The sequence below is a fragment of the Pseudoalteromonas sp. XI10 genome, assembly GCF_001469895.1.
In the GTDB taxonomy this organism is placed as follows: domain Bacteria; phylum Pseudomonadota; class Gammaproteobacteria; order Enterobacterales; family Alteromonadaceae; genus Pseudoalteromonas.
On record NZ_LOPY01000037.1, the window covers coordinates 57672 to 115342 of the forward strand.

57 protein-coding genes and 1 tRNA gene (2 of these 58 cut by a window edge) are annotated in these 57671 nt (G+C 41.4%); 35 read left to right on the plus strand and 23 right to left on the minus strand.

Annotation, left to right across the window (positions count from 1 at the left end; genetic code table 11):
• The 4 genes in view from aceK to AUR67_RS07420 are tightly spaced (at most 53 nt apart) and all read left to right on the plus strand, a layout consistent with a single transcriptional unit that may run on beyond the window.
• Positions 1 to 1218: the 3' portion of a bifunctional isocitrate dehydrogenase kinase/phosphatase gene (gene aceK, locus AUR67_RS07405; protein WP_058584784.1), read on the plus strand. 612 nt of this gene lie to the left of the window's left edge; only the last 1218 of its 1830 coding nucleotides appear in the window; its start codon lies off the left edge, out of view; it ends in the stop codon at positions 1216 to 1218.
• Positions 1219 to 1270: 52 nt separating this feature from the next.
• Entirely contained in the window at positions 1271 to 1663 is a 393-nt protein-coding gene (locus tag AUR67_RS07410) for a hypothetical protein (RefSeq protein WP_058584827.1), read from the plus strand.
• Positions 1664 to 1671: 8 nt separating this feature from the next.
• Entirely contained in the window at positions 1672 to 2634 is a 963-nt protein-coding gene (locus tag AUR67_RS07415; RefSeq protein WP_058584785.1) for a zinc-binding dehydrogenase, read from the plus strand.
• Between the two features lie 53 nt (positions 2635 to 2687).
• Entirely contained in the window at positions 2688 to 2948 is a 261-nt protein-coding gene (locus AUR67_RS07420) for a DUF2999 family protein (RefSeq protein ID WP_054561248.1), read from the plus strand.
• Between the two features lie 55 nt (positions 2949 to 3003).
• Here AUR67_RS07420 and AUR67_RS07425 read toward each other — a convergent pair whose 3' ends face one another.
• Both AUR67_RS07425 and AUR67_RS07430 read right to left on the minus strand, forming a co-directional pair.
• The gene (locus AUR67_RS07425; protein WP_054552938.1) at positions 3004 to 3210 is read right to left on the minus strand and encodes a helix-turn-helix transcriptional regulator; all 207 of its coding nucleotides are present in this window, start codon (positions 3208 to 3210) and stop codon (positions 3004 to 3006) included.
• Positions 3211 to 3669, minus strand: coding sequence for a hypothetical protein (locus tag AUR67_RS07430; protein WP_058584786.1), 459 nt, complete (start codon positions 3667 to 3669; stop codon positions 3211 to 3213). It abuts the gene before it with no gap.
• A 186-nt stretch (positions 3670 to 3855) separates the two neighbouring features.
• On the opposite strand from AUR67_RS07430, the gene lepB reads away from it, so the two are divergent.
• Both lepB and AUR67_RS07440 read left to right on the plus strand, forming a co-directional pair.
• Complete coding sequence (lepB, locus tag AUR67_RS07435) at positions 3856 to 4515, plus strand: signal peptidase I (protein WP_058584787.1); 660 nt, start codon at positions 3856 to 3858, stop codon at positions 4513 to 4515.
• Between the two features lie 82 nt (positions 4516 to 4597).
• Positions 4598 to 5413 (plus strand): hypothetical protein, encoded by an 816-nt coding sequence (locus AUR67_RS07440; RefSeq protein WP_058584788.1) that lies wholly within the window; start codon positions 4598 to 4600, stop codon positions 5411 to 5413.
• Between the two features lie 93 nt (positions 5414 to 5506).
• Here AUR67_RS07440 and metG read toward each other — a convergent pair whose 3' ends face one another.
• The gene (gene metG / locus AUR67_RS07445; RefSeq protein ID WP_055021133.1) at positions 5507 to 7531 is read right to left on the minus strand and encodes a methionine--tRNA ligase; all 2025 of its coding nucleotides are present in this window, start codon (positions 7529 to 7531) and stop codon (positions 5507 to 5509) included.
• Between the two features lie 178 nt (positions 7532 to 7709).
• On the opposite strand from metG, the gene apbC reads away from it, so the two are divergent.
• The 3 genes from apbC to AUR67_RS07460 all read left to right on the plus strand — a co-directional run bounded on the left by apbC (position 7710) and on the right by AUR67_RS07460 (position 14789).
• Positions 7710 to 8789, plus strand: a complete 1080-nt coding sequence (gene apbC, locus AUR67_RS07450; RefSeq protein WP_058584789.1) for an iron-sulfur cluster carrier protein ApbC — start codon at positions 7710 to 7712, stop codon at positions 8787 to 8789.
• 318 nt (positions 8790 to 9107) lie between these two features.
• A complete protein-coding gene (locus AUR67_RS07455) occupies positions 9108 to 11759 on the plus strand; it encodes a glycoside hydrolase family 16 protein (RefSeq protein WP_058584828.1) in 2652 nt (883 codons plus the stop codon).
• Positions 11760 to 11837: 78 nt separating this feature from the next.
• Entirely contained in the window at positions 11838 to 14789 is a 2952-nt protein-coding gene (locus AUR67_RS07460; protein WP_058584790.1) for a TonB-dependent receptor, read from the plus strand.
• Positions 14790 to 14863: 74 nt separating this feature from the next.
• Here AUR67_RS07460 and AUR67_RS07465 read toward each other — a convergent pair whose 3' ends face one another.
• Complete coding sequence (locus AUR67_RS07465; protein ID WP_058584791.1) at positions 14864 to 15190, minus strand: hypothetical protein; 327 nt, start codon at positions 15188 to 15190, stop codon at positions 14864 to 14866.
• 281 nt (positions 15191 to 15471) lie between these two features.
• On the opposite strand from AUR67_RS07465, the gene dcd reads away from it, so the two are divergent.
• Together dcd and AUR67_RS07475 are read left to right on the plus strand one after the other, a co-directional pair.
• Positions 15472 to 16059 (plus strand): dCTP deaminase, encoded by a 588-nt coding sequence (gene dcd / locus AUR67_RS07470; protein WP_055021131.1) that lies wholly within the window; start codon positions 15472 to 15474, stop codon positions 16057 to 16059.
• A gap of 133 nt (positions 16060 to 16192) precedes the next feature.
• Positions 16193 to 18688, plus strand: coding sequence for an EAL domain-containing protein (locus AUR67_RS07475; RefSeq protein WP_058584792.1), 2496 nt, complete (start codon positions 16193 to 16195; stop codon positions 18686 to 18688).
• Here AUR67_RS07475 and AUR67_RS07480 read toward each other — a convergent pair.
• Positions 18654 to 19430 (minus strand): CLCA_X family protein, encoded by a 777-nt coding sequence (locus tag AUR67_RS07480; RefSeq protein ID WP_058584793.1) that lies wholly within the window; start codon positions 19428 to 19430, stop codon positions 18654 to 18656. The two genes, AUR67_RS07475 and AUR67_RS07480, sit on opposite strands and share 35 nt — an antisense overlap.
• Positions 19430 to 20029, minus strand: coding sequence for a tRNA-uridine aminocarboxypropyltransferase (locus AUR67_RS07485; RefSeq protein WP_058584794.1), 600 nt, complete (start codon positions 20027 to 20029; stop codon positions 19430 to 19432). Before AUR67_RS07485 ends, AUR67_RS07480 begins: the two co-directional genes overlap by 1 nt.
• Before the next feature lie 129 nt (positions 20030 to 20158).
• Between AUR67_RS07485 and AUR67_RS07490 the strand changes: the two genes are divergently transcribed.
• Complete coding sequence (locus AUR67_RS07490) at positions 20159 to 20503, plus strand: Hpt domain-containing protein (protein ID WP_058584795.1); 345 nt, start codon at positions 20159 to 20161, stop codon at positions 20501 to 20503.
• A 93-nt stretch (positions 20504 to 20596) separates the two neighbouring features.
• Positions 20597 to 21814: a pyridoxal phosphate-dependent aminotransferase gene (locus tag AUR67_RS07495; protein WP_058584796.1), complete on the plus strand. Its 1218-nt coding sequence runs from the start codon at positions 20597 to 20599 to the stop codon at positions 21812 to 21814.
• 25 nt (positions 21815 to 21839) lie between these two features.
• Here AUR67_RS07495 and AUR67_RS07500 read toward each other — a convergent pair whose 3' ends face one another.
• The 4 genes from AUR67_RS07500 to AUR67_RS07515 are packed head-to-tail and all read right to left on the minus strand — an operon-like array spanning position 21840 to position 24740.
• Positions 21840 to 22307, minus strand: a complete 468-nt coding sequence (locus AUR67_RS07500; protein ID WP_058584797.1) for a glycine zipper 2TM domain-containing protein — start codon at positions 22305 to 22307, stop codon at positions 21840 to 21842.
• A 12-nt stretch (positions 22308 to 22319) separates the two neighbouring features.
• Positions 22320 to 22931, minus strand: a complete 612-nt coding sequence (gene lpoB, locus AUR67_RS07505; protein WP_054561262.1) for a penicillin-binding protein activator LpoB — start codon at positions 22929 to 22931, stop codon at positions 22320 to 22322.
• Positions 22932 to 22941: 10 nt separating this feature from the next.
• Positions 22942 to 23367 (minus strand): YcfL family protein, encoded by a 426-nt coding sequence (locus tag AUR67_RS07510; protein ID WP_054552954.1) that lies wholly within the window; start codon positions 23365 to 23367, stop codon positions 22942 to 22944.
• A gap of 8 nt (positions 23368 to 23375) precedes the next feature.
• Complete coding sequence (locus tag AUR67_RS07515; protein WP_058584798.1) at positions 23376 to 24740, minus strand: COG3014 family protein; 1365 nt, start codon at positions 24738 to 24740, stop codon at positions 23376 to 23378.
• Positions 24741 to 24877: 137 nt separating this feature from the next.
• On the opposite strand from AUR67_RS07515, the gene AUR67_RS07520 reads away from it, so the two are divergent.
• Positions 24878 to 25747, plus strand: coding sequence for a DMT family transporter (locus tag AUR67_RS07520; RefSeq protein WP_058584829.1), 870 nt, complete (start codon positions 24878 to 24880; stop codon positions 25745 to 25747).
• Here AUR67_RS07520 and AUR67_RS07525 read toward each other — a convergent pair.
• From AUR67_RS07525 to AUR67_RS07555, 7 genes are all read right to left on the minus strand, one after another.
• On the minus strand, positions 25734 to 26414 hold the full coding sequence (locus AUR67_RS07525; RefSeq protein ID WP_058584799.1) for a M15 family metallopeptidase: 681 nt from the start codon (positions 26412 to 26414) through the stop codon (positions 25734 to 25736). The two genes, AUR67_RS07520 and AUR67_RS07525, sit on opposite strands and share 14 nt — an antisense overlap.
• Complete coding sequence (dapE, locus tag AUR67_RS07530; protein WP_058584800.1) at positions 26411 to 27541, minus strand: succinyl-diaminopimelate desuccinylase; 1131 nt, start codon at positions 27539 to 27541, stop codon at positions 26411 to 26413. Before dapE ends, AUR67_RS07525 begins: the two co-directional genes overlap by 4 nt.
• Entirely contained in the window at positions 27541 to 27885 is a 345-nt protein-coding gene (locus AUR67_RS07535) for an ArsC family reductase (protein WP_058584801.1), read from the minus strand. Before AUR67_RS07535 ends, dapE begins: the two co-directional genes overlap by 1 nt.
• A gap of 5 nt (positions 27886 to 27890) precedes the next feature.
• Positions 27891 to 28388: a PTS glucose transporter subunit IIA gene (locus AUR67_RS07540; RefSeq protein ID WP_054561267.1), complete on the minus strand. Its 498-nt coding sequence runs from the start codon at positions 28386 to 28388 to the stop codon at positions 27891 to 27893.
• A 3-nt stretch (positions 28389 to 28391) separates the two neighbouring features.
• Positions 28392 to 28784, minus strand: a complete 393-nt coding sequence (locus AUR67_RS07545; protein ID WP_054552960.1) for an ACT domain-containing protein — start codon at positions 28782 to 28784, stop codon at positions 28392 to 28394.
• A 209-nt stretch (positions 28785 to 28993) separates the two neighbouring features.
• Complete coding sequence (pta, locus tag AUR67_RS07550) at positions 28994 to 31150, minus strand: phosphate acetyltransferase (protein ID WP_054561268.1); 2157 nt, start codon at positions 31148 to 31150, stop codon at positions 28994 to 28996.
• Between the two features lie 4 nt (positions 31151 to 31154).
• Positions 31155 to 32369: an acetate kinase gene (locus AUR67_RS07555; RefSeq protein WP_058584802.1), complete on the minus strand. Its 1215-nt coding sequence runs from the start codon at positions 32367 to 32369 to the stop codon at positions 31155 to 31157.
• Positions 32370 to 32659: 290 nt separating this feature from the next.
• On the opposite strand from AUR67_RS07555, the gene yfbV reads away from it, so the two are divergent.
• Positions 32660 to 33106 (plus strand): terminus macrodomain insulation protein YfbV, encoded by a 447-nt coding sequence (gene yfbV, locus AUR67_RS07560; protein ID WP_054552963.1) that lies wholly within the window; start codon positions 32660 to 32662, stop codon positions 33104 to 33106.
• On the opposite strand, the gene AUR67_RS07565 is transcribed toward yfbV, so the two are convergent.
• The 3 genes from AUR67_RS07565 to xthA are packed head-to-tail and all read right to left on the minus strand — an operon-like array spanning position 33103 to position 35353.
• Entirely contained in the window at positions 33103 to 33900 is a 798-nt protein-coding gene (locus tag AUR67_RS07565) for a putative RNA methyltransferase (protein ID WP_058584803.1), read from the minus strand. The two genes, yfbV and AUR67_RS07565, sit on opposite strands and share 4 nt — an antisense overlap.
• A complete protein-coding gene (locus AUR67_RS07570) occupies positions 33897 to 34547 on the minus strand; it encodes an energy-coupling factor ABC transporter permease (RefSeq protein WP_152996508.1) in 651 nt (216 codons plus the stop codon). Before AUR67_RS07570 ends, AUR67_RS07565 begins: the two co-directional genes overlap by 4 nt.
• Positions 34544 to 35353 carry an exodeoxyribonuclease III gene (xthA, locus tag AUR67_RS07575; protein ID WP_058584804.1) on the minus strand — a complete coding sequence of 270 codons (810 nt, stop codon included), beginning with the start codon at positions 35351 to 35353 and terminating at the stop codon, positions 34544 to 34546. The genes AUR67_RS07570 and xthA overlap by 4 nt, the downstream gene beginning before the upstream one ends.
• 243 nt (positions 35354 to 35596) lie before the next feature.
• Between xthA and AUR67_RS07580 the strand changes: the two genes are divergently transcribed.
• The 4 genes from AUR67_RS07580 (at position 35597) to rluB (ending at position 38346) form a co-directional block, all read left to right on the plus strand.
• Positions 35597 to 36028, plus strand: a complete 432-nt coding sequence (locus AUR67_RS07580; RefSeq protein ID WP_054561271.1) for a hypothetical protein — start codon at positions 35597 to 35599, stop codon at positions 36026 to 36028.
• A 206-nt stretch (positions 36029 to 36234) separates the two neighbouring features.
• A complete protein-coding gene (locus tag AUR67_RS07585) occupies positions 36235 to 36756 on the plus strand; it encodes an EF-hand domain-containing protein (RefSeq protein ID WP_054561272.1) in 522 nt (173 codons plus the stop codon).
• 130 nt (positions 36757 to 36886) lie between these two features.
• Positions 36887 to 37477, plus strand: coding sequence for an SMC-Scp complex subunit ScpB (gene scpB / locus AUR67_RS07590; RefSeq protein WP_054552968.1), 591 nt, complete (start codon positions 36887 to 36889; stop codon positions 37475 to 37477).
• On the plus strand, positions 37474 to 38346 hold the full coding sequence (gene rluB, locus AUR67_RS07595; protein WP_055198703.1) for a 23S rRNA pseudouridine(2605) synthase RluB: 873 nt from the start codon (positions 37474 to 37476) through the stop codon (positions 38344 to 38346). Before scpB ends, rluB begins: the two co-directional genes overlap by 4 nt.
• A 98-nt stretch (positions 38347 to 38444) precedes the next feature.
• On the opposite strand, the gene ald is transcribed toward rluB, so the two are convergent.
• Positions 38445 to 39566: an alanine dehydrogenase gene (gene ald / locus AUR67_RS07600; protein ID WP_058584805.1), complete on the minus strand. Its 1122-nt coding sequence runs from the start codon at positions 39564 to 39566 to the stop codon at positions 38445 to 38447.
• 142 nt (positions 39567 to 39708) lie between these two features.
• Between ald and lrp the strand changes: the two genes are divergently transcribed.
• The 14 genes from lrp (at position 39709) to AUR67_RS21380 (ending at position 53784) form a co-directional block, all read left to right on the plus strand.
• Positions 39709 to 40188 (plus strand): leucine-responsive transcriptional regulator Lrp, encoded by a 480-nt coding sequence (gene lrp, locus AUR67_RS07605; RefSeq protein WP_054552971.1) that lies wholly within the window; start codon positions 39709 to 39711, stop codon positions 40186 to 40188.
• Between the two features lie 141 nt (positions 40189 to 40329).
• On the plus strand, positions 40330 to 42822 hold the full coding sequence (locus AUR67_RS07610) for a DNA translocase FtsK (RefSeq protein WP_058584806.1): 2493 nt from the start codon (positions 40330 to 40332) through the stop codon (positions 42820 to 42822).
• Complete coding sequence (lolA, locus tag AUR67_RS07615; protein ID WP_058584807.1) at positions 42822 to 43448, plus strand: outer membrane lipoprotein chaperone LolA; 627 nt, start codon at positions 42822 to 42824, stop codon at positions 43446 to 43448. Before AUR67_RS07610 ends, lolA begins: the two co-directional genes overlap by 1 nt.
• Before the next feature lie 3 nt (positions 43449 to 43451).
• On the plus strand, positions 43452 to 44789 hold the full coding sequence (locus AUR67_RS07620) for a replication-associated recombination protein A (protein ID WP_058584808.1): 1338 nt from the start codon (positions 43452 to 43454) through the stop codon (positions 44787 to 44789).
• Positions 44782 to 45168 (plus strand): fluoride efflux transporter CrcB, encoded by a 387-nt coding sequence (crcB, locus tag AUR67_RS07625; protein WP_082389253.1) that lies wholly within the window; start codon positions 44782 to 44784, stop codon positions 45166 to 45168. Before AUR67_RS07620 ends, crcB begins: the two co-directional genes overlap by 8 nt.
• A 9-nt stretch (positions 45169 to 45177) precedes the next feature.
• Positions 45178 to 46482: a serine--tRNA ligase gene (gene serS, locus AUR67_RS07630; protein WP_058584809.1), complete on the plus strand. Its 1305-nt coding sequence runs from the start codon at positions 45178 to 45180 to the stop codon at positions 46480 to 46482.
• Positions 46483 to 46656: 174 nt separating this feature from the next.
• Entirely contained in the window at positions 46657 to 48201 is a 1545-nt protein-coding gene (locus AUR67_RS07635) for an arylsulfatase (RefSeq protein ID WP_058584810.1), read from the plus strand.
• 180 nt (positions 48202 to 48381) lie between these two features.
• Positions 48382 to 49704: an ABC1 kinase family protein gene (locus AUR67_RS07640; RefSeq protein WP_058584811.1), complete on the plus strand. Its 1323-nt coding sequence runs from the start codon at positions 48382 to 48384 to the stop codon at positions 49702 to 49704.
• Positions 49705 to 49905: 201 nt separating this feature from the next.
• Complete coding sequence (locus AUR67_RS07645; protein ID WP_058584812.1) at positions 49906 to 50406, plus strand: hypothetical protein; 501 nt, start codon at positions 49906 to 49908, stop codon at positions 50404 to 50406.
• Between the two features lie 197 nt (positions 50407 to 50603).
• A complete protein-coding gene (locus tag AUR67_RS07650; RefSeq protein ID WP_058584813.1) occupies positions 50604 to 50954 on the plus strand; it encodes a hypothetical protein in 351 nt (116 codons plus the stop codon).
• A gap of 110 nt (positions 50955 to 51064) precedes the next feature.
• On the plus strand, positions 51065 to 51538 hold the full coding sequence (locus AUR67_RS07655) for a L,D-transpeptidase family protein (protein ID WP_058584814.1): 474 nt from the start codon (positions 51065 to 51067) through the stop codon (positions 51536 to 51538).
• 792 nt (positions 51539 to 52330) lie between these two features.
• Positions 52331 to 53182, plus strand: coding sequence for an endonuclease NucS domain-containing protein (locus tag AUR67_RS07665; RefSeq protein ID WP_058584816.1), 852 nt, complete (start codon positions 52331 to 52333; stop codon positions 53180 to 53182).
• A gap of 69 nt (positions 53183 to 53251) precedes the next feature.
• Entirely contained in the window at positions 53252 to 53518 is a 267-nt protein-coding gene (locus AUR67_RS21375) for a hypothetical protein (protein ID WP_235591809.1), read from the plus strand.
• A gap of 86 nt (positions 53519 to 53604) precedes the next feature.
• Positions 53605 to 53784 carry a hypothetical protein gene (locus tag AUR67_RS21380; RefSeq protein WP_235591810.1) on the plus strand — a complete coding sequence of 60 codons (180 nt, stop codon included), beginning with the start codon at positions 53605 to 53607 and terminating at the stop codon, positions 53782 to 53784.
• A 53-nt stretch (positions 53785 to 53837) separates the two neighbouring features.
• Here AUR67_RS21380 and AUR67_RS07675 read toward each other — a convergent pair.
• Both AUR67_RS07675 and AUR67_RS07680 read right to left on the minus strand, forming a co-directional pair.
• Positions 53838 to 53914: transfer RNA gene (locus AUR67_RS07675), tRNA-Pro, on the minus strand.
• Between the two features lie 105 nt (positions 53915 to 54019).
• A complete protein-coding gene (locus AUR67_RS07680; RefSeq protein ID WP_058584817.1) occupies positions 54020 to 54637 on the minus strand; it encodes an arylesterase in 618 nt (205 codons plus the stop codon).
• Between AUR67_RS07680 and AUR67_RS07685 the strand changes: the two genes are divergently transcribed.
• Both AUR67_RS07685 and AUR67_RS07690 read left to right on the plus strand, forming a co-directional pair.
• Complete coding sequence (locus tag AUR67_RS07685) at positions 54638 to 55357, plus strand: ABC transporter ATP-binding protein (RefSeq protein ID WP_054561283.1); 720 nt, start codon at positions 54638 to 54640, stop codon at positions 55355 to 55357.
• Positions 55347 to 57671 carry the 5' portion of an ABC transporter permease gene (locus AUR67_RS07690; protein WP_058584818.1) on the plus strand. Its footprint extends 177 nt past the window's final position, so the window shows 2325 of its 2502 coding nt (coding positions 1-2325); its start codon is at positions 55347 to 55349; the stop codon falls past the right edge of the window. The genes AUR67_RS07685 and AUR67_RS07690 overlap by 11 nt, the downstream gene beginning before the upstream one ends.

A 57671-nucleotide genomic window follows, 5' to 3' on the forward strand; every position in this document is an offset into this window, starting at 1 on the left:
CAAGTTTATGAGCTGCTTGCACTCAACGACGGTTATATTGAATACGCTAATTCATTGTTTTTCAGAAATAAAGCGTGCTACATCATAGGCCGCTGTATTGCTAAAAATGGCGATAACATGCCATTTGCTATTGCGCTATTAAACAGTGAAAAAGGTCTTCACATTGATGCTGTGATGATGGGAGCTGATCAACTCAGCTTGTTGTTTGGCTTTGCGCGTACTTATTTTATGGTCGACACTGACCAACCCGCCCGTTACGTAGATTACCTCAGTGTTTTAATGCCTCATAAGCAACGTTTTGAGCTGTTTAATGCCATAGGCTTTATCAAACACGCGAAAACCGAGTTTTATCGTTATAAAGTTGATACCACCCGTAATAGCCCCGTTGACGATAAATACACACTTGCGCCGGGTACGCCGGGCATGGTGATGCTGGTATTTACCACCCCAGGCTCAGATTATGTGTACAAGGTAATAAAGGATAAATTTAGTGCGCCAAAAACGGCCACCAAACAACAAGTAATGGCTAAGTACGACTTTGTTAAACAAGCCGACCGAGTAGGACGGCTAGTTGATACCCACGAATTTCGTTATTTAGCGTTTGATTTAAGCCGATTTAGTGATGAGCTTATACAAATAATGCAGCAGCAAATTGGCGATAGCTTAGTGATCTCGGGTAATGCACTTATTTTGCGCCATGTTTATGTAGAGCGCAAAATGACGCCGCTTAATTTGTATATCAACGACTGTGATGAGCGAAAACTGCAGCAAGTAATGGTTGATTACGGTAAAGCGATAAAAGAGCTTGCGGGGGCTAATATTTTCCCCGGTGATATGCTGATGAAAAACTTTGGTGTAACTCGCTGGGGAAGAGTGGTGTTCTACGACTATGATGAAATTTGTCCGATGACAGAGTGTCAATTTAGAGAGCTGCCAAAAACCGATGACTCATTAGATGAGCTAAGCAGCGAAAGCTACTTTGATATCGCCGAAAACGACGTATTTCCGAGCCAGTTTAAAGTATTTTTTAGCGCTAATAAGCGAGCGTTTGAGCATTTCAATGCTGCACATCAAGATATTTTCACTGCCACGATGTGGCAGCAATTACAAGCTGCGATAAACGATGGGCAATTGCTTGATGTTTATCCTTATAAGCAGTCCTGGCGCTTTTCGTCGATAAGAGCTCAAATGAAAAAATCTCAACCTATAACAGTTTAATAGGAACATAGTGTTAGCGTATGCTATTGAAAAAATTGCTAAGGAACGCACTATGAAAAACACACTGTTATTATCGAGTTTATTTATTTCGTCTATGGTAAGCGCCAATCCGTTATTAGGTAGCTGGCAATTTGTTGAAGGCAAATATGCAACCAATGACGGCTATGTGACGGCAAAAGCGCCAGAAATAACCTCTGTTAAACTGATTACACCCAGTCATTTTAGCTATATCACCCAAAAGCAAGGCAACTTTCATTATGCAGGTGGCGGCAAATATGTTTTGCAAGACCAGCAATTTATCGAAACTTTTTCCTATGGTAATGTACCTTCACTACTTGGTAAGACCATGGCATTTGATTACAAAATAGAAGGTGACTTGTGGCACCACACCTTGTATGAAAATGGCAAATTAGTCGAAGCTGAGATCTGGCAACGAATTAAATAGAAGGTGATATGCGTTATATTAAGCACGAAGACTCACAGTTACATTTTGCGCAAACAGATAAACCTGCCCTAAAAGATAACGAAGTTCTTATTGCTGTTGCAGCAATCGGCGTTAATCGGGCAGATTGTTTACAGCGACAAGGTAAATACCCAGCCCCAAAAGGTGACAGTGAAATTCTAGGGTTAGAATGCGCCGGTACCATTGTTGAGCAAGGTAGTGCAGTATCGGGAGATTGGCTTAATAAACGCGTTTTTGCCTTGTGTGCGGGCGGTGCTTACAGTGAGTATGTTGCCGTTGATGCTGCGCAAGTAATGCTGTTACCAGATGAAATGACAATGGCCCAAGGCGCTGCTATCAGTGAAGTATACTTAACGGCTTTCTCTGCCTTATTTCAATTTGGTCAGCTCAAAGCGGGGCAAACGGCACTGATCCATGCGGGAGCTAGTGGTGTCGGAGGGGCGGCAATTCAAATGGCAAAACGCGCAGGCGCTCAAGTGGTGATCACTGCAGGTAGTGATGAAAAGTGTGAGCATGCCAAACAGCTTGGTGCGGACCACACCATTAATTATAAAACCACTGATTTTGTAGAGTACTTCAAAGCCAATAATTTACAGGCTAATACCATTGTTGATCCTGTCTCAGGAAGCTATTTAAATAAAAATGCTGCCGTTGCAGCAATGGATTGCCAAATTGTGATGTTAGCCTTTTTAGATGCTCGCTTTGCTGAGGTTGACTTTGCAAGGCTGCTTAGTAAGCGCATATCATTTCACGCATCAACTTTGCGTAATCGTTCAATTGAATTTAAACGTGATTTAAAAGAGCAGTTTATTTCGCGCTTTTATGATGACTTGGCCAACGGGCTGTTCGATTGCAATATCTATAAAACCTTAAATTGGCAAGAAGCGAATGAGGCTCACCGTATATTAGATAACAACGAAAACTCGGGAAAAGTGGTGATGTTAGTTGAATAACATCAATTTGCCCATATTATTGGTTTTATTAGTAGTTAAAAGTAAAGGTTAATATGAACCCTATTATTGCAATGCTCAAAGAGCACAATGTAAGTGACGAGAAAGTGCGTGAGCTGTTTCAAGCGTTTATGGAAAACCCAATGATGGCAATGGGTCTGGTCCAACAGTTAGGTATCCCACCAGAAAAGCTTCAACAATTGATGGCATTAGTGATGACGCAGCCACACCTTATTAAAGAAGCGGCTGAATCAGTGGGTATCAGTGATGATGAAGTTGAGCAAGCCAAAGCGCAGTTCAAAAATCAGCAGTCATAAAATTAAATAATACGAATTTAATAAAGGTTAGCTATTTGGCTAACCTTTTTGTTTATTACTGATACGAAAACACGTCGTCTAGTTTCTTATCAAACAGTTGAGCAATCTTAAAAGCCACTTCGAGCGACGGAGAATACTTACCTTTTTCAATCGCTACTATGGTTTGTCTTGAAACCCCAACAGCCTCTGCCAATGCTTGCTGAGTCATTTCATTGTGATGAAATCGAAGTTCCCGAATAGTATTACTGAGCTGTTTTGTCATCTAGCTGTCTCTTCGATATAAATATGCTTTGCTGGCAATAGTAATAATTTCACTGGCTAAAAAACCAATAATAAGAAAGTGCATAATATTGTATAGATCAGAGACCTCAGGTAACAGCATGCGTTCAGATACGCGCTCAATTTGCGTCGCTAAAAATACACATATTAAGATAGTTGCAGAGCAGAACCAGTGACCAAGTTTGGTGCTTTTTAGCTCAATGAGCTTATCACGCTCATCATCCCCTAAGTCTGCTTCTTTATGTTTAATACCAGCAAGCACAGATTGCATAATGATCTCTAAGATCACCGCAACCACGACAACCTTATACAAATAAGACACCATAGTATCTTGGCTAAGATCACCCGCAGCTTGTAGCGAACTAATGCCTAACAGGTAATAGCTTAAAAGGCCTATGGTTACCACCAAAGTGCCCCAAATTGTCATTTCTTTGTAGCTCATTTTCTTCCACCCTATGTAAAAAATATTTGACTTGGTGTTAAGTAAACTACTCATTGGTTGTTGTGTCAAATATTTTTAACATCATGTATGGTATTTTTATCATTGACGTATTTCGTTACATTTAGTTAAGAACTAATTCCTACTGCACAGACTCCTATTAAAACAAACAACAAATAAGGAACGAATATGAACTGGCTTTTGAAGGTATGGAAAAATAATCGCTCATTGATTTTATTTATCTGCTTGATGAGTGTTTTTAGAAGTGCGGTGGCTGATTGGTATGAAGTGCCAACAGGTTCAATGAACCCGACTATTGTGGAAGGGGACCGTATTTTAACGGATAAAATGGCTTATGATCTGCGTGTGCCATTTAGTCATATTTCGCTAATGCGCACAGATGAGCCAAAAGCCGGTGATATCATTGTATTTGACTCTAAGGCTGCAAATAATCGCTTAATAAAGCGTGTTATTGGCGTGCCGGGCGATACAGTGACTTTAGTCGATAATAAATTGATCGTTAACGGTAAAGCGCTTGATTACGCATTAACTGATGATGAGCAAGAGCAGCAAACACTCATTGAAAATCTTGCCGGTGTTCAGCACGCTATTCAGGTATCAAAAACGCCCTCGGTGATGCAGCATTTTGCCCCTGTCGTTATTCCCAAAGATATGTATCTAGCGATGGGCGATAACCGTGATAATAGTGCAGACTCACGAGTGATTGGTTTAGTGCCTCGCAGTGAGTTATTAGGCAAAGCTAAAAGAGTCATAGTGTCACTTGATTATGATGATTATTACTTACCTCGAAAAGAGCGAGTTTTACATGATTTGTACTTAGCACCCTAGAAAAAATCGTACAAAAATTGGCAATTTAGAGTTTTATGTTTCAATATTAACGACATAAAAATAATAAGCCAAAAGGTAAAGTATGATAAATGATAAGTTTGCGAGATTAATTCGATGTTATTTTTTACTCGTCTTTTCGATCAGTCTGGTTGCATGTGGTTCGAGCTCAAAAAACGAATCTACAAAAGTTGATGACACTAACAGCTCAACACCGGATACAGGTGTTGAGCTTGTCGATAACAGTGGCAGTGCTGACTATCATATTATTATTTATGGCAATAGCCATAGCGCTAGATTAGGGGATTTGCTTGAACAGCTTATTTCCAGTGAGTTAACCAACGCTCAAGTTTCAACTCTTACCGTCAGTGGTCGCTTTTTAGATGAGATCGTTAACGCATCAGGCAATGTTGAAAAGCTACAGCAAGCCAATTGGAGCCATGCTATTTTTCAAGGTCAAAAGTATTCTCAGTCTGGCTCTGTGAATTATTCAACAAGTGAGGCTGAGCGATTAATTGCCAGTGCAAAAGAGCTGGAAATTACACCTATTTTGTTTCCTGAGCATCCGCAAAGGGGTGATAGCAAAGAAGGGGAGCTTGTCTATCAATTGCATTTGTCGATAAGCGAAAAAGAGGCAAGCTGTGTTGCACCAATCGGCTTAGTTTGGGACAAAGCAATCGCCGCATTACCGGAGCTTAATTTTTACAGTGCAGATGGAAATCATGCTTCAGATGCAGGGCACTTACTGACCGCGATGACTTTTTATGAAGTTATAACAGGTGAGCTTGCAGATACCCTAGCTTACAATGCTGCTTTTGCGATTACCGAACAACAACACCAGCAGTTTGGGCAAATAATTACTCAAGTACTGACTGAATATCCTGCATGCCCCAGCTCTTAAGCTAACGACATTAATCTAAAGCATTCATTAAATACAAAAAAACCGTTGTGTCTGGAACACAACGGTTTTTTATATTAACTAGCAATTTTGTAATTACATTACACGCATGCCAGGCTCTGAGCCTTCATCTGGATTAAGAATATAAATTTCTTTACCGCCAGGACCTGCAGCTAATACCATGCCTTCAGACATACCGAAACGCATCTTACGAGGCTTAAGGTTCGCTACCATTACCGTTAGCTTGCCTTCAATGTCTTCTGGTGCATACGCAGATTTAATGCCTGCGAATACTTGGCGCGTTTCGCCACCTAAATCTAAAGTTAGTTTTAATAACTTATCTGCGCCTTCAACGTGTTCTGCTTTAGCAATTTTTGCTACACGTAAATCAACTTTCGCAAAATCATCAAATTCGATTTCTGGGCTGATTGGCTCTTTTGCTAGTGGGCTGTTTGGATCAATCTTGTCTTTTTCAGCAACTAGGCTTTCTTTTGATTCTTCAATCATTTTATTTACTTTATCCATTTCAACACGCTGCATTAGCGGTTTGAACTTATTAATTGCGTGACCAACAAGCGCAGTTTGCGCGCCTTGCCATGTTAAATCGTCGTTTAAGAAAGCTTCAACGTTTGCAGCCATACCTGGAAGAACAGGTTTTAAGTAAGTGATAAGTACACGGAACATATTTAAGCCAAGTGAACAAACATCGTGTGTTTCTTGTTGTTTTGTTTCGTCTTTAATCAATACCCAAGGCGCTTTAGCGTCGATAAATTGGTTTGCCTTATCAGCAAGTGCCATGATTTCACGAATTGCACGGCTGTAATCACGGTTTTCATAGTGATTTGCGATGCTTGCAGAAGCTGCTTGGAACTCACCTAATAGTGCTTCGTCCATTACGGTGTCGCTAAGCTTACCGTCAAACTTCTTGGTGATGAAACTTGCACAACGGCTTGCGATATTAACTACTTTACCTACTAAGTCAGAGTTAACACGTAGTGCAAAGTCTTCAAGGTTTAAATCAAGGTCAGTGATACCGTTGTTTAATTTTGCCGCGTAGTAATAACGAAGATATTCAGGATCTAGGTTATCAAGGTAAGTACGCGCCTTAACAAAGGTACCTTTTGATTTAGACATCTTAGCGCCATTCACAGTCACAAAACCATGGGCAAATACGTTTGTTGGCTTTCTGAATTTTGCACCATCTAACATTGCCGGCCAGAATAGACTGTGGAAATATATGATGTCTTTACCAATGAAGTGGTAAAGCTCTGCATCTGAGTCTTCGCTCCAGAATGCATCAAAATCAATCCCTTTTTTATCACACAGGTTTTTAAAGCTCGCCATGTAGCCAATAGGTGCGTCTAACCAAACGTAGAAGTATTTACCCGGTGCACCTGGGATTTCAAAACCAAAGTAAGGTGCGTCACGGCTGATATCCCACTGCTGTAGGCCATCTGCAAACCATTCATCAAGCTTGTTCGCCATTTCTTGTTGAATCGTACCTGAGTGTAACCACTCTTTAAGCATGTCTTCAAAAGCAGGTAGGTCGAAGAAGTAATGCTCAGAATCTTTTAAGATTGGCTCAGCACCCGACATTACAGAGCGTGGGTTGATAAGCTCAGTTGGGCTGTAAGTTGCACCACAAGAATCACAGCTGTCACCGTTTTGATCTTCAGACTTACACGTTGGGCAAGTACCTGTTACAAAGCGATCTGGTAAGAAGATACCTTTCTCTGGGTCGAAAAGTTGAGAAATAGTGTGCTTTTTAATGTGACCCGCTTCATTTAAACGGTTATAGATTAGCTCGCTGAAATGGCGGTTTTCTTCACTGTGCGTGCTGTGATAGTTATCAAACTCAATATTGAAATCAGCAAAGTCACGTTGACGTTCAACACTGACGTTTTTAACCATCTCTTCTGGCGTGATCCCTTGCTTTTGCGCATTAAGCATAATTGGTGTGCCGTGAGCATCATCCGCGCAAACGTAGTAGGTTTCATGACCTTGTTGTTTTTGGAAACGCGCCCAAATATCAGTTTGGATATATTCTAGTAAATGACCTAAGTGAGTCGGGCCATTGGCATAAGGTAATGCGCTAGTAATCAGGATCTTTCGCTGTGCCATAATCATTCCGAATTGAGATTAGTTCGATGCAAATATGCTCGAATATCATTATTTAATTCATTGTGGGTTGCTTATATACAACCTAAAGCAATGATATTATCTAATTGTCTGGTTTTAATGCCTTGAATGTTACATAATTCCGCAGCACTTTTCATCAAAGAAACGCTAATTTATTGCTATGTTTGGACTGTCAAAACTATTCTCAAGTAAATCGGCTGAAAAAGCACCTATCATTGCTGCCTTAGCCGCCTACCGTAGTAGCGCATTTGCCATTGGCATTGAGCAAGACTGGCTCGAAGAGCTTAATCAAAACAGCGATAAAAGCTGGCAGGTAAAACTTAGCCTACCTTTCGCTGGCTGTGGCGAAATCAACGAGATTGAAAAATTTGTCGCTGATAAACTATCAGTGCCTGTGTCAATTAGCGCTAAAGTTAAATTACCTAGTACATATAGTTTTAAGCAAATTAAACATATTGTGCTCGTTGCGTCAGGTAAGGGCGGCGTTGGAAAGTCAACCACCGCGGTGAATCTTGCCTCAGCTTTAGAGCAAGAGGGTGCCAAAGTTGGTATTCTCGATGCCGATATTTATGGTCCGTCTATTCCATTGCTTTTAGGTTTGCAAGGGGCTGAGCCGAAAACAGCCGATGATAAAAACTTACTTCCTTTTGAAGCGCATAACCTCAAAGCGCAATCGATCGGCTTTTTAGTACCTAGCGATGATGCAACTGTTTGGCGCGGGCCAATGGCATCAGGTGCACTTAATCAATTAATGAACGAAACCGCTTGGGGAGAGCTTGATTACCTAATTGTTGATATGCCTCCAGGCACCGGTGACATTCAATTAACCATGAGCCAAAAAGTGCCAGCCAGTGGTGCGGTGATCATTACCACGCCTCAAGATTTGGCCTTAGCAGATGCGCAAAAGGGTATTGCTATGTTCAATAAAGTGAACGTCCCTGTGCTTGGTTTAATTGAAAACATGAGTTATTTCTTGTGTGGGCATTGTGGTGAGCCCAATCATGTGTTTGGTAAAGATGGTGCTGTGACGTTAGCTCATCGTCATGGTGTACCGGTGCTTGCTAATATTCCGCTGGCTATTGAAATTCGCGAAAGCTCAGAGCAGGGCAATTTAATAGCCAAAGACAACGCGGCTCAAATAAGCGAAACATACAAAACTGCAGCACGTGTGCTTGCTAGTAGCTTGTATTATCAGCAATCGCAGTCAAGTTCAGTCGAAATCATCATTACCGAAGACTGATCGCAGCAAATATTTTTACAGCGAGACTTTTTAATTAATAAAGTTGTTATTAGTGATTTGTCTTGCTGTAAGGGTACTTCCTCACTTTTTTTGTTCATGACTTGCCTTGTGAATCACTTAGACTAAAAACAATTTCGCAGTAAATGTTAATATTTTATTGACGTTTTAGTAACCGTGTCATACTCTAATGAAAGCGCTTACATTGAAAGGGCTTTTTATTTGACCTCTAATGTAAGCGCTTACAATTGACTGATTAAAACTATACTCTATATATATCAGTTGAGTACTAACAAACACATAATGTTAGGGTTCAATGCAATGAACAAATTCAAAACACACTTAACACAACTAGCAATGGCGCTTTCTGTAGCGACTTTAGCTGGCTGCGGTGGCTCTGCCACAGATACAAAAATAGATACTGTTGATCCAACTGAACCAGTTTCAGATTGGGTGATGGTTTGGGAAGATAACTTTGACGGCGATGCCATTGATGACAACAAATGGAATTTCGAAATAGACTGTGCGGGTGGCGGTAATAACGAAAAACAATGTTATACCGACAGTGAAGAAAACGCTTTTGTTGCAGACGGTATTCTAAATATTGTTGCATTACCTGCAGAAGAGGGTGCAGCAAAACCTTATACGTCTGCACGTATCAATACTCGCTATAAAGCTGATTTTAAATATGGTCGTTTTGAAGTACGTGCAAAGCTACCGAGTGGGCAAGGTTCTTGGCCTGCGTTCTGGATGATGCCAACCGATGAAGTTTACGGTGGCTGGCCTCGCTCTGGTGAAATTGACATTGTTGAGTCGGTTAACTTAAAAGTTCCAACCGAAGATGGTGTCGAGTCAAATATTTACGGCACGCTTCACTATGGTAAAGAGTGGCCAAATAATGATAGCAGTGGTAAGGCTTATGCATTTGACCAAGGGTCAAACCCTGCTGATGACTTTCACACTTATGCTATCGAGTGGCAAGAGGGTGAGATTCGCTGGTACGTTGATGACTACCTATACGCGACACAGCGTAAATCAGAGTTACTTTACAATGCTGACGGTGAAGCACTGGCCCTAAAACATAAAGGTTGGTATACAGAGTACTTTGACCAAACAACTGGTGAGTTAAAAACGTTTTGGGATGAATCTCCTTATGACCAAGAGTTTTATTTAATTCTTAACTTCGCAGTTGGCGGTGATTGGCCGGAAAACGTTAATGCAACCGGTATTGATGCTAGTGCATTCGAAAATGGTCAGGCATTTGAAGTTGACTATGTTCGTGTTTATGAATGTGCGCAAGACCCTGACACAGGTAAAGGTTGTGAAACAGTTCGCCCAGGTTATGACAATTTAGAAGATGCACTTGTGCAAGGTGCAGCACCAGCTCCAACACCACCAAGTGATGGCACAGTCACACCACTTACTATCTTTGATAGCAGCTTTAACCCTAACTGGCCTGCATGGGACTGTTGTGGTGGCACAACGCCAGGGTTAGTTGAAGATGCAGACCGTGGTAATGTAGTTGAATTTAGTGTGGGTGCAGAGCCTACAGTAAATGGCTTTATTAGCCGTGATGCCTTTATTACCGATGAAAATGGTGAAGCCTCTCCTTATGATGCTAGTGCAATGCTAGAAGACGGCTATGTAACGTTTGATATGCAAGTGACTTCGCTGCCTGCCACACCAGATGCACCTTGGTTATTTAAAATCGAAAGTGACGAAGGCGCGACAGCCGTTGAGCTTAACCTAAGTGATAGCACTGAAGGTGTTAGCCCAGTTGCTGGTGAATGGCAAACTTATACCTTCCCACTGCAAACATTAGCTGACGCAGGTTTAAATGTATCGCTAATTGATGTAATCATGATTTTCCCTGCATGGGGTCAAGGTGAGGGTGCTGTTTACCGTGTTGATAATGTTGAAATTACCAATGGCGGCACAACAACATTACCTTCATTAACTTTATTCACTGATGAAACTAATCTAGATTGGCCGCTATGGGATTGTTGTGGTGGTTCAACACCTGTTGAAGTAGTCGACGACGAAGAACATGGTGTTACTGCAGAGTTCTCTATTGGTGCAACTCCTACGGTAATGGGCTTTATTAACCGTACTTCATCTGGTGGTAGTGGTTCTCAATTTGATGCATCAGCATTGGTTGATGACGGCATGCTGCAGTTTGAGATGAAGATCACTTCTTTATCATCAACACCAGATGCGCCTTGGCTATTAAAAGTTGAGTCTAATGAAGGTGCAACAGCAGTAGAAGTTAACCTTAACACAAGCTCAGAAGGTGTTGACCCTGTTGCTGGTGAATGGCAAACATACACATTCCCAATCAGTACTTTATTAAATGCAGGTTTAGATGTAAGTGCTATTGATGTAATCATGATTTTCCCTGCATGGGGTCAAGGTGAAGGTGCAGTTTACCGTGTCGACAATGCTCGCATTTATGCACCAGAGCAAGAATCGGCAGCATCAGAGCTGACGCTGTTTGCCGAAAACGTGGCTGATCAGTGGAGCATTTGGGATTGTTGTGCTGGCAGCACGCCAACAGTCGAAACTGACGATGAAACTCATGGCTCTGTGGCAGAATTTCAAATTGGTTCTACCGCTACGGTAATGGGCTTTTTAGCTGATGATGGCGTGAGTTTTGATGCATCGCACTTATTATCTGAAGGTGTGGTTCGTTTTGAAATGAAGATTGTTTCAAACGCCAGCAACCAAGATGCTCAGTGGTTATTCAAAATTGAATCAAACGATGCAGGTCAAGCTGTGGAGCTTGCGTTAAGTGCAAGCCAAGAAGGTGTCGAGCCTGTGGTTGGTGAGTGGCAAACGTATACTTATACACTTGCTGACTTACTAAGTGCAGGTCTTGATATTAGTGCAATCGACGTTGTTATGGTGTTCCCGTCATGGGGGATGGGTGAAGGTGCGGTTTACCGTATTGATAATGCAGTTATTGCAAACCCGTAATTAACATTGGCAACAAGTGATGGGTGCTGATTACAGCACCCAGTATCCATGACAACATATTGCAAAAGCAGGTATATCATGAAAAGCACAAAATTTATTAAAACACCTCTTGCAGCGTCAGTTGCGATGATTTTAACCGCAGGGCTAGGCACTATGTCTGCTTATGCACAGGATGAGCAAGAGAAAGCTGATAACGATATTGAAGTTATCGAAATTAAAGGTATTCGTGGCAGTATGATCCGCGCCATGGATATGAAACGTGATGCAACTGGTGTTGTTGATGCGATTTCAGCAGAAGAGATGGGTAAATTCCCAGATACTAACTTAGCTGAATCATTACAGCGTATTACCGGTGTATCAGTGAGCCGTTCAAACGGCGAAGGTAGCGAAATTACGGTACGTGGTTTTGGCCCTGAGTTTAACCTAGTAATGCTGAATGGCCGTCAAATGCCAGGCACGGGTTATACGCGTTCATACGCCCTTGAGAATATTGCCGCTGATGGTGTAAGTGCACTTGAAGTTGCAAAATCAGGTCAAGCTGATGTACCAAGTGGTGGTCTAGGTGCTACTGTAAATATTATTACAACTCGCCCACTAAATAGCCCAGGCGAAAAGTTTAGCTCGTCTATTAAAGCTATTCATGACTCGTCAAATGAAAAAGGTGATGATGTAACGCCAGAGTTTTCAGCGATGTACAGCAATACCTATGCTGATGATACATTTGGTTTTGCGGCATCATTCTCTCATCAAGAACGTGATTTTCAACAGCAAAGTGCCAATATTCAAGGTTGGCAGGCCAATGTTGACTTACCAACCCTTGATGAAGGTGACTACATTGACCCACGTGAAGTAGATAGCGAAGGCAATCGTGTCGGTAATCATTTCTTCCCGAAAGACATGAACTACAGTATTGCTGATGTTGAACGTGAGCGTACTAATGGCCAAGTAACTTTGCAGTACTCGCCAATTGAAAGCTTTACTGCAACGGTTGATTACACAGCAAGTCGTGCAATCACCGGTGTTGAAACTGCAGGTTGGGGTATTTGGAATGAGTTTGGCAGTAACATCAATAGTTATGAGCTTGATGAAAATGGTACAGCGCTTTATGCCGATATAAGTGGTAATGATGGTTCATTTACAGCAAGCCGTGCCACTACAGAAGTTAAAGCACGTTCAATTGGTTTAAACCTAGAATGGCAAATCAATGACCAGTGGGAAGTTGAGTTAGATTATCATGATTCGAAAAACGAAACAGATAACGGCGCAGATGATGGCTTAGGTTCTGATGGTCAAATCATTCTTGGCTCAGATCAGTTACAGAGCAAAGTATATGATTATCGCACTGGTGAAGTTCCGCATGCCTATGTTAATTGGAACAATGGCACTACTGTACTTGATCCAAGTGAAATAGATTCGAACTTCAGTCAGTTTATTTACTCTCCGGGTGAGTCTAATGTTGAGCAAGCTCAGCTTCATGCAACTTGGTTCAATGAAAGCTTTGAAATTCCACTTGTTAAAGTGAAATTCGGTGCTGCCAATACTAAGCAAACCATGGGTGGTTTTACTGCTTGGAGTGGCTTACGTGGCGGCCCTGGTTTTAATCCATCATTCACCGAAATCTTCCCTGATGGCATGTTCACTTATAATGATACTGGCGACATGCTAGATCAGTTTGCCGGTGGTGGTAGTGCCCTTGAGCCAAATTATTATTACACCTACAGCTTTGAAGAAGCATTAGCTCGTCAGCTTGCTTATTTAAACGAAGATTTATTAGGCGACAATCAATATTCAATTGACCCATTCTTTGATGGTATCGACAGTGAAAGCTACGTAGAAGAGAAGACACAAAGCTTCTATGTGAATAGCTTATGGGAATTTGAATTATCTGATTACTTTGTTCAAATCAACGCAGGTCTTCGTTATGAAGAAACTGATGTGACCAGTACGGTTCGTCAACGTGTTGAAAGTCAAGTTAACTGGGTGAGTGCATCTGAGTGGATCATGCAGTATGAAACTGGCGGTACAGATAACTTTTACCAAGAAGAAGGTAATTATGATATCTGGTTACCAAATATCGACGTAAAAGTTGAAATTACAGACGAGCTAGTTGGTCGTGTTTCATGGGGTAAAACCATGGCACGTGCGCCGCTGGGTAATTTGGCTGGTGGCCGAAGCTTGACGGGTAGCCCGAAACCAGGTTCGCGTACAGGTAGCCAAGGCAATACTAATCTGTTGCCATTTGAATCAACTAACCTCGATTTATCACTTGAGTACTACTACGGTGAAGGTAGCTACGCGTCGGTTGGTTACTTCAAAAAAGACGTAGATAACTTTATTCAAACGCAAATCACTGAAACAACGATTGATGGTTTATACGATATCTTAAATGGTCCTCGTTACCTTGAAGCTGTTGCATCTGTAGAAGCACGTGGCGAGCAGGCTACGAGTGACGCAGTATTCAATGAAATGCTGGCATTAGGTTATGGTAATGCAGATGGTGCCATTGAGCCAACGAGTTCAGATCCACTGATGGTATGGAATATTTCTCAGCCACAAAATACTGATAGTAAATCAGTTGATGGCTTTGAACTTGCTGTTCAACACTTATTTGGTGAAAGCGGCTTTGGTTTAGGGGTTAATGCTACGTTTGTTGATGGTGATGTTGAATTTGATGTAGCAAGTTTGACTCAACAAGCTCCTTTATCAGGCTTAAGTGACTCAGCTAACTTCCAAGCTTTTTACGATAAAGATGGTTTATCTGTGAAAGTGACTTACGCATGGCGTGACTCTTACTTAATTGGTGTTGGTCAAGCGCAAGGTTCATCTGATGCTCCGCCACAGTTTGGCGATACCTACGGTCAATGGGACTTAAGTGTTAACTACGACATCAACGAAAACATGACTGTTTTCTTTGAAGGTATAAACCTTAATAACGAAACTGAGCGTGGCTACGGTCGTTACGAAGAGCAGTTCTTATTTGCTCGTCAATACGGACCTCGTTACACAATTGGTGCCCGTTATAGCTTTTAATATGTGATCCCGATGGAACAAAAGCCGCTCAATGAGCGGCTTTTTTTATTTTAAATCTGATAATTAAGACGTTTTTAAAGAGGCTTCTTGCGATAAAGTAAGTAGCTAAAAAAATAGCAAAAAATAGCAATACCAGGATTAATTAATAAATTAGGCATGAACACAATATCGGTTTCACCAAAACAGTAGAAGTAAAAGGCAATAGTGAGTAATGAAGGTAGCGGGAAAAAGAAAGTTTCGTTAGCGACTAAGCCCACTACCGACCAGCTAGTTAATAGAAGTGAACCGACAAAAACGAGAAAGCCATGCCATAAATCGTGCTTTTTAGCATAGTGTTTGGCTATTAAAATTGCTACAACGCATGCTGGCAATGTTATTACGGATAAAATAACGTAATCCATAACAACTTATCCTCATTCTCCTTGTTATCGCGTAATTAAAACAAAACCCAGTACTTTTGATATATCAGAAAACACTGATCTTATTACCTGAGATGGCTTATCTTATTTTGTTGAGAATAATTCGCGCAACACGCTGATGATTTGTGTAATATATGCCACACTATATCCACCCCATTTGGCTTTACTGATACACACTCGACTTTTATTGTGTTTCAATTAGAGCTTAGCGTGTTTTTTCAACTTAAAATCATATGTTTAAGTTGTATTAGGTAGAATAATAAATGAGATTATCAGATACCCATATTCAGCAGTATATTGACGAAGGCCGCATTGTTATTGAGCCAACACCGAGTAAAGAAATGATTTCAGGTGTGACGGTAGACTTGCGTTTGGGCAACAAGTTTCGAGTTTTCCAAGATCATACCGCAGCCTATGTTGACTTAAGTGGTCCAAAAGATCAGCTTAACAAGGCGATGGAATCAATTATGAGTGATGAAATTGTGCTTGCTGAAGAAGAAGCATTTTTCCTCCATCCAGGTGAATTGGCACTGGCTATCACCCATGAAAAAGTCACATTACCAGCAGATATTGTTGGTTGGTTAGATGGTCGTTCATCGTTAGCACGTCTTGGTTTGATGGTTCATGTAACAGCACATCGTATTGATCCAGGCTGGTCGGGTAATATCGTGTTAGAGTTTTATAACTCAGGCAAATTGCCACTGGCGCTACGCCCAATGATGAAAATTGGTGCTATGAGTTTTGAAACCATGACAAGTCCTGCTGAAAACCCATACAACGTTCGTAAAGACGCAAAATATAAAGATCAAAATTCGGCAGTAGCGAGCCGTATTAGTGATGACAATAAATAACTCCAGTTTATGTGGCTTTCGGGCCACATAACATTTTGTTACTGAACTTTTTACCTAATTAAAGCCTGCATAATTGGCAATTTAAGCGTATTCCTCCCATACTTTTAGCTGGTGTTAAAAGCACGGAGCTAAAATGCACATTGTTGGCAAGCAAGTTAATTGGATTATCACAAAGCTGCTCATAATATTGTGTTGTGTATTGATACACTGCACCAGTGTTTTTGCTGCTGATGATGACTTATCTGTTTGGTTGCTTGATTCAGAACAACCACTTGCCAAACTTAGCCAATCTCTTGAAGTATCGTTACAAAACGCAGAAAAACTAAATGCGCTTGAAACAAGCTCAGTCCGTCTTACAGCTAAAACGTCCCACTGGTTAGTCATTGATTTATACCAACTACCTGACAATAAAAACTATGTTGTTTTTCTTGGCGAACCCAATTTAAGCTGGGCTAAGTTTTATCTTTTAGATGAAAACTTTCAGGCTACTAATAATCAACGAATCGCTTCACTAGAAAGTTTATCGAACGTTCGTCCTCATTGGTTGATTGAGCATAGCCAAGGACATCGCTGGGCTTTAGTTAACTTTGTGCATGATAGGGCGCTGACGATAGAAGTTGGGGTGGTGGCTGCGAAAATATTTGAAGCCAATTTACACCAAACTATTTTAGGTTATGGTGCTATTTTGGGTGTGCTAATTTTATGTATGTTCGTGTGCGCAGTATATTTTTTTGTATCGCAGCGACCTAAATATATGGTGTTAAGTGCCTACTTCTTGCTTGTTACGGTTGGATTTCTCATAGATAACGGTTTAATCAACTATCTAATTGATGGCTTAGATTGGGAAGCAAAATGGCCTGTTAATGAATTTGCACTGTGTTTTGTGAGCTACTTTTTATATCATTTTTTAGCCATTCATACATACAAACCTATTTTTAAAAAAGCATGGCAAGCAATGATTGCGTGTTTGCTAATTGCAGCTTTACTGTCATCAATTCAACCACAGTTCAATCGCCAGTGGTTATTTATTGTTTCTTGCGTTGGATTCTTGAGTTTTGCTGGCGCTCTATTTTTTAGTTTAATGGAGCTCAAAAATAGCCGAACCCACCTGCGTATTTTTATGCTTTTAACTATTGTTGTTCAAGTGCTTAGTTTAGTTATTTGGAATGGCTTTGGGGTTGGTTATCATGACATCCATAACACCATATTGCTTCTCACATCACTGGCGATATGTTCTGTCTTATTGTTAAAAGATCGCCAGCAAATATCTGCATTTAATTATTCGATGCTGCATGATGCAGATACTAAACTGCCAAATAAGCAATTTTTGCTCGCGCAGATAGTGAAAAAAGTTTCGAAAAAACAACACTTCTCAGTTTTATTATTTAAGGCTCATGTACTTTCAAATGCCCGTTCTACCTTTGGCTTTGAACAGGCCAATATTTGTATCAATGAAAGATTAAGTATCTTAAATACTCAGTTGCAGAGTATGAATGCATTAAAGCTTGAAATTCAAGCAAGCAGAAGCGCATGGCTTGCACATGTTGATGACAGCACATTTGGCTGTTTAATTATGGGGGAGCTTGAGCTAAGTCACATAGAGCAGTTTGCATGTTTGATCCATGGTGTGTTTGAAGAAGGGCTCACCCATGAAGATATTAATTTAGTCGACAGTGTTGATATTGGCGTTGCTTATTACCCAATGCACGGTAATACCGCGAAACAAATTTTCCAATGTGCGATACAAGCAATGTCTGAAAAGCGTTTACAAGGTGAGCGTTGGCGCATGTTTGATTCAGAAACTGCACGCCTGTCTGAGCAAAGGTTATCGATTGCTGCAGCGCTTAAAATAGCGATTGATGAAGACCAACTTAGCTTGCATTTTCAGCCACAGATTTGCTTAAAAACAGGCAAAGTTGTTGGCTGTGAAGCATTGTTGCGTTGGCAGCATCCCGTATTTGGTGCAGTAAGCCCTGATGTGTTTATTCCAATTGCAGAGTCAGCCGGGGTGATCAATCAGTTAACTGAATGGGTTGTTGAAAGAGGCATTGAGTGGCAAGCGAAGTTTTGCAAACTGATACCCGATCACGTTATTTCTATAAATATTTCAGCAAAAGATTTATTAAATAAAGACTTACCCGTGCTGTTAATTACTATTTTAAATGAGCAAAAAGTAGCGGCTGAATCTGTGATGTTGGAGCTTACAGAATCAGCCACTTTAGAAGAAAGTAAAAAGATTAAAGCAACACTTGATGACTACCGCTTAATCGGCTTAAAGCTTGCGATTGATGATTTTGGTACCGGCTACTCATCGCTTGCTTATCTGAGCCAGCTAGGTTTTGATGAAGTTAAAATAGATAAACAATTTGTGTTAAATCTACCGTTTTCAGTGAACGATCAGAGTATTTGTCGGGCTACCTGTGATATTGCCACTACTTTGGGTGCACATGTTGTTGCTGAGGGGATTGAAGATGAGCAAAGCCTAGCAATGCTGCAAAGTTATGGTTGCCAGTTTGGGCAAGGGTATTATTTTTCTAAACCACTTTGTGCAGATGATTACTTAGCTTGGATAAGCGAGGTTCAGAAAGTTGAGATTAGTCTTGATGCAACAGCGAACCTAACTGATTAAAGTAATTCAGCAGTGCTGAAAAGCAGCGCATTGTATGCTGCTCATCTGGGTAAATTAAGCCACCTGTCGATAACCCACTCACTAAAAAGCTATTTTTTATATCAGGGTGCATGGCAATACACTTTTCAAAACAGCGAGCTGCTAGTTCTTCCGGCATACTCATATAAAGTTGCTTTACTTGCTGATCAAAAGCGATAGATTGCTTCACAAACGCATTCGGGTTTTCACCAGAGGAGTCTAAAAATACCTGATGATAAAACTCATTTAAGCGCTGATTAAGTGGATGGCTTAAATCTGGTGACTGTTCGAGCCACAGTGCTGAGCAAAATTGCATGCTCTTTCTGCTCTTAAATAAATGCTGACAAATATGGTGATCAAACGCATGAAACCATTCATGGGCGAGAGCGCCTCCGCCGGCATTTTTTGCAAGCGCAAGGGTTTGGCTGTGGGCATTGTAATGAGCCTGCACACCTTTTTGCCCACCATGACCAAAGGCAAAATTAAGCTTACCTCTAAGGCCAATTGCCGTTGGGGGTAAACTCAAAATTTGCGCAAGGTCAGCTAAGGCATCGTAAATTAAATTCGCCGCTAATAGCCGCTCTTGCTTATTAACCCAATTGCCAACCACCATGGTACGAAAACCAAAGGTATCGCGAATATCGTCAAAATCGACCTGATCATCAAAGCGATAATCTGGTCCCTGACGATGAAAACCCGCACTAAGCCGTTTTGATACACGCATTATAAATAGCGTGCCTTAACATCATCTGGCATATGTTGGGTTTGCTTATCGACCAGTGCTGCTAATAATCTGTATAGCGGTGTTACATCAAGGCCTTCAATTAATTTAAGGCTATGAGCCACTGCTTCTAAAGTTGATAAACTATCTGCGCGTGGTGCTTTACGAATGACGTATTTGTTTTGTGGTATTTGCTTAAAACTCACAGCCTGAAACCCCTGAAGGCTAGGAGTTAATTGCAGCATTTTGTAGGCTTTTTTCCATGTACCATCAATCACGATTAAATGAGTTAAAGACTGTTTGAAAGCATCTGTAGTGGCAGTGTGTTCATCTAAACATAATGCATTATCAGCAGGATAGAGTACCGCTGTTGTTGCTTTTGGCAATGTTTCAAGCTGTAAAAAGTCTTGCTCTGACTCCCCTGCAATGATTTGGCAGTTATCTAAGCCTAAATTCAGTAAATTAGCGGTGTTTTTAGTAACTTTTTCCTCACTTGGGTGGCGTAATATAATGATTTTTAGTCTATTATTGATTATGCTTATTGAATCACATAAACAGGTTTTAACTGAAAAGCCACAATGTGAGCACAATTCTCTAGCCATACGAACTCAGGTGTAAATCAAAACTATGCCTAGTATACATGAGCTTAACTCGCAAAGCAGGTTTGCTTTTTAGCTACGAACGGCTAAAGTTGCGATTTATATAATTACGATTTTGATTAAGGGATAAAGATGACGACAATCACAATTGATGAGAGTGCACTTGAAGGGATGGAATCACTTTTAGGTGACCAATTTGCCGACACCTTGACCTTTTGTTGTAGTGAATTTCAGCGTTTAGGTTCTGAAGTACTTGCAAATCTTGGTTCAGATAACGAAGCTGCAGCACGACATGCACACAGCTTAAAATCAAATGCGGCTCAATTTGGTGCCGCGAGTTTATCATCGCTTGCGCAAGAAATTGAACTCACCCTAAACCAAGGTGATGTAGCTACTGCACAAGAAAAATCACAAACCCTTGATGAACAAGTTTCAGGTTCTGTAGAAAAATTACAAGCTTGGTTCGCTACTCGCTAAAAACTTGAATTTATTTCAGTTATAACCGCAAAAATCCTCTGGCATGGTACCCCTTTACTGGGGTAGTCTTAAGGCTAATTAGTAGAGGTAACCATGTCACAAATCAAAAAGAGTCACAAACTAGACGGTGTCTGTTATGACATACGTGGGCCTGTGCTTGCACAAGCTCGAAAAATGGAAGACGAAGGGCAAAAAGTATTAAAGCTAAACATTGGCAACCCAGCTGCCTTTGGCTTCGATATGCCTGAAGATATGCACAAAGATATCATCCGTAACTTATATTCAGCCCAAGGCTACTGTGACTCTAAAGGCCTCTACTCAGCCCGTGTGGCTGTCTATCAACACTATCAGCAACGCGGTTTATTTAATCTTGATGTCGATAATATTTATATCGGCAATGGGGTCAGCGAACTAATTCAAATGACCACACAAGCATTACTTGATAATGACGATGAAGTGCTTATTCCTGCACCGGATTATCCGCTATGGACAGCATCAGTTAAGTTAGCAGGGGGTAACCCTGTGCATTATCTTTGTGATGAAGAACAAGATTGGTTTCCTGATATTGCTGATATTAAATCGAAGATCACCTCAAAGACCAAAGCATTGGTGCTTATTAACCCAAATAACCCAACCGGTGCGGTGTATAGCGATGATCTGTTGATGGAGCTTATCAATATTGCTCGTGAACACAAACTGTTGTTATTGAGCGATGAAATTTACGAGAAAATCTTGTACGACGGTGTCACCCACAGCTCTATTGGTGCACTGTGTGATGATGTGCCAATTATCACCTTTAATGGCTTAGCCAAAACGTACCGCGCTGCAGGTTTGCGTATGGGCTGGATGGTGTTAAGCGGTCGTACTAGCATGATGGACGACTTAAGCCGTGGTCTTGATATGCTGGCATCAATGCGTTTATGTGCCAATGTACCTGCACAATATGCTATTCAACAAGCTTTAGGCGGTGTGCAGTCAATCGATAACTTGATAAACCCTGGTGGTCGGCTGTACGTTCAGCGTGATATTGCATGGCGTGGTTTAAATGCCATTGATGGTATTAGCTGTAAAAAGCCTAAAGGGGCACTTTACGCTTTTGCGAAAGTGGATACGGCGCACTTTAACATTAAAGATGATGAGCGCATGATTTTAGATTTACTCAAAGCTGAGAAAATCTTATTAGTGCATGGTCGCGCATTTAATTGGCCTGATCCTGATCATTTCAGATTGGTATTTTTACCAAACAAAGATGATTTAACAGAAGCCATGAGTAAGATGCAGCGATTCTTCGCTGATTATCGACAAAGCTAAAAAAAGCGAGCCGAGGCTCGCTTTTTTAATAAGCTTTATCAACACGCACCGTGTTATCGGTGAGGTAGACCAAACGTACTTTATCACCTTGGTTAAACAGCATTTGGTTGTCTTTATCTTGTACAACCATAAACTGTTCGCCGCTTTCTACTTTAATCATCAATTCAACGAGCTGATATTGTATAACGCGACTTTTTTGTTGACGGTTGTGAGCAACAGAGCCACCAATCATCGAACCTAAAATGGTTGCTACAGTACGACCACTGCCGCCACCAAACTGATTACCAATAACACCGCCAATTAGCGCACCACCAAACGTTTCCCAGCCGTTGGTTTTATCTCTGACCAGCTCTTGTTCGGTAATGGTTCGCACTGATTGTACTGAGCCGAACAACACCTGCTGTACTGGTACTGCTTTGTTACGCTGATAATCAGCATAACTTGGCGAGCTCAGTAATAAACAGCTTGCTAGGATTGCTACTAGGTATTTCATAAACCCTCCTGACTACCAGCCAAAAGTTGATTTCTCACGTGTTTTACGGATTTCAGTTTCATCAGCCCATTCAACTAGGCCGCTTTTTAAATCCATTAAACGCATAGTGAATTTATAATACACATCAGCCTTGTCAGCATTCGATTTAACAATGCTCGATAAGTTACCGTATAACATGTATTGCGCACCAACTTGCTGGCCAAAGGCAATAGCGGTATTTGGGTTTACAAGTGGGTCAACGTTTTGGAAATTAAGTTGCTCGCGCACAGCTTCAACGCGGGTCATATCAACAAAGCGGAACTTACCACTGCGTAATAACTGTGTTGAGATTGAATCAGTAATTGATTCAGTATCAATATGCTCGCTCGTTTTGTTTTTAATACGTTCAACAAACACGATAGGGCGGGTATTTGCTGTCATGGTACCAACCACAGGTGAAGCAAGTAACGAGTCTGTCATTTGGCTTGCTACTTTTTGTAGATCCGTTGAACCAAAGTTGATATCTGTGGTTTCTACGGCTTGCGCATCACCATAGCTAACAACGGCTTTGTTAGCACAACCAGACAGCAACAAAGCGCTTGTCATCGCAACGGCCGCAGCCGACTTAACAGAAAGTAATTTCATTGTAGTATCCTTAATCTTCAAATTCTTGTGCTTCTGTTGACACTTCACGCACTGCAAGCGAGAAGGTGACAGCATTTGCTGTCGGGGCTAGGCCCGGTAATTGGGTCTTAGCAAATCCAAATAATGTAATAGGTTGCCAAGGTGAGTGGTTGCCGCGAATAACAAAGCCATCAGCGTCATACCAAGTAAATTGATACTGTAAGTATTGAGACTTTTTGTACTGGCTTGCCAGTGTCACAACAACATCTGTTAAGCCATTTGTTTGGCGTGTTTTTACATCTGTAATGGCTAATTTCTTGCCAAGTTCAGGGTTATTAACAATCAGTTGTTGGTTATACTGTTGTGATGCCTGCTCAACACCAATGCCAGAAGTGGTAGGGCGTGAGGAGCAAGCCGCAACAAGTAAAATGGTTAATAGTGGCACTAAGTATTTCATCATTGCTCCTAGAGTTGTACGACATGTGTGTCGTAGTAGTTATTTATAGAGGTTAGAAAAATCAAGGTTAACCCTTGCTTACTAACCGTAAAGTCTATTTCGCCGTGCCCTGGCACGGTTAAAGCGTGCTGACCTGCTGGCATCGCGTGCTGCGCAATACTCAGTTGACTAGGTAAAGTCGACCAGCTTCGCGTATCAGCCTGCTCTGATGCAATGTTATAAATATTCGCTAAAATATTACCGACATCGCCGCCGCTTCTTGCCAATTCTGCGCGCATCTTTTCTTTCGCAACCAAACGCATAACTTGGCGGGTTATTCTGCCAGCACTTTGATCTTTCAAAGTTTTTGCTGCCAACGCTTCAAGCCTAACAATGGGCGTCAGTGGCAAATTTTCGCCATCGAATGTCACTGTTTTATCACTGCCCGCATAAGGCGCATCGCGATAAACTGGCATGGCAATACTGTAAAAGCGTGCATCACCCCGGGAGGTATAAATGGGTAATCGTAAATGAAACTCTTGCCTTGCTGGTATCAAACCTTGCTCTGCAATTACAATTACTTGGCCCGTGTTTGCTTGAGTCTGCTTTAGCTTGCCAAAGCGTTTGCTAAATTCTTCAAAGTCCTGATCAAACCCTTGTTTTTTGGCAAGGCGTAACACTGTTTGCTGTAAGTAGCTATTTTCGCTATTTATTTCGAGTGCTTTTTTATAATCGATATAGGCATCATCAAACTGTTTATCCGCTTCATAAAGTAGGCCAGACAAATAAAACGTAAAGGCATTTTGAAAGCCATTTTTGACATTACCAATTAGCTCAGCTATATCTGGGTAGCCTTCGGCGGCCTTTTCTGCTTGTTCATCAAGTACAGCTTGGTTGTCTTTTAGTGCATCTTCTTGCACTTTATTAGCACGCCTAACTTCAACTAATGCAGATTCAAGTTGTTTATCAAATACATAACTCAGTGCTTTGTAGCTATGCAGCATCGTCATTTCATAGGCTGCTGGCTCATAACCAATCACTGAGTCATTGGTTAATAATGAATTTGTTTGCTCAAGGCCTGCGCTCAGCTGTACTTTGGCTGCTTGACGTTTTTTTTCCATATTTTGATAAACAGCTTCAAAGGTCTCATTGGCCTGAGAATTTTGTTTAGCCAAAAACTCAAGACGGGCCGTTTCAAGCTGATTTAATAAATAGTTACTATGGCCTCGGCTGTTACTTGGCAAAAGCTGCTGTGCACTTGCTATGTTATTTTGAGAAACAGCTTGGCGCACAGGTCTTAGCTGCGTCGCATAATCTTGGAATAGATCAGTAATACCTATGGTACTGCAACCAGATAACAGTAAAGCAGCTCCAATAAATAAACGTCGATGCACTGAACACTCCTTTTAAACAATGTACTGAGATTAGCATACGCGGCTTAACCTTCTATGATAAATTATGTAAAAAATCGTAAGTTAATTGTCTAATTTTAGGTCTTATCTTTTTTAAAACCAAAAGGATAACTCATTTGTTGAGCACAGTACTGTATACCTTGATTGCACTTTGTGCGTTTGCAGCTAACTCTTTGCTGTGCCGAATGGCATTACAAAGTGGTGATATTGATCCGTTAAGTTTTACTGCTATTCGCTTAGCCAGTGGGGCGTTTATGTTGCTTGGCTTACTTTTATGGCAAACAAAGCTAAAGCAAACAAAATCACAATCAGCTAAACCTTTAACCGATAAAGGTAACAATATCAGTGCCCTTAGTTTATTTGTTTACGCGCTGTGCTTTTCAGTTGCCTATGTTGATTTAAACACAGGCACAGGCGCACTTATCTTATTTTCGGCAGTGCAGTTAACCATGATAGGTCATAGTGTTTTAAATAAAGAGCCACTCAGCAAAGTACAGTGGGGAGCTTTGTTTGTTGCTTTTGCGGGTTTTATTTACTTAATGCTGCCCTCAGCCACCGTGCCTTCTTTCATACCAGCAATGCTTATGGCGTTAAGTGGCGTGGCATGGGGTGTTTACAGTATTCGCGGAAAATCATGCAGCTCACCTTTGCAAGCAACCAGCTTTAACTTTCTAAGAAGTTTAATACTTGTGCCAATTTTAGTCATTGTAGCTTTAGTTGATTGGCAAGGTATTACTGCGAGTGGGGTTTATTTGGCGATAGCTTCAGGAGCGCTTGCATCCGGGCTTGGTTATAGCATTTGGTACATAGCATTACCTAGGCTTAAAAGTAGCCAAGCAGGGGTGGTGCAGCTAACCGTGCCTGTGCTTGCCACATTAGCTGGGGTGGTGGTTTTAGATGAGCAATTAACAGCGCGTTTAGTTGTAGCCAGCGCCTTAATTCTTGGCGCTGTACTGGTGTTTTTAATGGCTAAAATTAGGGCGTATTAATATTTAACACGTAGCGTTCATACAGGGTGTTAAGTTCAGCTAGTATCGCTTGTTTACCGCTGAGCTCACTTTGTTCAATAGATTGCTGTAATGTTGCAACTGACAAATACTCCATCATCTTAGCAGATACAGCGATATGGCTGATATGCCAAGGCTCAGGGGCAACCCCACCTTTGTACTCTTGATAAGGGCGATAAAAACCATACTTTTCTAGGTTATCGTCAAGCCATGCAGCAAGCTTGGCAAAGGGCCCTGTGGGTGAATACTCATCAGGCGTTAATTGCAGCTGGTAATCATCGTCAATCGGGCGGGTATCGTAAATGTCGAGGTCGGTACCAAAGTGGTGCCTACTTGCCCCCGGAAGTGCTGAGTAAAGCATAATAGCGTGGCACTTTTCAGTATCACTTAGGATTTCTAAATCTACCGTTTGTTGCTCAAGGGTGTAAACCGGTCGAAGGCCCTGAAATTTAGCATTCCAAATAGCACTTTGACGATGAAAATCGCGAAAGCTAGAGGCAATTGTTAGATCAATACCTGCTTCTTTTGCTCCCTGCTGCAGAGCTAAAAAATCATTAACAATATCACGATGCAAGCGATGATTTTGTAGCTCAACTAAATGTGAGCTACTTAATCCCGTGGCGCATTGTTTAAGCTCGGTTTGGTTCATGTAAGCAGTTGCTCTAAAATGACTTCGTAAATATCAGCTAGTTGAATTAAATCATCCGTGCTAACACATTCATCTACTTTATGAATGGTTTCATTACGTGGACCAAGCTCAATGACCTTGGCACCTGTTTGTGCGATAAAGCGACCATCAGAAGTACCGCCGGTGGTTTCAAGCGCGGTGTCGCGTCCAGTCACCTGCTTAATAGCGTGCACGGTGGCATCAACTAACGGGCCATGATCGGTTAAAAACGGCAGTCCATTAACAATCCAATTTAGCTCGTAATTCAGGTTGTGTTTCTCAACAATTTCTACGACTCGCTGTTGTAGTTCTTGGTGAGTTACTTCGGTGCTAAAGCGAAAGTTAAATTGAATTTCAAGCTCACCAGGGATCACATTACCGGCACCAGTACCGCCGTTAATATTCGAAACTTGAAAGCTCGTTGCAGGGAAAAATTCGTTACCTTGATCCCACTCGGTTTGACTCAGCTCAGTTAACGCAGGAGCAGCTAAATGAATTGGGTTTTGCGCTAAATGCGGGTAAGCAACATGGCCTTGCACACCTTTCACAGTTAAAAAGCCAGTTAAAGAACCGCGACGACCATTTTTTACTACATCGCCAAGTACATCACGTGAAGATGGTTCGCCAACTAGGCATAAATCAATCTTTTCGCCTCGTGCTTCGAGGGTATCGATAACACGGGTTGTGCCGTTGATAAACGGGCCTTCTTCATCAGAAGTAATTAAAAACGAAATTGACCCTTTATGATCTGGGTGCTTAGCCACAAAACGCTCGGTGGCAACTACCATGGCAGCTAAAGAACCTTTCATATCGGCTGCGCCGCGGCCATGTAACATACCGTCTTTTACCAGTGCAGAAAAAGGCGGGTGCTGCCAATTTTTTGCAGGACCTGTTGGTACAACATCTGTGTGACCTGCAAAACAAAAATGCGGTGACGCATTTCCCTTACGAGCCCAAGTATTCAAGGTATCAGTGAAAAACAGTGATTCAATATTAAAGCCTAGTTTTTCAAGGCGTTCGTTCATTAGCGCTTGGCAACCAGCATCTTCAGGCGTTACTGATTCACGCTGAATAAGCGCTTGAGCAAGTTCAATAACAGGGTGAGTCATTAGGCAAAAATCTCATCGTATTGAGCTGCTTTAAAACCTAAGTGGTATTGGCCGTTATGCACAAGCACTGGGCGCTTGATCATCGCTGGTTGCTCAACCAGCAATGCTAATGCAGACTCTTTATCTAGGTTTTGCTTTTGTTCATCAGATAATTGGCGATAAGTTGTGCCGCGTTTATTAACTAAATCTTGCCAATCAATATGCGCTGCAAATTCGTTAACTAGCTCAGCACTAATGCCGTTTTTACGGTAATCATGGAAAGTAAATTCTTGATTGTTATCAGTTAAATATTTCTTGGCTTTTTTGATTGTATCGCAATTGCTGATACCGTACATGATAGTCATAAATTCTACTTTTTAGTTACAGTGAGTAATGTGTCTACCCCAGCAGTGACCTGAGATAGTGAATAATATAGGGGTCCAAGGTGTTGGCTATTGAGAACGCACAGTGTGCCAAGCATAGGACTGCTCAGCTCGCGTAAATCAAAATAGGCTAACCGTTCACCTTTGCTAATTTTACTGCCGTTTAATTTAGCAATATTGGTGTGGTTGATATGTTCTTCAACCGAAGAAAACGATAAGTTTAATAAAACTTTTAAACCGTTTTTTGCCTGTAAAATGTATTCTTTACCGGCATTTTTAACTTGTAATAGGGTGCCATCGAATGGCGCGATGATGTTGTGGCTAGTTAGTTCAACACTAATCCCAGGGCCAAGGGTAGCAAAACGAAAAAATGGCTCAGGGTGCTCGCTAATGCTTTTTACACGCCCGGTAAATGGGCTTTTAATGGCCATGCAGCGCGCTTTTCTGAGGCTGCGTTCGGGTAAGTATTGAACTTCGTTAGTCATAGCTTATTTAACATCACCTAGCACATGGTAACCGTCTTTTTTCAGGGCTGTAATAGCTTTGGCCATACTTTGCTTTTTCACCAATACATAATCTGTATCGTAGGTTGATAAAGCAAAAATCGAAATCGACGCTTTTGCTAGCACGCCAGAAATATTCGCCATAATACCCGTTAACGAAAAACCAAGTGGGCCAATTACTTCAAGTGCCTGCCAGTCGGTTTCTTGATCAAGACTGTCGAGTTGGAAACTGCTAGGGCAGACAATAGACAGCTCATCAGCCGTTTTTGCAATAAAGAAAATAGCTTGTTGGAGTAAGGCAGGATCAATCGTCGCATCGACATCTAAACTATGAATGGTAAGTTCTTCACTATGAAGTTGTAACGTTTGTTTTGACATCTGCGATCCTATCTTTGAAGCCTTTGAATTTATAGTATAGGTAAACAAAGTTAAGATAAAGCGCAATAATTTTGATTGCTGAGGTTTTACTCAATATCGCTGTTGAGGTTGTCCACAGAATCTGTGGATAAATATGGGAATAGGTACGTATAAAGACGCTAATAGGCTAATTTATAAAGGTTTTATAAATTAGCCTAAATTTTGAAGGGTTAATTTTCTAAGCTTTCAACTTGCTTAGCTTGAATCGCTGTAAGGGCAATGGTGTAAACAATATCATCTACTAATGCGCCACGGCTCAAGTCATTTACCGGCTTACGCATACCTTGCAGCATTGGGCCAATACTAATTAAATCGGCACTACGTTGTACGGCTTTATAAGTTGTATTACCCGTATTTAAATCTGGGAATACAAACACTGTTGCTTTACCTGCAACCGGGCTGTCTGGTGCTTTCTTAAGTGCTACGTTTTCCATAATAGCGGCATCATACTGAAGCGGGCCATCAATCACTAAATCAGGGCGCTTTTGCTGAGCAAGCTTAGTGGCTTCACGGACTTTTTCTACGTCAGCACCTGAACCCGAGGTACCCGTACTGTAGCTGATCATTGCAACACGCGGTTCAATACCAAACGCAGCCGCTGAATCCGCTGATTGAATCGCGATATCGGCCAGTTGCTCTGCCGTTGGATCAGGGTTGATAGCACAGTCACCGTATACCAGAACTTGATCAGGTAACAACATAAAGAACACTGACGATACCAACGATGAACCCGGTGCAGTTTTAATTAACTGTAGCGGTGGTCGAATCGTATTCGCTGTAGTGTTAACAGCACCTGACACTAGGCCATCTACTTTGCCTTGTTCAAGCATCATGGTGCCGAGTACAACATTATCAAGTAGTTGTTCTTGAGCAACCACCTCTGTTAAGCCTTTGTTTTTACGAATTTCTACCATAGGCGCAACGTAATCGTTGATCACATCACTTGGCTCAACAATAGTTACGTTATCGTTAAGCTCAACACCTTGTTGCTCAGCAATACGTAAAATTTCTTCTTTGTCACCAAGTAGGATTGTTTTTGCAATGCCACGTTGGCCACAAATTGCTGCGGCTTTAATCGTGCGCGGCTCATTACCTTCAGGTAAAACAACCGTTTTCTTCGCTTGACGGGCCTTATCTGTTAGTAGGAAGCGAAACGCTGGCGGAGACATTTTACGAGTACGACCAACACTTTGTGCAAGGCTGTCTAACCAGTCAGAGTCAATGTTACTAGCGTTGTGATCTTTTACTTTATCGATACGTTGGTCATCATCGCACGGTACTTCCATATTGAAGTTGTGCAGTAATAAAGACGTGCGCCATGTATCTTCTTGTGTTGCCAGGATTGGTAGGCCGGTATTCATAGCTTGTTCGCACAATTTCATAATGCGATCTTCAGGTTTAAAGCCACCGGTTAATAAAATAGCCCCAAGCTTGGTACCATTCATGGCTGATAAACAAGCGGCAACGAGTACATCAGAGCGATCGCCCGGAGTTACCAGTAATGCACCTGGCGTAAAGTGGCTTAAAATATTCGATACAGTACGAGCACAGAAAGTAACACGACGTAAACGACGATGAGCCATGTCGCCTTCATTAATAACTTCGGCTTTTAGGTATTCACATAAATCACGCACACGTGGCGCCACTAGGTCGAAATCCCACGGGATTGAACCTAATAACTTAAATGGGTGTTTTCTGAAAATAGGCAGTGATGCTAAACGGTTTAATTCGTTTTCAAGTTGCTCAGGCTCATGGGCTTCAACAAGGTCTGCACGAGCACGACCTTCGTCATCTAGAGGTGCATTAACTTTATTGAAAATACAGCCTAACACGCGAGGGTGGTTAACACCGCCATAGTTGCCAGAAGCAATTTCTAAACGGTCTTCAATTTGGTCGTTGCTATCGTTACTAGGTGTTAAAACAAAAACAATATCAGCACCGAGTGTTTGCGCGATTTCACGGTTTACACGGCCAGCATAAGGCTGACGACGTGTTGGCACCATACCTTCGATAATAGCAATTTCGTCTTCTTTAATGGTGCTTTCAAAGCGCTCTACGATTTCTTCTAGTAAATCGTCGCCTTTACCATCACCAATCATTTGCTCTGCATAGCTAAGCTCAAATGGTGTCGGTGGATTAATTGGCGAGCCATGGGTAACAATTTGCGTCGACTTTTCAGGACCTGTATCGCCAGAACGCGGCTGCGCAATTGGTTTGAAAAAGTTCACTTTAAGCGCTTTTTGCTCAAGTGCACGCACTAAACCAACAGAAACAGATGTTAAACCAACCCCAGTCGAAATAGGGATCAACATAATTCTACGTGCCATTTACTTAACCCTCCTTTGCAATGCGGGCTGCATCGTTAGCAATAACCCATTCTTCGTTAGTCGGGATCACAAACGCTTTAGCATGCGCTTGGCCTTTTGAAATTAAGCCTTCTTTACCAAAACGTGCCGCTAAGTTTGCAGCTTCGTCACATTCAAGGCCTAAAAAGCCTAATTGAGTGATTACTTTGTCACGAATGATATCTGAGTTTTCACCAATACCACCGGTGAAAATAAGTGCATCAAGGCGCTGCACAGGCACTAAGAATGCGGCGATTTGTTTTGCTAAGCGATAGCAAAAAATATCGAGTGCAAGGTTCGCTTGCGGGTGGCCCTCAACTGCGGCTTCTTCAATAGTGCGACAATCATTTGATAATTCACTAATACCTAGTAAGCCACTTTGCTTATTAAGTAAGTCATCAATTTCTTGTACTGAATAATTAAGTTGCTGAGTTAAAAACGTAAATAAACCCGGGTCGATGCTACCACTGCGGGTACCCATCACTAAGCCTTCAAGCGGTGTAAGGCCCATACTGGTATCAACACTTTTACCATCTTTAATCGCACATACTGAACAACCATTACCTAAGTGTGCACTGATCACATTGGTTTGCTCGCGCTCTTTACCTAATAATTTTGCAGCTTCACCAGCAACATAATAATGGCTTGTACCATGGAACCCATAACGTCTTACGCCGTGCTCTTTATAAAGCGAGTAAGGTAGGGCGTATAAGTAAGCAATATTTGGCATGCTTTGGTGAAATGCCGTATCAAATACCGCAATTTGTGGCAGCGCTGAGAACGCTTGCTGTGCAGTACGAATGCCTAATAAGTTGGCTGGGTTATGAAGTGGTGCTAGTGCGGCTGTTTTTTCGATAGCTGCAAGTACATCATCGTCGATAAGCACAGATTCAGTGAAATGCTCACCACCGTGCACAACACGATGACCCACAGCAATTAAATTATCCGCTAGGCCTAGCTCATTAACTAGCTTCACAAGCTCAGCAATTGCTGCATCGTGGGCTTGGCCCTTTGCAAGCTCAATAAGTTGTTTTTCACCATTATATTTATATTTGATTGAAGGCGTGTCTGAGCCAAGGCGCTCAGCTAAACCAGAAATAACTTCGTCAGAAGTGGCGGCATCTAAAATGGCAAATTTTAAACTTGAACTACCACAGTTCAGTACTAAAACATGTTGTGGTGAGCAAAGGGGCGTCGACATAGCTAGGTCCTAAAAGTACGATATCAGTCAGTGTATATTAAGGCTTGATAATTAGAATTCTTTGCCAGTATAGTAAATAAGTATTTTGTTGCTACACTTAACAAAGCTAGGCTGTAATTATACTAAAGTCTGGTTGACTTAAGCCGATAACATTTTATCTCATTTAGACTTTAAACGTTAGTCTCCTAACCATTAATTTGGTATTAAAACTAGGACAGGTTTTGCAGGGATTGTATCCGGGAGTGTATTACACTCGGTTGTGAAACAAGTTGAAAACCCTAGGAGTGATGATGCAAAAAGGTGTCATGTCACAAGTGCAAACAGGTCGTCAGTACGCTAAAAAATGGCCGATGCGACAAGAGCTCGCTCCATTGTTTGCCGAATTTAGAGTGATCAAGGCCACTGATCTGGCAATTACAGTGATGCCAATATTGGCAATGCTGACCGTTTTTATGCAAGTGAATTACTTAGGTAGTGATTATTTTCCACAAGCTATCACTATCGCGCTTTTCTTTTTATCACTACCGCTGCAAGGTTTGTTGTGGCTAGGCCGCCGTGCAGAAACCCGTTTAGAGCCAGCAATGCTAAGTTGGTATACCGAGCTGCACAGTAAAATGAAGGCGCATGGTTATCAGTCACAATTAACGACTGAAAAACCACGCTACACCGATTTAGCTCAATTATTAAAAGATATGTTCGAAAAAATGGATAAAGCCTTCACTAAAGAACACTTCTAATCGCGAATAAACTGGCTCACATAAAACGATAACGTTACTTTTTGTGGGCCTTGTTGCTCTATCTGCTGCCAATGTTCTGGGCGAAACTTCCACGCAAACGGCGTCATCATAATTAAATGTTTAATCTCATCGACCGACAACAGCACCTGTTGCTCTAACAAGTTTATCGACTCTTTGCTGAAGCCTGCTGGTGGTTCTATCTCTGTATGCGGTTTTACATCGGCATAAATAAACGCTTTTAACTCTTTAAGGTGCCAAGGGCCAGGGCTTGCAACAATTAAACTAGCTTGCGGTTTGGCAAGGCGAGCAAGTTCTTGTGCAAATAAAGGGGCAAATACACTAACAAGCACATCAGCCTGCGCATCTGCAAAAGGGGCTTGGCTAATCGACGCGACACTAAAATGTGCATTTTCGTAACGCTTAGCGGCGTATTTTACCGCGGGCTTAGAAATATCGACACCATATACATCGGCACTCGACTGCGCTGCAATTGCTTGAGTGTAAAAGCCTTCACCACAGCCTAAATCAATCACTGAACTTGGTTCGAGAGATGCCACTAGCTCTGCTAAAGCTTGCTGTAAAAACAAATAGTGCCCGGCACTTAAAAAAGCGCGGCGAGCCTGCACCATTTCAAGGTTATCGCCCGGTTGTTTCGACTTTTTATTTTGCACGGGAAGTAAATTGACATAACCCTCTTTGGCGATATCAAAACTGTGGTTGTTGTCACAACGGTAAGTTTTGTCGTTTAGAGTAAGTTCAAGTTTGCAAAGCGGGCAGTGATAGTGAAGACTCATGAGTCTAAATAGTCCTTATCATAAAAGGTTTTAACCCAATGAGGGCGATACGTGATCATCAAGGTAATAGCCATGCCATTGAGCATTGCTTCAGGAAACCAAATTATGGCACACAGAATAAGATAGTTTTCTGAAATCTCAATAAAACTGTAATCACCAAGCAAGTAATAAAACACACCGCTGGTAAGTATTTTAATGCAGGCGATAACAGCAGCGGTTAAAAACGCGCATAAAAAGATATAAATAAAAAAGTGTCTCGGCAGGTAGCTATAGCAAAGCACAAAACACAAATAGCTCAACGTAATTGGTAAAAAAGCAGTAAACAATAAATGCACTGGCAGTATTGATACTGGCAACTGAGCGACTAATACCAAGAGTAAACTTGCAAGAAGGCTTGCAAAAATAGCCAGTCGCCAACCTAAAATTAGGGTCACTGCAGTGACCCCTAAAATATGCAATTCGAGGCCTGGCAATATCCCCGCTTTAATGCGCCACAGTACCGCAAGTACTAAAGCACATGCGAGCACACCCACTTGTCTTATTGGCGTTGCCAATAATTGTGATGCGCTTTGCTTATCAAAGCTGAGCCAAAGTATTAGAGCCACACAGCTCCACAAAGGGAGCTGCCATTGCAGTGTGTCTATCATGCGTTAAATGTTGACCATATTGGCGCATGATCAGATGGTTTTTCGATACCACGTAATTCGTAATCGATACCAGACTCAACACAACGCTCAGCAAGAGCTGGAGTTGCTAAGATCACATCAATACGTAGACCACGGTTGTCATCAAAACCTTTTGAGCGGTAATCAAACCACGAATATTGCTCGGTTTTTTCTGGGTAAAGTTCACGGAAGGTATCTTTAAAGCCCCAGTTTAATAAAGTGCTTAACCATTCACGCTCTTCTGGTTGGAACGAACACTTACCAGTTTTTAACCAGCGCTTACGGTTTGGTTCACCAATACCAATGTCGAGATCGGTTGGTGAAATATTAATGTCGCCCATCACGATAACATCTTGCTCTGGCGTGTGGTTATCTTCTAAGTGAGTCATTAAATCTTTATAGAATTGACGCTTATAAGGGAATTTGGTTTCGTGGGCAATATTATCGCCTTGCGGGAAGTAGCCATTCATCACCGTTAGGTCACGACCATTATCTTGTGTCACGGTAACACTGATCATACGACGTTGTGATTCGTCGGTATCGGTTGCAAAGCCTTTAACAACTGATTTTGGCTCTTGTTTACATAACATCGCCACGCCGTAATGCGCTTTTTGACCGTGAAAATAAACGTGATAACCCATTTTTTGCACGTCTTCGAGAGGGAAGGCCTCATCATGTACTTTGATTTCTTGTAAGCCAATAATATCTGGTTGATGTTTATCAATTACGGCTTGCAATTGGTGTAAACGAGCGCGCAGGCCGTTAATGTTAAATGAGATTACCTTCATGGTGCACCTATTATTTTTGTTTCAGTGTTTAGCGCAATTCTATCATCAAACTAGGGCTTATTCATGAGCTAATTACGAAAATCAAATTGGGTAAATGTTGATCAATTGCTGCTTAATTTAAAAACATTGTTAACTCACTATTAATTATTAAATTAAATAAATAATTCAGTTGATCTACTGATTTTTGTTTATATAATGCGCGCAAACCATCCGTTCATATTATGTACTATTTAAAGGTAAACCATGAAAAAACAATTAGTGATGCTTTCTCTTGCATGTATCTCATTTGGCTCATTAGCAAGCAACCCGCACTACTTTTCAGCTGATAACCGTATTGAATCAAAGTTATGTAGCTTAAGTGCGAACGAAGGGTTTACCGCTGCACGTAAAGAAGCAGCAAAGCATGGCATTTCAATGTCACGTTTTTCAAAAAGCATTTTATGTAACGGTACTGACATCCGTGAAATTGCTAAAAAAGCACAATCACAAGAAGCAGCTAAAGCAGCTGTTGAAGTGTTTGCTAAAAATGAGCAAAAAGAAACTCAACTTTGCATCACTGCACTTAAAAAAGGTTTAACACCTGTGCGTGAAAAAATTGGTAACTTAAATACGTTAAAATGTAATGGCGAAGCAGTAACAGACTTCGTTAAGCGTTACCAAAACGCAGCTATCTAATAGCGGCATTTTTGTTATTTGTAAAAAGCGCTCTTCGGAGCGCTTTTTTTATGAAAAAATTACAGTGCTCCATGAAAAGCTTGCTAAATCATAGGCTTAACCGCAACTTAACTGAGCTGTAAGTGCTTGATTTTAGCCAGTAAGGCATTTTGGCATTCAACTTGTAACAGTCGAAGTGAATCTAATCGACTACAAGGAAATGTCTTATGAACAAGTTAACTTTAGCATCAACAATTTTAGCAGCACTAAGTCTTTCAGCATGTTCTGCAAGTAACTCTTTAGCAAAAATCGACAGTGATTTTGGCAGCCTAGATAACGACAATGACGGTTATATCTCTAAGGTAGAAGCTGACGATGATGCTATTTGGGATCATTTTTCAAATATCGATACCAATATGGATGAGCAAATCAGCCGTACTGAATTTAATGCATACATGCAGCTAAATACAGGCAAAGTGGCAACTGATAGTGAGGTATCTGAATCAGCATTTAAAGCTGAAATCGCTAAATTTGACCCAATCGAAAATGACTTTAAATCGTTAGATAACGACAAAAATGGTTATGTTTCTATTGAAGAAGCCGATGACGACGATATCGCAAATCACTTTGGCTATATGGATAGCAACAAAGATAAGCGTGTAAGCCGCACTGAGTTTGTTAATTACATTAGCAAATATGGCAGCGACGTTGCCGAAGATGATGCCCTTGAAATGGTTAAAAATAGCTAATTTCAATATTCATTCGTAAATATCCCCCAAAGCCAGTGTTTTACACTGGCTTTTTTACAATAATTTTTCCAACCTTGGCCGACTTCTGTCATAATAGAGCGTTAGTGATTTAAAATGACCTTTAGTAGCGATGGCCACAAAACGTATCAGTGATGAACAGTTAGTCGAAATCATAGAAGCCGCGATTTTTGTTGCTGGAAAACCTGTGTCTAAACGTCATTTAAAAGAGACAGTATTAGCTGATTTAAGCGTTTCTATGCCGCGCATTAATAATGCAATTGAACAAATTCAAACGCATTATCAAACCCGAGGCATTAAGCTTGTTGCAGTAGGCAGCGGTTACAGGTTTCAAGCCTGCGCTAGTTTAGCGCCTTGGCTGGCAAACTTATGGCAAGAGCGCGCACCTAAATACTCACGAGCACTACTAGAAACTTTATCCTTGATTGCCTATAGACAACCTATTACCCGTGGTGAAATTGAACAAGTACGGGGGGTTGCTGTTGGCTCAGGAATAATTAAAACCTTATTAGAAAGAGAGTGGGTTAGAGTTGTTGGCCATAAAGAGGTGCCTGGGCGCCCAGCATTGTATGCCACAACATCCGCTTTCTTAGATTATTTTTCATTAGCTGGTTTAGATGAATTACCGCCGTTACCTGAACTTCAGGAGAGTAAAATCAACCAGTTATTGAGCGATCCTTCTGTGAGAGAACTATCTGAATGAGTAATGTAGAAACTGAAAAGTTACAAAAAGTATTAGCCCGTGCTGGCGTGGGTTCACGTCGTGAAATGGAAAAATACATCGATGCCAACCGTGTGAGCGTGAATGGTAAAGTGGCACGTTTAGGCGACCGTGTTGAAGCAACCGATGTAATTCGAGTTGACGGTCACGTAGTAAAAATTGAAGACAAAGCCGACCGTATTTGTCGAGTGCTTATGTATAACAAACCAGAAGGCGAGTTATGTACACGTAAAGACCCTGAAGGACGTCGTACGGTATTTGACCGTTTACCACGTGTTGATGGCGAACGTTGGATTGCAGTTGGCCGACTAGATATTAATACCGCTGGTTTAATGCTGTTTACTAACGATGGTGAACTTGCTAACCGTTTAATGCACCCAAGCTACGAAGTAGAGCGTGAGTACTCAGCTCGTGTGTTTGGTGAAGTGACTAACGAAACGCTACGCACTTTAACAAAAGGTGTTGAGCTTGAAGATGGTCCTGCAAAATTCTTAAACATCAAACCTATGGGTGGTGAAGGTATCAACCGTTGGTTCAATGTGACTTTAACAGAAGGTCGTAACCGCGAAGTACGTCGTTTATGGCAATCACAAGATGTTGAAGTATCGCGTCTTATCCGTATTCGTTACGGTAAGTTAGAGCTTGATAAGCGCTTGCCACAAGGTGGTTGGGCTGAGCTTGATTTAGACACGGTTAACTATTTACGTAAAACAGTACAACTAGGCCGCGAAACGCAAACTAAGCTGTCGGTTATTCCTGAAAAGCGTAAAGACAAGCGTGCTAAAATTAACCAAATCCGTAAGGCGGTTAAAAAGCACAATCAACGCGCTAAACAAACTAAGCGTCGTTAAAAACTATTTTCAAACTTGTTTGCAAGTAGAACACTTCACTTGCAAACAGGCATAAAAAAAGCAGCGATATCGCTGCTTTTTTTGTTTCACAATGCTAATTAAGCATTTTCAACTGCTGTACGTGGGTCAACATATTCCATGTTGAAAGCTTCAGCCACTTCTTTATAAGTAACTTTACCTTTGATCACGTTTAAGCCTTTTAAGAAGTTTGCATCGTCAAGAAGCGCTTTCTTATAGCCTTTGTTAGCAAGGTTGATGATGAACGGTAATGTTGCGTTGTTAAGTGCAAACGTAGAAGTACGTGGAACAGCACCTGGCATGTTAGCAACACAGTAGTGAACAACGTCATCAACGATGTAAGTAGGATCAGCGTGAGTTGTCGCTTTAGAAGTTGCGATACAACCACCTTGGTCGATTGCAACGTCAACGATTGCCGAACCAGGCTTCATTGCTTTGATGTGCTCAGCTGTTACTAGTTTAGGCGCTGCTGCACCTGGGATTAGTACGCCACCGATCACAAGGTCAGCTTCTAATACGTGTTTTTCTAGTGCGTCAGCAGTAGAGTAGATAGCTTTAACTTTATTACCGAACTGTGCGTCTAATGCACGTAGTACGTCGATGTTACGGTCAAGAACAACAACATCAGCACCTAGGCCAACAGCCATTTGCGCTGCGCTACGACCAACCATGCCGCCGCCGATAACAACAACTTTAGCTGGCTCAACACCTGGTACACCACCAAGTAACATACCACGGCCGTGGTTTGATTTTTCAAGCGCTTGTGCACCAGCTTGGATAGACATACGACCAGCAACTTCACTCATAGGAGCAAGAAGAGGTAAACCGCCACGTGAATCAGTTACTGTTTCGTAAGCGATACACACTGCGCCACTTTTAACTAGGTCTTCAGTTTGTGGAAGATCCGGTGCTAAGTGAAGGTAAGTAAATAGAATTTGGTCTTCGCGTAACATTGCACGCTCAACTGCTTGTGGCTCTTTTACTTTAACGATCATTTCAGCTTTAGCAAAAACGTCTGCTGCTGTAGGTAAAATTTCAGCACCAGCTGTAACATAATCTTCGTTAGTGAAGCCAATGCCCATACCAGCATCAGTTTCAACAAACACTTGGTGGCCATGGTTTACTAGTTCACGAACACTCGCAGGAACCATACCTACACGGTATTCATGGTTTTTGATTTCTTTAGGTACACCAATAATCATAGTTTTTCGCCTTAATAGAACGGGATAAAATTTTTGACTATTATATTCATGACCAGCCAGTGTGTCTCACCTTTTTTAAGTGGTAATCTAGTGATATAATCTAAAAATACATTTTAAACAGTGCAAAACTCTGGTTTGGCTTATGCATCAATTACTCGACAGAATAGACCGTAAAATTTTAATGGAATTACAGCTCGATGGTCGGATCTCTAACGTAGAGCTGGCAAGGCGTGTAGGGCTAAGTGCCACCCCTTGTTTGGAACGGGTAAAAAAGCTCGAAAGAGAGGGTTATATACTCGGATATAAAGCAGTAGTGGATCCTGCTAAACTTGGCCAAGGTTTGTCGGTTTATGTAGAAGTAACCATCACTAAAACCTCACCAGATGTTTTCGAAGAGTTTAACGCTGCAGTTAAAAAGCACGACGAAATAATCGAGTGTCATCTAGTATCGGGTAATTTCGACTTTTTATTAAAAACACGTGTAAATGATATGTCGGAATATCGTAATGTACTGGGTGATATTCTACTAAAACTACCAAATGTCAGTGAAAGCCGAACTTATGTGGTAATGGAAGAAGTAAAAGGTGAAGAAGGGGTCATTATTCGCCCATATATTGCCTAAACTGTTAAAATACATATTGAGTAACAAAAACTTGTTCATTATCAGTCCATCAAGGCTAAGATAAAGTGCATCAAACGGCATTTCCTGCTAAGGTATTTCACTGCTAATCGATCAGTAAAGAATAATAAGGAATAGGGAGCTATGCGCCTAAATGGTGTTCAAAGACTGTTAGAAACGGGGCTAATCATCAGCACCTTTGCTGCAGTATTTATTTTATGTGCATTAATCAGTTTTGATCCTGCGGACCCTTCATGGTCGCAAACCGGTGAATTTGTTAATGTTAAGAATATTACCGGCACAGCGGGAGCTTGGGTTGCTGATATCCTATTACTCACTTTTGGCTGGCTTGCTTATTTAGTGCCTGTTGCTATTCAATTGTTCGGTTATTTATTATTTAAACAGCCACACCGTATTTTCCAGCTTGATTACACCACGCTTGCCTTACGTGTTATTGGCTTTGCGCTGTTTATTACTTCAGCGACCGCTATCAGCAGCATTAATTTTGATGATATTTATAACTTTTCATCTGGTGGGGTAGTGGGGGATGTTATTGCTACAGCAATGATGCCAACCTTTAATTTTACCGGCACCTCAATTTTATTACTGTGCTTTTTCTTTGCAGGCTTAACCCTATTAACCGGTATTTCGTGGGTGCAATTCGTCGATTTTGTCGGCAAGTGGGTAATGAAAGCATTTTACTTTTTACGTGAGCAATTTTCTGCGTGGCTACATCGTGAAAAAGAAGCTGTTAAAGATATTGCCACTACAGAGCCAGACGCTAACTTTGTAGAACCAGAAAACGAGCCAGCTATTAGCTTTAATGATGCAGATGAAGAAGAACCAAAGCCTACTAAGCCTAAGCAAAAGCCTGCAGAAAAAGCCGATGATGACTTTAAAGGCTTTGACGAACTTGATGATATTCTTGACCAAGAAATTGGTTTTAGTGCCCTTGATGATGAATCATTCGATACCGTTTCGGCACTGAATGCGCTTGATCAGAGCCCAGTCGTTGAGCCAGAAAAACCTGTCACAACGGTTGTTTCGCCTGCGCGCCCTATGCCTAAACCAAAACCTGCATATGAGCCACCGCCAACGGCAAAAGAAAAGTTTGAAGCACTGCTTGAAGAGCAGCCGCCTACAAACCCTTTACCATCACTTGATTTATTAGACCGCCCAGATAAAGCGAAAAACCCATTATCTCAAGAAGAGCTTGATGGAATCTCGCGTTTAGTTGAAACCAAATTACTTGATTTTAACATTCAAGCTGCGGTTGTGGGTGTATACCCAGGTCCGGTTGTAACGCGTTTTGAGCTTGATTTAGCGCCGGGTATTAAAGTAGCTAAAATCACTGGCTTAGCGAAAGATTTAGCACGTTCACTGTCTGCTGTAAGCGTACGTGTTGTAGAAGTTATTCCGGGTAAAACTTATGTAGGTTTAGAGCTGCCTAACAAACACCGTGAAATCGTGCGTTTAAGCGAAGTTATTAACGCGCCTAAGTTTGAATCAAACCCATCACCACTGACTATGGTGTTAGGTAAAGACATTGCTGGCGAGCCAGTATGTGCTGACCTTGGCAAAATGCCACATTTACTTGTTGCGGGTACTACAGGTTCAGGTAAGTCAGTGGGCGTTAATGTAATGATATTAAGCTTACTGTACAAATCGGGCCCAGATGATGTTCGTATGATCATGATCGACCCGAAAATGCTTGAACTTTCTGTGTACGAAGGCATCCCACATTTATTATGTGAAGTTGTTACCGACATGAAAGAAGCAGCCAATGCATTGCGTTGGTGTGTAGGCGAAATGGAACGTCGTTATAAGCTAATGTCGGCACTTGGGGTGCGTAACTTAAAAGGTTACAATCAAAAAGTGTTGGATGCCAAAGAAGCGGGCCAACCGATTCTAGATCCACTGTTTAAAGACACCGACGGCATGGCCGATGGCCCTGAAGAGCTTGATAAACTGCCAAGTATTGTGGTGGTCATTGACGAATTTGCCGACATGATGATGATCGTGGGTAAAAAAGTGGAAGAGCTGATTGCACGTATCGCGCAAAAAGCCCGTGCTGCTGGTATTCACTTAGTGTTAGCAACACAGCGCCCATCGGTTGACGTAATTACAGGTTTGATTAAAGCGAATATTCCAACACGAATGGCGTTCCAAGTTTCAAGTAAAATTGACTCGCGTACCATTTTAGATCAGCAAGGTGCTGAAAACTTACTTGGTATGGGTGACATGCTTTACTTACCGCCGGGTACCAGTGTACCAGTGCGTGTGCATGGCGCGTTTGTTGATGACCACGAAGTTCATGCGGTTGTAGACGATTGGAAAAAACGTGGCAAACCAAATTACATTGATGAAATTTTAAGTGGCGATGCCACAGAAGAAATTTTACTACCAGGAGAAACCAGTGAAGACGGTGATGAAGAGTCAGATCCGCTTTACGATGAAGCAGTATCATTTGTAATTGAAACCGGCAAAGTGTCGGTATCGAGTGTACAGCGTAAGCTTCGTGTAGGTTATAACCGCGCAGCTCGCTTAGTTGAACAAATGGAAACATCAGGCATTGTTAGCGCACCAGGACATAACGGTGCCCGCGAAGTCTTAGTGCCAAATGGTGGAGCAAATTAATGAAAAAAATTAAATACCTAGCCCTAATTATGGGTTGTTTATTAAGCGGTCAAAGTTTTGCAGACGACAGCGAAGCGTTGCAACAACAACTGGCTGCGATTAAAAGTTTTAAAGCAGAGTTTTCACAGCAAGTTACCGATTCGCAAGGCGAAGCTATCATGCAAGGTGAGGGGAATATTGCTCTTCAGCAACCTATGATGATCCGCTGGCAACAGCAAAGCCCAGACGATACTTTATTTGTATCTAATGGCGACAAAACGTATTACTTCGACAGCTTTGCTGAGCAAGTAACGATTATGAATACCCACAGCTTGATTGATTCAACACCGTTTGTATTGTTGACCTCAAAAGATCCAGAGCAGTGGGCAAAATACCAAGTTGTGGCAACCGATGCAGGTTTTAGCGTAACACCAAACAAAGGCGTTGAGAGCCAAGTTGAGCAACTAGACATTAGCTTTAACGCTCAAGAGCAAGGCCTAGCATCACTGACTGTACTAGATACCTCTGGTCAGCAGTCTTTATTTACCTTTAAAGATGCTAAAGTAAACGAAGCACTTGCAACTCAAACCTTTGAATTTACTATTCCTGAAGGTGTTGAAGTTGACGACCAAAGCCAAGGTGATTAAGGCTTGAGTAATCTCGGATTTAATTTTGGTCCTGATGTGCGCCCACTTGCGGCGCGCATGCGACCCGAAACACTCAATGACTACATAGGTCAGCAGCATCTTTTAAGCCCCGATAAACCTCTTTACCAAGCAATTCTTGCAGGTCGATGCCACAGCCTCATTTTGTGGGGGCCGCCAGGCGTTGGTAAAACCACGTTAGCGCAGATTATTGCAAACCATGCCGATGCCAGCCTCATTCAAATGTCGGCAGTCACAGCAGGTGTAAAAGACATTCGTGAGGCCGTAAGCGAAGCAAAAGCAAACCTTGCTGGGCGAGGGCAGCGCACCTTATTATTCGTAGACGAAGTGCATCGCTTTAATAAATCCCAGCAAGATGCATTTTTACCGCATATCGAAGACGGTACTTTTATTTTTGTTGGCGCGACCACCGAAAACCCATCATTTGCACTTAATAACGCGATACTGTCTCGTGCCCGTGTATATGTATTAAAAGCACTTGAACAAGCCGATTTATTTAACGTAATTGAGCGTGCTTTACGTGAAGACGTAGAGCTCAGCCAAAAACACATAGACATTGCCGAAAACGCTAAGCAAGCGCTTTGCCAAGCAAGTGATGGCGATGCACGTAAAGTACTTAACCTGTTAGAACAAGCGGTTGATTTAACCACGGAGCAGCAGGGTAAATACCTTGTTGATCAACATGTTTTAAGCCAAGTACTGCCAACTCACTTAGCCAAATACGATAAAGGCGGCGATGAGTTTTACGACTTGATTTCAGCGTTTCATAAGTCAGTGCGAGGTAGTTCACCTGATGGCGCCTTATATTGGTACTGCCGTATTTTAGCAGGGGGCGGAGACCCACTTTATGTTGCAAGGCGCTTATTAGCGATTGCTACAGAAGATATTGGCAATGCCGACCCGCGAGCAATGGAAGTGGCACTCAACGCGTGGGATATTTTTCAACGTGTTGGCCCAAGTGAAGGTGAGCGCGCTATTGCACAAGCCACCATTTATTTAGCCAGTGCCCCGAAAAGTAACGCGGTTTATATGGCATTTAATCAAGCTATGCAAGATGCTAAAAATGAGCCGAGCCATCCGGTGCCAGAGCATTTACGCAATGCACCAACTAGCTTAATGAAAGACTTAGGTTATGGCGCTGAATATCGGTATGCACACAATGAGGAAGGTGCATTTGCTGCAGGCGAAAAGTATTTCCCTGAGGCAATTAATGATCGCCAGTATTACTTCCCAACCGACCGCGGGCTTGAACAAAAAATAAAACAAAAGCTGGAATATTTAACCCAGCGCAACGAGCAAAGTGATATTAAACGTTATGAATAGTTTGAAACTTTACATGATGATTGCAATGGGTGGCGCTTCAGGGGCATGTTTACGCTATTTTCTTAGCGAAACCATGCTAAAACTGCTCGGTAGGGGATTCCCTTTTGGCACGTTGACAGTTAATATTCTTGGTTCATTGTTAATGGGCATTTTATACGGCTTGATTGAAAAAGAAATAATCGCTGTTAGCCCCGCTAAAACCTTAATTGGTATTGGCTTTTTAGGTGCATTGACCACCTTTTCAACATTCTCAATGGATTCGTTGTTGCTCTTGCAACAAGGTCACTTTTTTAAAATGGCCCTCAATATCACCTTGAACGTGGTGGTGTGTATATTTATGGCTTGGCTGGGCCTTCAGCTGGTAATGCAAAAAGGTTAAAAATCGAACATGTTAGATTCTAAATATTTACGTCAAGATATCGAACAAGCGGCTGCACGTTTAGCATCACGCGGTTACGAACTTGATACTGCAGCGGTAACTGCACTTGAAGAAAAACGCAAAACATTACAAGTAAAAACGCAAGAACTTCAAAGCGAGCGTAATGCAAGTTCCAAAGCTATCGGCCAAGCAAAAGCGAAAGGCGAGCACGAAAAAGCACAGCAGCTGCTTGATTCAGTAAGTAATCTTGGCGACCAACTAGACAGCGTTAAAGCTGAGCAAGACGCAGTACTTGAAGAGCTTAAGCAAATTGCACTTGCTATTCCAAACTTACCTGATGAGTCTGTACCAGTAGGTGAAGACGAAGATCAAAACGTTGAAATCTCAACCTGGGGTACGCCTAAGTCATACGACTTTGAAGTAAAAGATCACGTTGATGTTGGTCAAGACGTAAATGGCCTAGACTTTGAAATGGGCGTTAAAATCAGTGGCGCGCGTTTTACTGTTATGCGTGGTCAAGTTGCACGTATGCACCGTGCTCTTACACAGTTCATGCTTGATACGCACACAGAGAAAAACGGCTACACAGAAATGTATGTGCCTTACCTTGTTAATAGCGCAAGCTTATACGGCACAAGCCAATTACCTAAGTTTGCTGGTGACTTATTCCACACATTAGGTTTAGTGGATGACGACGGTCAGCAACAACCAGGTTTTAGCTTAATTCCTACTGCTGAAGTACCACTTACGAACAGTGCTCGTGACGAAATTTACGACGAAAGCGACTTACCAATTCGTTTAACAGCGCACACACCTTGTTTCCGTAGTGAAGCCGGTAGCTATGGCCGTGATACACGTGGTCTTATTCGTCAGCACCAATTCGACAAAGTTGAATTAGTACAACTAGTAAAACCAGAAGATTCAATGCAAGCGCTAGAAGAGCTAACAGGCCATGCTGAGCAAATCTTACAAGCATTAGAACTTACATACCGTAAAGTGATTTTATGTACGGGTGATATGGGCTTTGGCGCAGCAAAAACTTACGATTTAGAAGTATGGTTACCTGCACAAAACACCTATCGTGAAATCTCATCATGTTCTAACATGGTTGATTTCCAAGCGCGTCGTATGCAAGCACGTTTCCGTCGTCAAGGCGAGAAAAAGCCAGAGCTACTTCATACATTAAATGGCTCAGGTTTAGCGGTTGGTCGTACACTGGTAGCAATCTTAGAGAACTACCAACAAGCAGACGGCTCAATTGTTGTACCAGAAGTATTACGCCCTTACATGGGTGGCTTAGAAGTTATTAAATAACATTTAAGTTTATAGCGTTTAAAAACCGTATTTGTGAAAGCAAATACGGTTTTTTTGTGTTTAAAGTTAATAATTAATTGCGGTACATAGCAGTTTTAGTAGACTAAAAAAAGTACTATTCGTTTTATCACTAAACGACATAGTATTTTTTACAATACACGAAGGACTGCTGTTATGAAAAAACTACTCGCCGTAGCATCCGCTGCTTTATATTTAGCAAGCTCTGTCGCTTTTGCTAAAGACAAACCTAATATTCTGATCATATTCCCCGACGATGTTGGCTGGCAAAACGTAAGTGCTTATGGGCTTGGTACCATGGGTTACAAAACGCCAAACATCGATAAGCTCGCCCATGAAGGTACAATGTTTACCGATCATTATGCGCAACCGTCTTGCACAGCCGGGCGCGCAGCCCTTATTACCGGTCAATATCCAATTCGTAGTGGCATGACAACGGTAGGCCGACCAGGCGGCGAGCTTGGTTTAAAAGCGGGCTCTTATACCCTTGCTGAGGTATTAAAAGAGCAGGGTTATGCAACAGGGCAATTTGGTAAAAACCACTTAGGTGACCGCAACGAGCACCTACCTACAGTTCATGGCTTTGATGAGTTTTTCGGAAATTTATACCATTTGAATACTCAAGAAGAGTTTGAACAACGTGATTACCCGAAAGATCCTGAATTTTTCAAAAAGTATGGTACGCGAGGTGTTTTACATACTTACGCCACAAATGTAGATGACAAAACAGTTGATCCACGCTTTGGTAAAGTAGGTAAGCAAAAAATTAAAGATACTGGCCAGCTTTCTCGTGAGCGAATGAAAACCGTTGATAAAGAGTTTATGGACGCAAGCATAGACTTTATTAAGCGAGCGCAAAAAGCTGATAAACCTTTCTTTGTATGGTTTAACCCAAGCCGTATGCATATGTACACGCGTTTAAGTGATGAAAGCCGTTATCTAGCAGCAGACTACACCACTGAGCATGATTTATACGGCAGTGGCTTGATTGAGCATGACCAACAAGTGGGTGAGTTAATGGCTACCCTGGAAGATATGGGTGCCCTAGATAACACCATTGTGATTTACTCTACTGATAATGGCCCAGAACACAGCGCACGATTACATGGTGGCACAACACCGTTCCGTGGTGAAAAAATGACAACATACGAAGGCGGCGTCCGCGTTCCTATGATTGTTCGTTGGCCGGGTAAAGTGCCAGCAAATACCATACTAACGGGTATTCAATCGCACATGGATATTTACACAACGCTTGCAGCTGCTGCGGGTGAACCAAATATCGCGAAAAAAGCGCTTAAAGAGCACAAGCAACCGATTGATGGCGTAAACAACTTAGATTATTGGTTAGGTAAAACAGACGAAAGTGCGCGTGATAGCTTTCTGTATTATTACGAATCGAGCATCAAAGCCGTACGTTACAAGCAGTGGAAACTTCATTTCGAAACGAGCGAAAACTATTACGCTCAGTACGAAAAGCAAAAGTTCCCGATTATCTATAACTTACGTATGGACCCGTTTGAAAGCTTTGATGGCCTAACTGACCGTTCAGACATAGTGCAAGCTAAACAATGGTTAAATGAGCCTGTACAACACTTGCTTGGTGAGCATATTCAGTCACTATCAAAATATCCACCATTACAAAAAGCGGCTAGCTTCGACTTTAGTCAGTTAATGGAACAGTTGATGTCTGGTAAGCAATAACACTCAATAAAGCGATTCATTAAGTTGTTTTTAAATAAATAGCCGCATCGGGAAGCAAATAAGCTAACCGTGCGGCTTTTTGCTTTTGGGACGAAAAGGTTGTAGATAGTAAGAGCTAAAGTCGATCCAAACCTGAACAATCAACGTATTCAAAGCATTAAGTTAATAGTGTGAAGCAATATGAGTAATAAACAAAAGTCAGTGCCAACATCACGGTTTTCACGCGCTGCTCGGCTTGGTTCTTTAGCTGGTAAAGTCGCGGGTAATATGTTGTTTGAAGGCACAAAAGCATGGGCGACGGGCAAGCAAACATCACGACAAGAGTTATTGTTACAGCCAAAAAATATTCAACGCTTTGCTGAGCAGCTTGCAAATTTGCGTGGCGCAGCAATGAAATTGGGGCAGCTGTTATCCATGGACAGTGGCGAATTACTTACTCCTGAGCTATCTGCAATTTTAGCAAGGCTACGCTCTGAAGCGACGCCCATGCCACAAAAGCAGCTTGTTAAAGTAATGCGAGAGCATTGGGGTGATGCGTGGCTAGAGCAATTATCGCATTTTGAACTCAGACCATTTGCTGCGGCATCAATAGGGCAAGTGCATATCGCTTATCGAGAATCGGGCGAAAAGTTAGCAGTTAAAGTGCAATACCTAGGTATTGCAAAAGGCATTGCTAGTGATGTTGATAATTTAGCTTACCTTCTGAAGCTCAGTGGCTTATTACCCAAAGAGGTAGAAATACAGCCTCTTATCGATGAAGCAAAACAACAGCTTATTAACGAAGCTGATTACGAGTTAGAAGCAAATTATTTAAAACGCTACAGCGAGTGTTTAAAGGGTGACGACAATTACCTTATTCCAACTGTGGTAGATTCGCTTAGTTCTTCTCAAGTTCTAGTAATGAGTTTTGTTGAAGGTCAAGAGCTAGATGAACTGGCAAACACAGAGCAAGCGCTACGTAATAAAGCGGTTGAACAGTTACTCAGCCTATTTATACGTGAATTATTTAGCTTTAAACTAGTTCAAACAGATCCAAACTTTGCTAATTATCAATATCAAATCGACAATCAACGCTTAGTGCTTTTAGATTTTGGCGCCACCCGCGAACTACCTCAGCATATTAGTGATGGCTACTTACAGTTATTATCTGGTGCGATTAATAATGATAGGGCAGATGTTGCAACAGCTGCACAACAAATTGGCTATTTTCAACAAGGGCTTGCTCAAGAGTATATAGATAATGTCGTCGATATATTTCTTCTCGCTTGCGAACCACTGCGCCACCAAGGTGAATATGATTTTGCGAATAGCGACTTACCAAAACGCATTAAAGAACTCGGCCTAAAAATGAGTACCGCCTCAGAGCATTGGCACGCACCACCCGTAGATGCCTTGTTCGTTCACAGGAAACTAGCAGGCCTCTTTTTAATCGCTGCAAAGCTAGGCGCAAAAGTGAATGTAAATAGTATTTTTAAGGAGTTTGAAGTACAGAGAGATAATTAATTGAACGGGAGTTTGGGGTAACTCATTTATGGCCCAAGATGTGCGACTAGCGCATTTCTTTTTCTGAATATCTTTATTACCAATAAAAATTAGAGTTGGCGATGCATTACGTTATTTGTTAAAAATAGATTTATTAATACCTGCGCGTAGCATCGGCAGAAAGATGAGCGACGCGCGCACTATAAAATTGTTAAGGTGCATATGAATCCGATCCTCAACGATATCTTGACCACTTTAGGTGGAGTTGGAGTAATCCTGTCGGGATTGTTTGTATATTTTGGTAAACTCCAACTAGAGAAATATAAAAAGAGTCTTGAGAAATCAAATTTAAAACTAAAGACATTACTTGATCAAGGTGTCCATGTTACTAAAAGTCGCTTTGATCAAGTTCCAGCTGATAAAACCAAAGATGAGGTGAAGTTAGACCGTCTTACGAAATTTGCTAAAGCAAATAATGAATTTGTTACTTTACTAAATCAATATACTCCATTTTATTCTAGTGAAGTTGATGAGTCTCTAAAGGTAATTAATAAGGTTTGTCGGCATGAGGCAATAGATTATGAGTTGTTAAACCCTCACGATAAAGATTACTGGGAAAAACAACGAGAGAACCAAGATAAACTTTTAGCTGAAATTGACAATTGTGGTCAATTAATTAAAAAACGAATAGACAGTTTGTCGGTTGTGGGTACTGCACCTTAACAAGTCGCTCAAAATGGAAGCAAAACGCTTGGCTTGTACTCCTTCGTCGCTAATTTTAGCCAAGCATTTATGCGCCCATTAGTAAGGCGTTATGCATTCACGGAAGTATGGCGAAAAAGTCAATGATTGAGAATCGCAAAGAATATTATTGCAAATGTAAGTGCGGAAGAGATCACGAGAATAAATTTATCCGTGGCATGTTTAAATATAGTGATGAAGGTGAAACTGCTTTTTGTCTTGCTATGCTTGAGCATCAAAACGAGCGCCATATTTGGCTTTCATTTATGACAGGTGAGTGGCCAAACACCAATCAAGAAGATTGCGCAGTCACTTGTCATATCTATACAAATGAAAAAGGTCGAGTTTTCACAATTCAAAATGGCGAGGATTCACCATTTAGTAATGATGATATTTTCGATTGTTACCAAGTTACACGCGAACAAGTATTGGCGGTCAATGGCGCTAAAGAGTGGTTTATAGATACCTATTTATCGCTGTTTAAAACAGATGACGAAATTGGGAACTACTTGGGAGCTGAGAATGCATAACAAGTTGCTCAAGTTCGTTCGTAAACTCACTGGGACAATTAACAGTTGGCTTAGCGCTTCGCGCAAGTTTAGCCAACAGTTAATTGCCCCTTAGCAAAACGTTATATGCCATGAAACTATTTGCGTTAATTTTGAGTATTCTATCATTTTCAACTTTTGCTGAGGTTAACTTAGTAAAAGTTGATAAGTCAGAAAATAAAATGTATTTACTGGATAATGGTAAAGTAATAAAAGAATATCGTGTTGCTTTTGGTGGTGCACCCAAAGGTCACAAGGAACAAGAAGGTGATCAGAAAACTCCCGAAGGTGTTTATATATTAGACTATAAAAAAGAAGATTCTTCTTTTTACCGAGCAATGCACATCAATTATCCCAATAAAGCTGATTTAGATAATGCTAAAAGAAAAGGTGTTTCTGCTGGAGGTTTTATCATGGTGCATGGGCAAAGGAATTGGTTGGGTTGGTTGTCTGGAATTACTCAAAATTTCAATTGGACAAATGGTTGTATTGCTTTAACAAATTCAGAAATGGATGAATTCATGGATTTGGTTAAAGTAGGCACAAAAATCCAAATAGAGTGGTAATTGGCATATAACTAGGCACTCAAGCAAGGACGCAGCAGAGCTTATCGTTATGTTTTAATGGAGGAGTGGTGAACTTAGGAAACTGGGATAGCGCAATTATCAAAAGCCTGTCATGGGTAGCCTTAGGAATAATCGTAATAACTTTGGTTATGGGTTCACTACCTACAACCGCTAGTGATATTACTGGCTTATTTGTATCAAGTTTACTTTTTTTAGGTGTCTATTTACTAGTATCGTTGGTCGGGTGGCTATGTGTCGGCTTTCCTGTTCATTGGGTAATTTGTAAATATGCAAATGCTTCCTTCAAGATCTATATGGTAGTTAGTATTCTAGTAAGCTTATCGTTGTATTTTGTTCAAAGTCAGGATTCTGTATTATTTGCGCTGACTGCATTGTCCCAAGCAATGATATTTAGGTTCTATGTGTATAAGAAAACCTAACAAGCTGTTTAAGAATAGGACTGCTAAAGCTTGGTTCGGTTTCGCTACCTTTGCATTTTAGCCAAACATTAATCAGCCCCTAACTGGGTGTTACCAAGGCCTTTCTTTTATAGAGCCGTCCTTCGTCTGTTCACAATTGCTTTTTTATTTCATCAAAGTAAAGAGCTTGCATAGCCACGAAAACGATCCAATAGCTCGTTCTTGTCCTGAGACAAAAGCTAAAGCTCCTGCATTTTAGTAGTATTGGCAATTAGTTAAGAAGTTTGTTACAAATGAGTCATTCAGAAAAGCGAGCGATACTGCGGTAGAAAAACACCCGATTTGCTCGCTATAAACATGTTAGGAATAAATAATGAAACATGATCCGCAGCGCCCTAACTGGCAGCTGGTTATCGAAGCGGTGGAAGCTTTGGGTGGATGTGCCAGCACTCCACAAATTAAGCAATATTTTCTTGAAAATTTTCTTCCCGAAACACGGTCTAAAAATGTTCCCTACGACAGTAAAATGGTAACTGTAAATTCTCCGTCCAGGGTTCATTATGGTGGTGGTAAGCAACCTAGGCGCACTGACACCAACAACCAATATGACAAATTATTTTTAAATGAAAGGAAACATTTCGAGCTTTACGATCCAGCTAAACATGGTGTATGGGAAATATTCAAAAATAATCTAGGCACGCTTACTGTAACGCAGGTTGCCGAACCTGAAACTGATACTTCTGAAATAATTGATATCGAAGGAAGTCTTCCCAACGAAAAAGATCCATCAAAAGGAACAGCATCAACTCCTGAAGGCGAAGGCAGTCAATTTGCGATGGAAGCGCATCTTCGAGATTATCTTGCACAGAATTTATCATCAATAAGTGGGTTAAACACCACCCTGAGTTTATTCATGGATGAAGCAGGAATTCCCGGTGTTGAGTATCGTACAGAGGCAGGAATAATCGACATTCTAACTATCGGAACAGATAATAATTTTTATGTTATTGAATTGAAAGTTGGGAAAGGTGCTGATGCAGTTATGGGTCAGGTTCTCAGGTATATGGGTTGGGTTCGTTCTAAGCTTGCTAGTTCAATACAAGATGTCTTTGGAGTGGTAATCGCCAGCAGAGCTACAAACAAACTCAAATATGCTGCTTCCGAAACACCGAAAGTCATGCTTCTAGAATACGAATTAAATTTTATAGTTCGTAGTGTTGAATAACCAAATTCCTAACAATTGCATTAAGTTCGTTCGCGCCGTTTATGCAAGACGTTAGGCATCAAGGAAAGTATGGACGATAATATTAAGGTCGGAGATTGGGTCAGAAGCTATGGTTCAGGGATATGGAGAGTTCATCGAATTCTAGAACTCAATGATTTTGATATTCAAAGTCAAACTAACAAACCTAGAAGTGTTGTTTTCTCTTCACGCTTTGTAAATGACTCTTATGAGCGATCCTTTGCAACAGAATGCTGTGATTCAACATTTGTTTATCATTTGCAACAAGCCGAGCAAGATGAACTCGATCCATTTATCAATCAAAATCCTGATTTATAACTAAATTCAATGCTTATACACCAAAACCCATTAACGCTATCTACAACGCAAAAATAAATATTCCAGTTTCAAAAAGTAAATCAGAGTTGGAAGATCTCTTAATTAGTTACCAATCATTATTTTTAGAGCAACTCTTTTGTCAGTTGCATTCATCAGGTTTAGCATCAAGTGATAACAAAGGTTGGACGGCACAATTTGTAGCTAAAGATCATGAGGCTGTTGATGGTAAATTAGTGTATAGCTTTTCAACGTTATTAACGTTTTAGATTTTATAGAAACTAAGAATAGCATGTAAGTTTTTGATAGGGATAAGGAAAAGTGGTCGGCATAGCAGGATTTGAACCTGCGACCCCTGACACCCCATGACAGTGCGCTACCAAGCTGCGCTATATGCCGACGTTGCAAGCCATAGTACGGCTTTTTTTATAAAAATCAATATCTCCGCAGTTCGATTGCCTGTTAATTGTTCAGGCAATCGGTATTAAATCAATGGGCTAGAGGTTAATCTAGCCAATCGTTGATCGTTTTGTACATAAAGTCGCGTATTAATGGTTGGGCATCGGCATTAGGGTGTAGGTTATCGTTTTGCATAAGTTCTGGACGGCCTGCAATACTAAGCATGAAAAAGGACATGAGCTCAGAATCTGTTTCATCGGCAATGGTTTTAAAGCTATCGGTGAAAAGTTTGGTATAACGCGGGCCATAGTTAGGTGGAATTTGCACTTCCATTACGGCGGTTTTCGCCCCGATTTGTTGGCTTTTTGTTATTAAATCACGTAGGTTAGCTTGTAGGCGTTTAATAGGGAAACCTCGTAAACCATCGTTTCCGCCTAGCTCAATGAGTACATGAGTGGGTTCAAATTCGCTCAGTAACGCGTCGAGTCGTCTTAGGGCACCGCCTGTGGTTTCACCGCTAATACTGGCGTTTACTAAGTATACAGATTGGTCTTTTTCATCGTACTTATCTTGTAACAATTTAACCCAGCCTTGCTCTTGTTTAAGACCGTAAGCGGCGCTTAAACTGTCACCTAAAATTAAAATTGTGTTGTCAGCTGCTGCCGTAAGTGGTTTGATTACTAACAGTAAAACGAATATAAAACGTAGGATTGGATGCATCATATGTCAGCGCTTTCTCAATTAAACATCATTCAAGTTAAAGGACTTTCTAAAACGGTCACCACGGTTGAGGGCGACCTGACCATCCTCAGTGACATCAGCTTTAATGTCAAGTCGGGCGACTCAGTTGCAGTGGTAGGCACCTCTGGTTCGGGTAAGTCTACTTTATTAAGTTTATTGGCAGGCCTTGACCAATCAACGGGGGGCAGCATCCATTTAGACGGAGCCGCATTACACGAATTAGATGAAGAAGCACGGGCAGCACTTCGCGCTGAAAAAGTAGGTTTTGTATTTCAGTCTTTCATGCTTGTACAAAGCTTAACAGCCCTTGAAAACGTAATGCTTCCTGCTGAACTTGCGGGTAGCAAAGACGCTAAACAACAAGCACTTGAGCTACTTGAAAAAGTAGGTTTGAGTCATCGCGTGGGTCATTACCCGTCGCAATTATCTGGCGGTGAGCAGCAACGGGTAGCAATTGCGCGAGCATTTATTGGCACACCTAAAATCTTATTTGCCGATGAACCGTCAGCGAACCTAGATAGCAAAAACGGTAAGTTAATTGAGTCTTTATTATTTGAACTAAATAAAGAGCATGGCACGACACTCATTTTAGTAACCCATGATGAGCAGCTTGCACAAAAGTGTCAGCAAATTTTACACATAGAAGCAGGGCAGTTAGTAACTGTAAAAGAAAGCGAAGGAGTGCAAGCGAATGTGGGCTAAATTAGCACTAAAACTGTTTTCACGTGAGTTTAAGCGTGGCGAATTAACAGTGATCAGTGCAGCAATAGCCTTAGCTGTTCTCACTGTTTTAACACTGTCTATGGTTACCGACCGAATTGGTCAAAGTATTGAAGAAAAAAGCAGTGCTTTTATTGCCGCTGATCGCGTTTTAGCTAGTAACCATGCTTTGCCTGCTGAGTTTTTAGAACAAGCCAACCAAGAAAACTTACGCACCGCTAAAATAACCTACTTCGATACCATGTTATTTGCCGGTGACGAAATGCAACTTGGCTCGGTTAAAGCGGTATCAAATACCTATCCGTTAAAAGGTGAGTTAAAAGTAAAAACCAGCCTGACTGACCAACCACAAGTAACTTCTGATATCCCAAGTCGTGGTGAAGTGTGGTTAAGTGAATCTGTGTTTTATGCGCTAAACATTAAAGTGGGCGATAAAGTAGAGCTTGGTGCTGCTACGTTTACGGCTAGTCATGTTGTAGCCGAAGAGCCAGATGCACCGTTTAATGTGTTTTCAAGCAGCCAACGAATTTTAATTAATGAAGCAGACATTGCTGTTACAGAGGTAATTCAGCCGGGCAGCCGTGTGTTTTACCGCCAACTTTATGCTGGTGACAAAGATAACTTAGATAGCTTTTATGCGTGGTTAAAACCACAGATGAAAGAAAACCAACGTTGGTATGGTGTTAAAGACCGCCAGTCACCTATTTCTAATAGTTTAAATCGTGCCGAAAGCTATTTATTGCTAGCTGGTTTACTAGGCATTATTTTAGCTGCTGTTGCTATTGCGGTATCGGCAAAACGTTATTGTGAACGTCAGTACGACCCAGTTGCTATGATGAAAACGCTTGGCGGTAGCCGCGCGATGATCCGTAAAATCTATTTATTACATTTGAGCCTTGTGTGTTCAATGTCGGTGATTGTCGGTTTACTGATTGGTTATGGTTTACAAGCGGTTGCGACCGATTATTTGGCACAAACCATGGGCACAGCACTACCAAGCGCATCGGCAAAACCTTGGATTATTGCGATTAGCACGGGTGTGATTTGTGCGGTTATGTTTTCAATTAAACCGCTACTCGATTTATTTGATATTCCGCCGCTGCGTGTACTTCGCCGTAACTTAGGCGACCGTTTATTGGTAAGTAAAGTGCACCTTACTATGTCGGCGCTTACTGTGTTTTTACTGATGTGGTTATTTAGTAACAACATCAAAATTAGTGCAATTTTGTTCCTTTCGACGGCATTTTTAATTGCCGTGTTATTTGGTTTATCAAAGGTTATTTTTGGTGGTGGTCGTAAACTTGGCTTGAGTCCGGGCAACAGTTGGTCATTGGCGATTGCGTCAATTCAAAAGCGTGCCAATGTGAATGCGGTACAATTAATTAGCTTTGCTTTGGCTATCAAACTATTACTGTTTTTAATTGTACTTAAGAACGACATGATTTCGGATTGGCAGTCTCAGCTTCCTGAAAATGCACCTAATTCATTTTTAGTGAACATTACTGAGCAAGAGTTAGAGCCTATTACTAGCTTCTTAGCGCAAAACGATATGCCAACATCTGATTTCTATCCGGTTGTTCGTGGCCGTGTAAACGCCGTTAATGGTGAGTTGGTTGCCCGCGAAGTATCGCAAGAAGACAACGAAAAGAAAGACGAAGAAGCCCGCTCTGGTATTGGTCGTGAGTTAAACCTAACTTGGCGTAAAGACTTACCTAATCAAAACGAGCTTATCGACGGTACATGGTTTACTGAAGACTCAGTAGCCGAGGCATCGGTAGAAGAGTCAATGCTTGAACGCCTTGATGTACAAATTGGCGATACGCTTACTTTCTTAATCGGTGCGCAGTCGTTTGATGCAAAAATTACCAGTGTACGTAAGGTTAATTGGACCACGCTTAAACCTAACTTCTTTATTATTTTAAGCCCTGATGTGCTAGCGAGTTTTCCGGCTACTTATATTTCATCGGTAAATGTAAAAGCAGAGAAAAAACGTGAGTTTAATGAGCTAATGCGTCAATACCCAACGGTTAACGTGATAGATGTTGAGAGTTTCATTAAACAAATTCGCTCAACCATAGAGCAAGTATCGTTAGCGATAGGGTTTGTACTAGCGATTGTGGTTGCCTGTGGCGCTTTAGTACTTATTTCACAAGTGCAAGCAAGTTTAGGCGAGCGAATGCAAGAGATTGTTATTTTGCGAACTTTAGGTGCTAAAGGGCGTTTAATTAAAAATGCCACCTTATATGAGTTTTTACTATTAGGCGTTACTGCAGGTTTAGTCGCTGCCATTGTCAGT

Bases quoted from the DNA above. Each gene is read 5' to 3' on its own strand.
- AUR67_RS07640 (WP_058584811.1), top strand. From the start codon at position 48,382: ATGAGTAATAAACAAAAGTCAGTGCCAACATCACGGTTTTCACGCGCT.
- AUR67_RS07460 (WP_058584790.1), top strand. From the start codon at position 11,838: ATGAAAAGCACAAAATTTATTAAAACACCTCTTGCAGCGTCAGTTGCG.
- rluB (WP_055198703.1), top strand. From the start codon at position 37,474: ATGAGTAATGTAGAAACTGAAAAGTTACAAAAAGTATTAGCCCGTGCT.
- apbC (WP_058584789.1), top strand. From the start codon at position 7,710: ATGTTTGGACTGTCAAAACTATTCTCAAGTAAATCGGCTGAAAAAGCA.
- AUR67_RS07680 (WP_058584817.1), bottom strand. From the start codon at position 54,637: ATGATGCATCCAATCCTACGTTTTATATTCGTTTTACTGTTAGTAATC.
- AUR67_RS07480 (WP_058584793.1), bottom strand. From the start codon at position 19,430: ATGCGTGTATCAAAACGGCTTAGTGCGGGTTTTCATCGTCAGGGACCA.
- lpoB (WP_054561262.1), bottom strand. From the start codon at position 22,931: ATGAAATTACTTTCTGTTAAGTCGGCTGCGGCCGTTGCGATGACAAGC.
- pta (WP_054561268.1), bottom strand. From the start codon at position 31,150: ATGGCACGTAGAATTATGTTGATCCCTATTTCGACTGGGGTTGGTTTA.
- AUR67_RS07685 (WP_054561283.1), top strand. From the start codon at position 54,638: ATGTCAGCGCTTTCTCAATTAAACATCATTCAAGTTAAAGGACTTTCT.
- AUR67_RS07645 (WP_058584812.1), top strand. From the start codon at position 49,906: ATGAATCCGATCCTCAACGATATCTTGACCACTTTAGGTGGAGTTGGA.
- dapE (WP_058584800.1), bottom strand. From the start codon at position 27,541: ATGACTCACCCTGTTATTGAACTTGCTCAAGCGCTTATTCAGCGTGAA.
- metG (WP_055021133.1), bottom strand. From the start codon at position 7,531: ATGGCACAGCGAAAGATCCTGATTACTAGCGCATTACCTTATGCCAAT.
- AUR67_RS07455 (WP_058584828.1), top strand. From the start codon at position 9,108: ATGAACAAATTCAAAACACACTTAACACAACTAGCAATGGCGCTTTCT.
- AUR67_RS07510 (WP_054552954.1), bottom strand. From the start codon at position 23,367: ATGAAATACTTAGTGCCACTATTAACCATTTTACTTGTTGCGGCTTGC.
- AUR67_RS07610 (WP_058584806.1), top strand. From the start codon at position 40,330: ATGCGCCTAAATGGTGTTCAAAGACTGTTAGAAACGGGGCTAATCATC.
- dcd (WP_055021131.1), top strand. From the start codon at position 15,472: ATGAGATTATCAGATACCCATATTCAGCAGTATATTGACGAAGGCCGC.
- AUR67_RS07420 (WP_054561248.1), top strand. From the start codon at position 2,688: ATGAACCCTATTATTGCAATGCTCAAAGAGCACAATGTAAGTGACGAG.
- scpB (WP_054552968.1), top strand. From the start codon at position 36,887: ATGGCCACAAAACGTATCAGTGATGAACAGTTAGTCGAAATCATAGAA.
- AUR67_RS07585 (WP_054561272.1), top strand. From the start codon at position 36,235: ATGAACAAGTTAACTTTAGCATCAACAATTTTAGCAGCACTAAGTCTT.
- lrp (WP_054552971.1), top strand. From the start codon at position 39,709: ATGCATCAATTACTCGACAGAATAGACCGTAAAATTTTAATGGAATTA.
- AUR67_RS07475 (WP_058584792.1), top strand. From the start codon at position 16,193: ATGCACATTGTTGGCAAGCAAGTTAATTGGATTATCACAAAGCTGCTC.
- AUR67_RS07565 (WP_058584803.1), bottom strand. From the start codon at position 33,900: ATGAGTCTTCACTATCACTGCCCGCTTTGCAAACTTGAACTTACTCTA.
- AUR67_RS07540 (WP_054561267.1), bottom strand. From the start codon at position 28,388: ATGACTAACGAAGTTCAATACTTACCCGAACGCAGCCTCAGAAAAGCG.
- lolA (WP_058584807.1), top strand. From the start codon at position 42,822: ATGAAAAAAATTAAATACCTAGCCCTAATTATGGGTTGTTTATTAAGC.
- xthA (WP_058584804.1), bottom strand. From the start codon at position 35,353: ATGAAGGTAATCTCATTTAACATTAACGGCCTGCGCGCTCGTTTACAC.
- serS (WP_058584809.1), top strand. From the start codon at position 45,178: ATGTTAGATTCTAAATATTTACGTCAAGATATCGAACAAGCGGCTGCA.
- AUR67_RS07485 (WP_058584794.1), bottom strand. From the start codon at position 20,029: ATGGCTAGAGAATTGTGCTCACATTGTGGCTTTTCAGTTAAAACCTGT.
- AUR67_RS07570 (WP_152996508.1), bottom strand. From the start codon at position 34,547: ATGATAGACACACTGCAATGGCAGCTCCCTTTGTGGAGCTGTGTGGCT.
- ald (WP_058584805.1), bottom strand. From the start codon at position 39,566: ATGATTATTGGTGTACCTAAAGAAATCAAAAACCATGAATACCGTGTA.
- AUR67_RS07525 (WP_058584799.1), bottom strand. From the start codon at position 26,414: ATGAACCAAACCGAGCTTAAACAATGCGCCACGGGATTAAGTAGCTCA.
- AUR67_RS07465 (WP_058584791.1), bottom strand. From the start codon at position 15,190: ATGGATTACGTTATTTTATCCGTAATAACATTGCCAGCATGCGTTGTA.
- AUR67_RS21375 (WP_235591809.1), top strand. From the start codon at position 53,252: ATGGACGATAATATTAAGGTCGGAGATTGGGTCAGAAGCTATGGTTCA.
- AUR67_RS07655 (WP_058584814.1), top strand. From the start codon at position 51,065: ATGAAACTATTTGCGTTAATTTTGAGTATTCTATCATTTTCAACTTTT.
- AUR67_RS07650 (WP_058584813.1), top strand. From the start codon at position 50,604: ATGTTTAAATATAGTGATGAAGGTGAAACTGCTTTTTGTCTTGCTATG.
- crcB (WP_082389253.1), top strand. From the start codon at position 44,782: ATGAATAGTTTGAAACTTTACATGATGATTGCAATGGGTGGCGCTTCA.
- AUR67_RS07415 (WP_058584785.1), top strand. From the start codon at position 1,672: ATGCGTTATATTAAGCACGAAGACTCACAGTTACATTTTGCGCAAACA.
- AUR67_RS07490 (WP_058584795.1), top strand. From the start codon at position 20,159: ATGACGACAATCACAATTGATGAGAGTGCACTTGAAGGGATGGAATCA.
- AUR67_RS07440 (WP_058584788.1), top strand. From the start codon at position 4,598: ATGATAAATGATAAGTTTGCGAGATTAATTCGATGTTATTTTTTACTC.
- AUR67_RS07545 (WP_054552960.1), bottom strand. From the start codon at position 28,784: ATGTCAAAACAAACGTTACAACTTCATAGTGAAGAACTTACCATTCAT.
- AUR67_RS07430 (WP_058584786.1), bottom strand. From the start codon at position 3,669: ATGAGCTACAAAGAAATGACAATTTGGGGCACTTTGGTGGTAACCATA.
- AUR67_RS07500 (WP_058584797.1), bottom strand. From the start codon at position 22,307: ATGAAATACCTAGTAGCAATCCTAGCAAGCTGTTTATTACTGAGCTCG.
- yfbV (WP_054552963.1), top strand. From the start codon at position 32,660: ATGCAAAAAGGTGTCATGTCACAAGTGCAAACAGGTCGTCAGTACGCT.
- AUR67_RS07495 (WP_058584796.1), top strand. From the start codon at position 20,597: ATGTCACAAATCAAAAAGAGTCACAAACTAGACGGTGTCTGTTATGAC.
- AUR67_RS07635 (WP_058584810.1), top strand. From the start codon at position 46,657: ATGAAAAAACTACTCGCCGTAGCATCCGCTGCTTTATATTTAGCAAGC.
- lepB (WP_058584787.1), top strand. From the start codon at position 3,856: ATGAACTGGCTTTTGAAGGTATGGAAAAATAATCGCTCATTGATTTTA.
- AUR67_RS07535 (WP_058584801.1), bottom strand. From the start codon at position 27,885: ATGACTATCATGTACGGTATCAGCAATTGCGATACAATCAAAAAAGCC.
- AUR67_RS07410 (WP_058584827.1), top strand. From the start codon at position 1,271: ATGAAAAACACACTGTTATTATCGAGTTTATTTATTTCGTCTATGGTA.
- AUR67_RS07665 (WP_058584816.1), top strand. From the start codon at position 52,331: ATGAAACATGATCCGCAGCGCCCTAACTGGCAGCTGGTTATCGAAGCG.
- AUR67_RS07425 (WP_054552938.1), bottom strand. From the start codon at position 3,210: ATGACAAAACAGCTCAGTAATACTATTCGGGAACTTCGATTTCATCAC.
- AUR67_RS07555 (WP_058584802.1), bottom strand. From the start codon at position 32,369: ATGTCGACGCCCCTTTGCTCACCACAACATGTTTTAGTACTGAACTGT.
- AUR67_RS07580 (WP_054561271.1), top strand. From the start codon at position 35,597: ATGAAAAAACAATTAGTGATGCTTTCTCTTGCATGTATCTCATTTGGC.